The organism is Chryseobacterium indologenes (genome assembly GCF_001295265.1).
Classification (GTDB): Bacteria; Bacteroidota; Bacteroidia; order Flavobacteriales; family Weeksellaceae; genus Chryseobacterium; species Chryseobacterium indologenes_A.
Genome location: NZ_LJOD01000006.1, coordinates 1 through 57,671 on the forward strand (window position 1 = coordinate 1; position 57,671 = coordinate 57,671).

Annotated in this window: 58 protein-coding genes (1 of these 58 running past the window's edge); 33 read left to right on the top strand and 25 right to left on the bottom strand. The window is 37.3% G+C overall.

Annotated features, from left to right (window positions below):
- Positions 1-171: 171 nt before the first annotated feature.
- The 7 genes from AOB46_RS10260 to AOB46_RS10285 all read left to right on the top strand — a co-directional run bounded on the left by AOB46_RS10260 (position 172) and on the right by AOB46_RS10285 (position 4,091).
- Positions 172-558 (top strand): hypothetical protein, encoded by a 387-nt coding sequence (locus tag AOB46_RS10260; RefSeq protein WP_062698980.1) that lies wholly within the window; start codon positions 172-174, stop codon positions 556-558.
- Positions 559-655: 97 nt separating this feature from the next.
- Complete coding sequence (locus AOB46_RS10265; RefSeq protein WP_062698982.1) at positions 656-1,075, top strand: hypothetical protein; 420 nt, start codon at positions 656-658, stop codon at positions 1,073-1,075.
- A 311-nt stretch (positions 1,076-1,386) separates the two neighbouring features.
- Positions 1,387-1,554, top strand: coding sequence for a hypothetical protein (locus AOB46_RS23360; RefSeq protein ID WP_157845052.1), 168 nt, complete (start codon positions 1,387-1,389; stop codon positions 1,552-1,554).
- A 40-nt stretch (positions 1,555-1,594) separates the two neighbouring features.
- Entirely contained in the window at positions 1,595-1,723 is a 129-nt protein-coding gene (locus AOB46_RS23985; protein WP_262486717.1) for a hypothetical protein, read from the top strand.
- 86 nt (positions 1,724-1,809) lie between these two features.
- Positions 1,810-2,340, top strand: a complete 531-nt coding sequence (locus tag AOB46_RS10275) for an STM3941 family protein (RefSeq protein ID WP_062698986.1) — start codon at positions 1,810-1,812, stop codon at positions 2,338-2,340.
- Between the two features lie 518 nt (positions 2,341-2,858).
- Positions 2,859-3,305 (top strand): hypothetical protein, encoded by a 447-nt coding sequence (locus tag AOB46_RS10280; RefSeq protein ID WP_062698988.1) that lies wholly within the window; start codon positions 2,859-2,861, stop codon positions 3,303-3,305.
- Positions 3,306-3,512: 207 nt separating this feature from the next.
- Positions 3,513-4,091, top strand: a complete 579-nt coding sequence (locus tag AOB46_RS10285; protein WP_082377072.1) for a thermonuclease family protein — start codon at positions 3,513-3,515, stop codon at positions 4,089-4,091.
- Between the two features lie 211 nt (positions 4,092-4,302).
- Here AOB46_RS10285 and AOB46_RS10290 read toward each other — a convergent pair whose 3' ends face one another.
- From AOB46_RS10290 to AOB46_RS10300, 3 genes are all read right to left on the bottom strand, one after another.
- Positions 4,303-4,719 carry a hypothetical protein gene (locus tag AOB46_RS10290; protein ID WP_062698989.1) on the bottom strand — a complete coding sequence of 139 codons (417 nt, stop codon included), beginning with the start codon at positions 4,717-4,719 and terminating at the stop codon, positions 4,303-4,305.
- 200 nt (positions 4,720-4,919) lie between these two features.
- On the bottom strand, positions 4,920-6,113 hold the full coding sequence (locus AOB46_RS10295) for an MFS transporter (protein WP_062698990.1): 1,194 nt from the start codon (positions 6,111-6,113) through the stop codon (positions 4,920-4,922).
- Positions 6,114-6,303: 190 nt separating this feature from the next.
- Positions 6,304-6,915: a response regulator gene (locus tag AOB46_RS10300; RefSeq protein ID WP_062698991.1), complete on the bottom strand. Its 612-nt coding sequence runs from the start codon at positions 6,913-6,915 to the stop codon at positions 6,304-6,306.
- A gap of 920 nt (positions 6,916-7,835) precedes the next feature.
- Here AOB46_RS10300 and AOB46_RS10310 point away from each other — a divergent pair.
- The 4 genes from AOB46_RS10310 (at position 7,836) to dnaX (ending at position 11,650) form a co-directional block, all read left to right on the top strand.
- Positions 7,836-8,183, top strand: coding sequence for a helix-turn-helix domain-containing protein (locus AOB46_RS10310; protein ID WP_062698993.1), 348 nt, complete (start codon positions 7,836-7,838; stop codon positions 8,181-8,183).
- A 390-nt stretch (positions 8,184-8,573) separates the two neighbouring features.
- Positions 8,574-9,830 (top strand): aminotransferase class I/II-fold pyridoxal phosphate-dependent enzyme, encoded by a 1,257-nt coding sequence (locus AOB46_RS10315; RefSeq protein WP_062698995.1) that lies wholly within the window; start codon positions 8,574-8,576, stop codon positions 9,828-9,830.
- A 6-nt stretch (positions 9,831-9,836) separates the two neighbouring features.
- Complete coding sequence (locus AOB46_RS10320; RefSeq protein WP_062698997.1) at positions 9,837-10,463, top strand: TetR/AcrR family transcriptional regulator; 627 nt, start codon at positions 9,837-9,839, stop codon at positions 10,461-10,463.
- Between the two features lie 101 nt (positions 10,464-10,564).
- A complete protein-coding gene (gene dnaX / locus AOB46_RS10325) occupies positions 10,565-11,650 on the top strand; it encodes a DNA polymerase III subunit gamma/tau (RefSeq protein ID WP_062698999.1) in 1,086 nt (361 codons plus the stop codon).
- A gap of 34 nt (positions 11,651-11,684) precedes the next feature.
- Here the strand turns inward: dnaX and AOB46_RS23365 are convergent, their stop codons facing one another.
- On the bottom strand, positions 11,685-11,846 hold the full coding sequence (locus AOB46_RS23365) for a hypothetical protein (protein WP_157845053.1): 162 nt from the start codon (positions 11,844-11,846) through the stop codon (positions 11,685-11,687).
- Positions 11,847-11,922: 76 nt separating this feature from the next.
- Between AOB46_RS23365 and AOB46_RS10330 the strand changes: the two genes are divergently transcribed.
- From AOB46_RS10330 to AOB46_RS10345, 4 genes are all read left to right on the top strand, one after another.
- Entirely contained in the window at positions 11,923-12,258 is a 336-nt protein-coding gene (locus AOB46_RS10330) for a hypothetical protein (RefSeq protein ID WP_131724351.1), read from the top strand.
- 393 nt (positions 12,259-12,651) lie between these two features.
- On the top strand, positions 12,652-13,734 hold the full coding sequence (locus AOB46_RS10335) for a chorismate mutase (RefSeq protein ID WP_062699003.1): 1,083 nt from the start codon (positions 12,652-12,654) through the stop codon (positions 13,732-13,734).
- A 126-nt stretch (positions 13,735-13,860) separates the two neighbouring features.
- Positions 13,861-14,787, top strand: coding sequence for a ribosome small subunit-dependent GTPase A (gene rsgA, locus AOB46_RS10340; RefSeq protein WP_062699005.1), 927 nt, complete (start codon positions 13,861-13,863; stop codon positions 14,785-14,787).
- A 617-nt stretch (positions 14,788-15,404) separates the two neighbouring features.
- Positions 15,405-15,821 (top strand): nucleoside-diphosphate kinase, encoded by a 417-nt coding sequence (locus AOB46_RS10345; protein WP_034722935.1) that lies wholly within the window; start codon positions 15,405-15,407, stop codon positions 15,819-15,821.
- Positions 15,822-15,956: 135 nt separating this feature from the next.
- On the opposite strand, the gene AOB46_RS10350 is transcribed toward AOB46_RS10345, so the two are convergent.
- The gene (locus AOB46_RS10350; protein WP_062699007.1) at positions 15,957-17,801 is read right to left on the bottom strand and encodes an alpha-L-fucosidase; all 1,845 of its coding nucleotides are present in this window, start codon (positions 17,799-17,801) and stop codon (positions 15,957-15,959) included.
- Between the two features lie 187 nt (positions 17,802-17,988).
- Between AOB46_RS10350 and AOB46_RS10355 the strand changes: the two genes are divergently transcribed.
- From AOB46_RS10355 to AOB46_RS10370, 4 genes are all read left to right on the top strand, one after another.
- Entirely contained in the window at positions 17,989-18,201 is a 213-nt protein-coding gene (locus tag AOB46_RS10355; protein ID WP_062699009.1) for a hypothetical protein, read from the top strand.
- 3 nt (positions 18,202-18,204) lie between these two features.
- Positions 18,205-19,299 (top strand): DUF692 family multinuclear iron-containing protein, encoded by a 1,095-nt coding sequence (locus tag AOB46_RS10360; RefSeq protein WP_062699011.1) that lies wholly within the window; start codon positions 18,205-18,207, stop codon positions 19,297-19,299.
- 33 nt (positions 19,300-19,332) lie between these two features.
- The gene (locus tag AOB46_RS10365; protein WP_241489191.1) at positions 19,333-19,818 is read left to right on the top strand and encodes a DUF1772 domain-containing protein; all 486 of its coding nucleotides are present in this window, start codon (positions 19,333-19,335) and stop codon (positions 19,816-19,818) included.
- 316 nt (positions 19,819-20,134) lie between these two features.
- Entirely contained in the window at positions 20,135-20,764 is a 630-nt protein-coding gene (locus tag AOB46_RS10370) for a DUF4082 domain-containing protein (RefSeq protein ID WP_062699015.1), read from the top strand.
- A 70-nt stretch (positions 20,765-20,834) separates the two neighbouring features.
- On the opposite strand, the gene rpe is transcribed toward AOB46_RS10370, so the two are convergent.
- On the bottom strand, positions 20,835-21,485 hold the full coding sequence (gene rpe, locus AOB46_RS10375) for a ribulose-phosphate 3-epimerase (RefSeq protein WP_062699017.1): 651 nt from the start codon (positions 21,483-21,485) through the stop codon (positions 20,835-20,837).
- Between the two features lie 55 nt (positions 21,486-21,540).
- Entirely contained in the window at positions 21,541-22,614 is a 1,074-nt protein-coding gene (locus AOB46_RS10380) for a M28 family peptidase (RefSeq protein ID WP_062699018.1), read from the bottom strand.
- Between the two features lie 51 nt (positions 22,615-22,665).
- On the opposite strand from AOB46_RS10380, the gene AOB46_RS10385 reads away from it, so the two are divergent.
- Complete coding sequence (locus tag AOB46_RS10385; protein WP_062699019.1) at positions 22,666-23,370, top strand: DUF4294 domain-containing protein; 705 nt, start codon at positions 22,666-22,668, stop codon at positions 23,368-23,370.
- 24 nt (positions 23,371-23,394) lie between these two features.
- Here the strand turns inward: AOB46_RS10385 and AOB46_RS10390 are convergent, their stop codons facing one another.
- Positions 23,395-23,811: an NUDIX hydrolase gene (locus AOB46_RS10390; RefSeq protein WP_062699021.1), complete on the bottom strand. Its 417-nt coding sequence runs from the start codon at positions 23,809-23,811 to the stop codon at positions 23,395-23,397.
- Between the two features lie 109 nt (positions 23,812-23,920).
- The gene (gene mnmD, locus AOB46_RS10395) at positions 23,921-24,595 is read right to left on the bottom strand and encodes a tRNA (5-methylaminomethyl-2-thiouridine)(34)-methyltransferase MnmD (protein ID WP_062699023.1); all 675 of its coding nucleotides are present in this window, start codon (positions 24,593-24,595) and stop codon (positions 23,921-23,923) included.
- Between the two features lie 85 nt (positions 24,596-24,680).
- Here mnmD and AOB46_RS10400 point away from each other — a divergent pair, with 85 nt between their 5' ends.
- The 4 genes from AOB46_RS10400 (at position 24,681) to AOB46_RS10415 (ending at position 28,790) form a co-directional block, all read left to right on the top strand.
- Entirely contained in the window at positions 24,681-25,751 is a 1,071-nt protein-coding gene (locus tag AOB46_RS10400) for a branched-chain amino acid aminotransferase (protein WP_062699025.1), read from the top strand.
- Positions 25,752-25,877: 126 nt separating this feature from the next.
- A complete protein-coding gene (locus AOB46_RS10405) occupies positions 25,878-26,393 on the top strand; it encodes an FKBP-type peptidyl-prolyl cis-trans isomerase (RefSeq protein ID WP_062699027.1) in 516 nt (171 codons plus the stop codon).
- 81 nt (positions 26,394-26,474) lie between these two features.
- On the top strand, positions 26,475-27,512 hold the full coding sequence (locus AOB46_RS10410) for a peptidylprolyl isomerase (protein ID WP_241489195.1): 1,038 nt from the start codon (positions 26,475-26,477) through the stop codon (positions 27,510-27,512).
- Between the two features lie 111 nt (positions 27,513-27,623).
- On the top strand, positions 27,624-28,790 hold the full coding sequence (locus AOB46_RS10415; protein ID WP_062699032.1) for a retropepsin-like aspartic protease: 1,167 nt from the start codon (positions 27,624-27,626) through the stop codon (positions 28,788-28,790).
- A 121-nt stretch (positions 28,791-28,911) separates the two neighbouring features.
- On the opposite strand, the gene AOB46_RS10420 is transcribed toward AOB46_RS10415, so the two are convergent.
- From AOB46_RS10420 to AOB46_RS10450, 7 genes are all read right to left on the bottom strand, one after another.
- Positions 28,912-29,166, bottom strand: a complete 255-nt coding sequence (locus AOB46_RS10420) for a hypothetical protein (RefSeq protein ID WP_131724352.1) — start codon at positions 29,164-29,166, stop codon at positions 28,912-28,914.
- Positions 29,167-29,988: 822 nt separating this feature from the next.
- Positions 29,989-31,347, bottom strand: coding sequence for a M20/M25/M40 family metallo-hydrolase (locus AOB46_RS10425; protein WP_062699036.1), 1,359 nt, complete (start codon positions 31,345-31,347; stop codon positions 29,989-29,991).
- A gap of 80 nt (positions 31,348-31,427) precedes the next feature.
- Positions 31,428-32,834 carry a M28 family peptidase gene (locus AOB46_RS10430; protein ID WP_062699038.1) on the bottom strand — a complete coding sequence of 469 codons (1,407 nt, stop codon included), beginning with the start codon at positions 32,832-32,834 and terminating at the stop codon, positions 31,428-31,430.
- A gap of 54 nt (positions 32,835-32,888) precedes the next feature.
- Positions 32,889-34,133 carry a DUF1015 domain-containing protein gene (locus tag AOB46_RS10435; RefSeq protein WP_062699040.1) on the bottom strand — a complete coding sequence of 415 codons (1,245 nt, stop codon included), beginning with the start codon at positions 34,131-34,133 and terminating at the stop codon, positions 32,889-32,891.
- Positions 34,134-34,135: 2 nt separating this feature from the next.
- On the bottom strand, positions 34,136-35,101 hold the full coding sequence (locus tag AOB46_RS10440; RefSeq protein ID WP_062699042.1) for a D-2-hydroxyacid dehydrogenase: 966 nt from the start codon (positions 35,099-35,101) through the stop codon (positions 34,136-34,138).
- A gap of 108 nt (positions 35,102-35,209) precedes the next feature.
- Entirely contained in the window at positions 35,210-36,274 is a 1,065-nt protein-coding gene (serC, locus tag AOB46_RS10445) for a 3-phosphoserine/phosphohydroxythreonine transaminase (protein WP_062699044.1), read from the bottom strand.
- Between the two features lie 115 nt (positions 36,275-36,389).
- On the bottom strand, positions 36,390-36,740 hold the full coding sequence (locus AOB46_RS10450) for a 4Fe-4S binding protein (RefSeq protein WP_062699046.1): 351 nt from the start codon (positions 36,738-36,740) through the stop codon (positions 36,390-36,392).
- A gap of 59 nt (positions 36,741-36,799) precedes the next feature.
- Here AOB46_RS10450 and AOB46_RS10455 point away from each other — a divergent pair, with 59 nt between their 5' ends.
- Genes AOB46_RS10455 through AOB46_RS10465 form a run of 3 tightly spaced genes read left to right on the top strand, consistent with a single transcriptional unit; the run spans position 36,800 to position 39,049 of the window.
- The gene (locus tag AOB46_RS10455) at positions 36,800-37,834 is read left to right on the top strand and encodes an acyl-CoA reductase (protein WP_062699048.1); all 1,035 of its coding nucleotides are present in this window, start codon (positions 36,800-36,802) and stop codon (positions 37,832-37,834) included.
- A gap of 49 nt (positions 37,835-37,883) precedes the next feature.
- Entirely contained in the window at positions 37,884-38,330 is a 447-nt protein-coding gene (locus AOB46_RS10460; protein WP_062699049.1) for a hypothetical protein, read from the top strand.
- Between the two features lie 32 nt (positions 38,331-38,362).
- Positions 38,363-39,049, top strand: a complete 687-nt coding sequence (locus AOB46_RS10465; protein ID WP_062699050.1) for a Bax inhibitor-1 family protein — start codon at positions 38,363-38,365, stop codon at positions 39,047-39,049.
- Positions 39,050-39,517: 468 nt separating this feature from the next.
- On the opposite strand, the gene AOB46_RS10470 is transcribed toward AOB46_RS10465, so the two are convergent.
- The 5 genes from AOB46_RS10470 to AOB46_RS10490 all read right to left on the bottom strand — a co-directional run bounded on the left by AOB46_RS10470 (position 39,518) and on the right by AOB46_RS10490 (position 45,099).
- On the bottom strand, positions 39,518-39,766 hold the full coding sequence (locus AOB46_RS10470) for a DUF6952 family protein (protein ID WP_002980002.1): 249 nt from the start codon (positions 39,764-39,766) through the stop codon (positions 39,518-39,520).
- On the bottom strand, positions 39,766-40,074 hold the full coding sequence (locus AOB46_RS10475) for a thioredoxin family protein (protein WP_062699051.1): 309 nt from the start codon (positions 40,072-40,074) through the stop codon (positions 39,766-39,768). The genes AOB46_RS10470 and AOB46_RS10475 overlap by 1 nt, the downstream gene beginning before the upstream one ends.
- Before the next feature lie 81 nt (positions 40,075-40,155).
- On the bottom strand, positions 40,156-40,788 hold the full coding sequence (locus AOB46_RS10480) for a peroxiredoxin (RefSeq protein WP_062699052.1): 633 nt from the start codon (positions 40,786-40,788) through the stop codon (positions 40,156-40,158).
- A gap of 149 nt (positions 40,789-40,937) precedes the next feature.
- Positions 40,938-43,877, bottom strand: coding sequence for a M16 family metallopeptidase (locus tag AOB46_RS10485; RefSeq protein WP_062699396.1), 2,940 nt, complete (start codon positions 43,875-43,877; stop codon positions 40,938-40,940).
- Between the two features lie 22 nt (positions 43,878-43,899).
- Complete coding sequence (locus AOB46_RS10490) at positions 43,900-45,099, bottom strand: pyridoxal phosphate-dependent aminotransferase (RefSeq protein WP_062699053.1); 1,200 nt, start codon at positions 45,097-45,099, stop codon at positions 43,900-43,902.
- 182 nt (positions 45,100-45,281) lie between these two features.
- Here AOB46_RS10490 and AOB46_RS10495 point away from each other — a divergent pair, with 182 nt between their 5' ends.
- The 5 genes from AOB46_RS10495 (at position 45,282) to AOB46_RS10515 (ending at position 50,544) form a co-directional block, all read left to right on the top strand.
- Positions 45,282-46,115, top strand: coding sequence for a GLPGLI family protein (locus AOB46_RS10495; protein ID WP_082377073.1), 834 nt, complete (start codon positions 45,282-45,284; stop codon positions 46,113-46,115).
- Between the two features lie 103 nt (positions 46,116-46,218).
- The gene (rsmG, locus tag AOB46_RS10500) at positions 46,219-46,854 is read left to right on the top strand and encodes a 16S rRNA (guanine(527)-N(7))-methyltransferase RsmG (protein ID WP_062699055.1); all 636 of its coding nucleotides are present in this window, start codon (positions 46,219-46,221) and stop codon (positions 46,852-46,854) included.
- Positions 46,855-46,913: 59 nt separating this feature from the next.
- On the top strand, positions 46,914-47,318 hold the full coding sequence (locus tag AOB46_RS10505) for a hypothetical protein (protein WP_062699057.1): 405 nt from the start codon (positions 46,914-46,916) through the stop codon (positions 47,316-47,318).
- Positions 47,318-47,854 (top strand): hypothetical protein, encoded by a 537-nt coding sequence (locus AOB46_RS10510; protein ID WP_062699059.1) that lies wholly within the window; start codon positions 47,318-47,320, stop codon positions 47,852-47,854. The genes AOB46_RS10505 and AOB46_RS10510 overlap by 1 nt, the downstream gene beginning before the upstream one ends.
- Positions 47,851-50,544 carry a PD-(D/E)XK nuclease family protein gene (locus AOB46_RS10515; RefSeq protein WP_062699062.1) on the top strand — a complete coding sequence of 898 codons (2,694 nt, stop codon included), beginning with the start codon at positions 47,851-47,853 and terminating at the stop codon, positions 50,542-50,544. Before AOB46_RS10510 ends, AOB46_RS10515 begins: the two co-directional genes overlap by 4 nt.
- 68 nt (positions 50,545-50,612) lie before the next feature.
- Here AOB46_RS10515 and AOB46_RS10520 read toward each other — a convergent pair whose 3' ends face one another.
- The 4 genes from AOB46_RS10520 to AOB46_RS10535 all read right to left on the bottom strand — a co-directional run bounded on the left by AOB46_RS10520 (position 50,613) and on the right by AOB46_RS10535 (position 56,040).
- Complete coding sequence (locus AOB46_RS10520) at positions 50,613-52,574, bottom strand: T9SS type A sorting domain-containing protein (RefSeq protein ID WP_062699064.1); 1,962 nt, start codon at positions 52,572-52,574, stop codon at positions 50,613-50,615.
- Between the two features lie 161 nt (positions 52,575-52,735).
- Complete coding sequence (locus AOB46_RS10525) at positions 52,736-53,914, bottom strand: acyl-CoA dehydrogenase family protein (protein ID WP_062699066.1); 1,179 nt, start codon at positions 53,912-53,914, stop codon at positions 52,736-52,738.
- A gap of 129 nt (positions 53,915-54,043) precedes the next feature.
- Positions 54,044-54,832 (bottom strand): NUDIX hydrolase, encoded by a 789-nt coding sequence (locus AOB46_RS10530; protein ID WP_062699068.1) that lies wholly within the window; start codon positions 54,830-54,832, stop codon positions 54,044-54,046.
- 23 nt (positions 54,833-54,855) lie between these two features.
- Positions 54,856-56,040 (bottom strand): MFS transporter, encoded by a 1,185-nt coding sequence (locus tag AOB46_RS10535; RefSeq protein WP_062699070.1) that lies wholly within the window; start codon positions 56,038-56,040, stop codon positions 54,856-54,858.
- A gap of 176 nt (positions 56,041-56,216) precedes the next feature.
- Here AOB46_RS10535 and AOB46_RS10540 point away from each other — a divergent pair, with 176 nt between their 5' ends.
- Positions 56,217-57,671 carry the 5' portion of a SusC/RagA family TonB-linked outer membrane protein gene (locus AOB46_RS10540; RefSeq protein WP_062699072.1) on the top strand. 1,377 nt of this gene lie beyond the right edge of the window, so only the first 1,455 of its 2,832 coding nucleotides appear in the window; its start codon is at positions 56,217-56,219; its stop codon lies off the right edge, out of view.

A 57,671-nucleotide genomic window follows, 5' to 3' on the forward strand; every position in this document is an offset into this window, starting at 1 on the left:
AAGGATTTTACAGCATTTTTTCAAGGTGGAAAGTTAAATTTTGGTGGAGATTTTGGAAATTATAACTTAGTTAGGGTTTATAATAATGTGCCAGAGATCAGGCAGTCATATCATAACTTCAATCCGTATATACCAGACAATACTCCGGATTGATATGGTCCGGGAGGAAAAGTGAATTGGTTTATTGGAGCTACAGGAACTGGAGTTGATACTTTTGCACAGAGATTTTATATTGGCACTGCTAGAAGCACTGCTCCGGTAAGATTTTTAGGACAGAACTATTATGGTAACGGAAGGACTTTTATTAAAGCTGCACCCGTTGCAGAAGCAATTGGCAAGTTTTCTTTTGGGTTAGGTATGGCAATGGATGGAATTGGTGTATGGAATTATGCACAAAATCGAACTTCACCAAATGCAGTACATCCGGCAAAAGCAGGATTAAATACAACAATGGGAGCAATAGGAGTTTGGGGTGGACCTCCCGGAGCGGTTTATTTCTATATCTTATTTTGGTATAGATGCTTTTTATCCTGGAGGATGGGATGGTGCTATGAATGATACAGCGAGAAGACAAGCCGAATTTGACACTATTTTCAAGGATTCAGGATTATCACATCAATACATTTTACCTTATGGTTCTCAAAAGTTTTAAATTATGAAAAGAGCATATTATTATTTTTTTACGGAAATTTATAAATCCGTAGAATATACATCTGATTTGCTTGGTGGGAAATTTTTAACCTCTTTTAAAGCAAGTATTGTTATGGTTGCATTAGAAACATGGTGGTTAATGTCACTTGGAGCATACTATTCTATCCACACAAAGACTGCAATAGAGCTTTCCATTTCAATGCCTATTATTTATATTCCTTTAATAATTATCATTTTATTCAATTATCTTACTATAGACTATAATAGTGCTTGGAAAAAATACAATAGTGATTTTGATAATTTACCTAAGAATAAAAACAGAATAGGAAGTTGGTTAGTTTTAGGCATAGTGATATTCATAATTTTAAATTTTATATATTCAATATATTTAATGAGCCAGATTGACTGGAGTCAATATAGATAGCAGGTTTGCACTTCGCAATCGCACGATTTTATCATATGGAAAATAAAGGAAAAACCTGCTGGTGAAGTCTTCTGACTCTGAACACTAAATAAATCACTGGGCTATATTGTAAAAGAAAGCCCGGTTTCTTATAAAAGTGTCTTTAAATTCTTATTATTTGGACATAATAAGTGCATCCCCGATCATATCAGAAAATAATAGGCTGTTTCACTTTTGAAACAGCCTATTTTGTTATATATGACTACATCTGTCTGCAATTTTGAAATAATAAGTATATTTACAACTATACCAATCAGCTAGGAAATGTATGGTTGAGCTATCAGAATAATGGCTCAGGGGCAGCCGTTCTTGAAGAAAATGTAATGAATAATCCGGTGATGATGTATGACCCGGATGGAAGAGTAAGTCAGGAATGGCTTAATGGGATTTATAATATGTCACGATCAGGAAAAACTATCTATAGTCAGTTTTCCTCTTAAGGGATGTCAGCTTGGGATAAGATTTGGAAAAAATGCACAAGTGACAAAAGCTGGAGTAGTCGGTGGAATGGCAGGTGCAGTACCGGGAGCATGGGTTTTAGGTAAGGAGGGAGGCCTCATAGGTACCTTTGTAGGTCCTGATGAAGGTACTGTTGTGGGGCTACAATAGGTTGTGGTGTTGGTGTTTGGGGAGGTGATACAGTAAAAGGTGGGGCAGAGTATTTACTTTAATTTAAAATAGGGATTTAGAAATTCATGAACAAAATAGAAATAAAAGGGAGTAAAGCGAAATTAGTAATAATGTTTATAGGAGCACTAATATTTGTAATTGTAGGGGTATTTTTAATAATTAATCCGGAGACTTTTTTTTCTGTAATATTTAAAAATATAATATTTATACGGGTTATAGGGATTGTATCAATAATATTTTTTGGGTTATGTTTTATCTTTTTACTAAGAATGTTGTTAATGAAAGAAAATAATCTTATTCTTGACAAAAATGGAATTACTGATAACTCTAGTTATTCCAGCGTAGGAATGATTGATTGGAAGGATATAACCTCTATAAAATCTATTGATGTTATGTCAACAAAATTTTTAATTATTAATTTAAAAGATCCTAATAAATACTTAATATCACAAAATAGTATTAAAAGAAAACTCTTAGAAAGAACTTTTAAAACTTATGGAACTCCTATTGCAATCTCTTCAAATGCATTGAAGTGTAGTTTTAAAGAACTTGAACAAACCATTTTGCAATTTTACAATAAATATAGGTATAATTAATATTTGTACAAAAATAGTAGTAATTTGGTGTTTCGTATTCATAAGTAATTATTCGTTTAAATATTTGAATTTTATAAACTTAAATACATGAATTGCTGCTTTTGTTTGCAGATTTTACTTATCAAACCTGTTTAAACTTTTTAGCAGGACATAAGTCTGTTAAGTTCTTTTTAAGTTTAACTATAAACCGAAGGTTCAACGTAGCTGAAAGGCACAAAACCTATTTGCACGGATATTAGCTATGATAAAAGTTCTAAAAAGAATAAAAATCAAAGATTTTTAAATGCTCATATGAATTTCTATGGGGGTAAAGTATTTAAACTTAAAAAATCACTAAAGAGTTTAAAATAAAAATTTTGAGACCTTGCGGTTTAATAAAAAAGTTTAAACAGCTTTATTTTCATATCCCCATAATGAAACAAATAAGAGTTGATTATCAGATAAAGATCTGATTGAGGATTATCCTCAATTTAAATAAAGTGTAATAAGTATTCCTGATGTAAAAAAACTCAAAACAAATGGAAACCATATTTGTTATTAGTAAAGAATATATTGAAAAAAATAATATCCTGTTAAAATTTTCTACCATTATCAATTTAATGAATGCAAACTTAATTGAAGATCAAGCCGATATCATTATTACAATGGAAGATGATGGAAATTTTGAACAAATAGAAATTAATGGCTTAAATAAAGACTATTTTGAAGAAACCATTCAAAACGAGAATTTTAATAAAGGCTATGGATGCCTGTTAACTATAGATTTTTATTCTGAACAAAAACTGATTATCTGTTTTTTAAAATTATTGTTTAAAGAACTACCGGACATTCTTATTTATAGTGAAATTGGTTCTGCTTTGAACTCTCCGTTTGTCTTTAATGAAAAGCATTTAAAAAACTTTTCAGGAACAGATAGCTATGCTCTTTTGAGTAATTCGCCTCAGGATTTAAGTAATCTGATTTAAACCATTCAAAATTAGTACATTTTATAGCCAGCCTTACTTTTTAAGTATATTTTTTGAGGGATTTAGGCATAATAAGAGAAGAGAGTTATTGAAAGACAATTGTTTATAAGGATGAAGCCATATATAAGATTTCAGCATGCTTTTTATATCAAAACAAAATCCCCGGAAAAGCCCTTAAACAAAACAAAAAATCCATAGTTTTGCGGCATGAGAAAACTTTTCTATGCATGTTTATGCTTTCCTTTTTTTCTTTTCTCACAGACGGTGGCAAAGGTAGTTGGAATTTCAGATGGCGATACCATCACGGTTTTATTAGACGGAAATATTCAGAAAAAACTTCGGCTGGCAGAAGTAGACTGTCCGGAAAATAAGCAGCCATTTGGGAAAAATGCCAGACAGTTCACTTCAGATCAGGTTTTTACCAAAAAAATCACTTTCACAGAAACCAAAATGGACCGATATGGACGAAGCATAGCCAAGGTATATTACGACAATGGAAAATACCTTTCCGCGGAAATTATTAAAGCAGGTTATGGATGGTGGTATCAAGCCTATTCCAAAGACAAATCGTTAGGGGAAATGCAGGATTCGGCAAAAGTCCGGAAGCTCGGGTTATGGCAGGATAAAAAAGCAATATCACCATGGGATTATCGTAAAAAGAGGCGTGAAGAGGCTCTTAAAAAACGTCTGCAAAACCAAGCAGCAGGGCAGTCTGAAAAGAAGAGCACACAGCCATTGCCCGATCCTTCAAAACAAAATAAGAAGCCCGTTCAGGTCATTTCTTAGTTGGCTGCTAATTCTTATCAATGGAGCTAAAAACTATTGAGCTAAAAATATCAGGTAAAACTTTCTACTTGGGACAATCTGCCATAAATATACTTAGCCCGCATGAATAATTTTGTCTGATAAAACAATAATTTAAAAAGCATAGAACCTGTCTATGCTTTATCAGTAGATATAACCCAAAGTTAAGGGCTGAATTTTTAAAAATGAAAATTTAGGATTTTGCTTTCAGGAGAGTCAATCCTGAAGAAAGAGGTTCTTTACCAAAAAGGCAGGAGAATATATTCTGAAACTCATGAATATACCTGCATTTAATTGAATTTCCATAAATCTTAAGCCCTTCAAGAAACTTCTTTGAGCTGAGATCAATATCGTATTTTATAAATGGTTCAGGTCTTTCATACCGGATTCTTCGTTCCGAACTGTAAGTACATGAAAATCCGAACTTTTCAAGCCATTCCTCCGTAATTTGAATAGGTTGAATAGAAGCTGCCGGTACAGAAAGGCTTTGAAAATTGTTTTCAATTTTTACAAAATACTCATGTCTGATATTCTGGAAAATTTCAGTAATGCTATAAATCTGATTTTTGTACTCAACTAAATTTTTAATTTTAAGATCTGCTACATTCATGATATTCTGGATTTTAATGGTGGAAATTGGTAGTAAACCAGTGCAAATACTATGCCTTGCATTGGATTGAAATCCTGTATTTAGTGAATGTTTTGTTAATTTTTTTGCCTGATATTTAAGTATTTATTAAAATAAGCCCTCCTACTCGTGAACACGGCTGTTTCGGGGAAAATAAAGTGTGGTAGGGATGTGGTATCTTTTTATTTTACTTTCAGATACCTGTTGCCGTCTGCAAGCAGAAACGAAACCGCTGCAGCAAAAATAACAACACCTATGAAAAAACTCCAGGAAAGTGAATGGAGAAGATACCCTGTTCCGCTTCCCAGAATGCTGGAGCCGAAATAATAAAAAAGCCAGTAAATAGAGGTAGCAGAAGATTTTCCTCGTTTTGCCCGCAGGGCAGTCATCTGGCTGGCCATAGTATGAGCAGCGAAAAAAGCCAGGGTGAAGATTCCTAACCCGAAAATAACAATATAAATATTCTCAGACAGAAGCAGTACCGCCCCGGAGAGCATACAAACTATAGAACCCTTCAAAATAAGAGCAGCATCCAGCCGTTTCGAAAGCCTGCTCGTGATCATCGTTCCGAAAACCCCGAAAATATACATTAAAAATATAAAGGCAATAACAAAATGATTCAGGTGAAACGGATCACCCTCCAGTCTGAAGCTCAGGTAATTGTATACGCTGACAAAAGCTCCCATCAGCAAAGCAGCAATAAAGTACAGACGAAGCATATACAGATCTGTAAGAAACCGTTTCATCTGTTTTACCTTTAGAGAATAATCCATTTTTTGAGGAATGAAAAATCTGGATTCAGGAAATAACTTCCAAAATACCAATCCCAGGATTAAACTTTCTATTCCGATAATGAGTACAGCATTCCGCCATCCTAATTCTCCCGCTAAAATAGTCGCCAGTATCCTTCCGCTCATTCCTCCGATTGTATTTCCGCTGAGATACATGCTGATGGCAAGGGCTACCGCAGAGGCGTGAACTTCTTCCGTAAGATAGGCTAGTGCAACAGAAGAAACTCCGGACACTACGAAACCTTTCAGAAACCCTGCTGCAATAAGAAAGCTGAGATCAGGAATCCAGGCAGAAACAATCGTAAGCAGGGCAGAGGAGATCAAGGAAAAAACCATCAGCCTTTTTCTGGAATAACTGTCTGCTTTAAAAGCAAAAAACAGCAGGCCTGCAGCCATTCCTATCGTAGAAGAAGAAACAAGAAGGGAACTGTCGCCGGCCGTGGTTTTGAAATATTCCGCAACCATTGGAAGCATCGGCTGAAAAAGATAGAGCTGGGCAAATACAGAAAGACCCGAAAAGAAAATACAAAGTTTTATATACCGGAAACGCGAACTGCCTTTTTCTGCTTTTTCAGATGAATTCATGAGCATTTGTGTTATAAAAACACAGAATTTTTATGGTGAAATATGAATTCTGTAAAGTTCCTGATTTTTTTTTATATATAAAAATAGAGTATTCAGTAAGGCCTGTTATCAGAAAAAAAGAATACAAATGTCGCTGTATGGCCAGATAACAGAGACTGGCCATACAGTTACGATGCACAGCATCGCGGGATTAATGCATCATTTCATGAACTTTAATCAGTTCTGCAATATTGGAAATATTAAGCTTTTTGAAAATTCTTTTTTTATAGGTACTTACCGTAGACATCTGAATATCCAGCTTATTGGAAATTTCAAGATTTCCATATCCGTCTGCCAGCAGTTTGAAAATTTCGTATTCCCTGGATGAAAGCTTTTCAACAGGGTTACTTTTTTTATTCTGAATGATCAGGCCAATCAGCTCCGCTGGATAATAATATCCTTTTTCTATTACTGACCTTACTGCTTCACGGATCTCTTCTTCGCTGCTTTGTTTACTGAGATAGCCTTCAGCACCTTCTCTTATATACTGAATGGCAACATCTTTATCATATCCGGAAAATACAAGAATTTTAAGACTCTTTTGTATACTCTTAAGCTCAGTAATCATCTTTTTGTACTGCGTTCCGGGCATATCAATGTCCAGCAGAAGCAAGTCATAATGACATGAGCCAAGTTGTTCCTTCACCTGTTCATAATTTTCTGCAAAATCAATGCTAAACTCGGGATAAGCAGACTCCAGTACCAAAGCAGTTCCGGCTCTCACTACATAATGATCATCAGCGATTAAAATTCTTTCATTCATATAAAATTAGCTTTAATAAGAGTTATTTCAATATAATGCCTTTTCGGATATCCGGAGCTGAAACTAACAGGAGCAGTACCTCGGTAAGGATGAATTTCCGGCAGCTGGCTCTTCAGATATTTCCGTATAGGTGGTTATTATGGCAATTTTTTGCCTGGTTTTATAGGGTTTAAGACCTGATAGGTTATTTAAAATATGTTTTACGGTATTTTCAGGAGACATCCGGATAAATCCATACCTCTTCCAGACAAAAAAATTCGCTGTATTCAGCAAAAATTCGTTATCTGTAATATACCGTGTTGAAGTATGACGCTGTTTGTAAATATTTGAAAATAACATTACAAAAAACAATGTCCGGGCTCTTAAATACATAAATGATCTATGCTTTCCTGTATGATCAGTACAGAAATTGGTTAATAATAGTCATTATACAAGCCAAAGTTTTTTAAGTGTAGGAATTACTGAATGCATTTTTTTTCATTGAATATTTCTATTTTGTGTGTTTTTAATTAAAGCGATTTAGTTAAACACGTAAAATTAATAAAAATATACATACTAACAGCCATAGTATAGTGAATTTTGACATGAGTTTTATCTCCCTGAAAAGAGAGTAAATAATATAAATTTTTCGTAAGAAGACTTTTGTGGCTGATTTAATAAAGTAAGAACAGGTCTGAACTTTTCTTCTTTTTCAAAAATATGGAATGCTTTTAAAGCATAAATCGTGAAGGAGATAAACCCGGAAAATCATGTTTTTTAACGTATTAAATACTGCTGTGTCAAGCTTCAGACGGAAAATAGTATACTTTTTGTAATAAAACATTAGGAAAAAGACTTTTTTGAATGGTTTCCCAAAAGTTCACCACGTTCTTTTTTATTCTTATCTTTAATTTCATAGAGGAATTGTTTAACACGATAAAATGAAAAGAAGCGAAGAAATCACAAGCCGGTATTTTGCTTTTCTGGATAAACATATTCAGGAGGTTATGGATGGAATTGTTCCTGAATTTTTGGAACTAAATGAAATCGCAGGACAGCTTGCCGTTTCCCATACCCATCTTACCGATACCATAAAAAAAGAAAAAGGAAGCCATCCTTGCTACTTTTATGATGAAAAGATTATTGATGCAGCCAAAACCATGCTGTCTGGTTCTGATAAATCTATTGCTGAAATTGCGAGAATTCTTACTTATGATCCGTCTAACTTTTCCAAGTTCTTTAAAAAAATGACAGGCATCACGCCTGGAGACTTTAGAAAAAATAAATGAAAATTCAGCCGAAAACGGCATCAGCAGACATCTTTAAGCATGCCTGAATATTTAGAAAGGTAGAATTTTTCCGAGTTTTTCATCCTTCAGAGCAAAATAATATTGTATAAATGAGGTGATTGCAACAGGTGGTCATCTTTTTTGTCGTTTCTTTATTAATAGTCTTTTATGGTTGTCTTTTTTTTTGTTAATTTAGGTTTTTAAAAAACTAATCAACCATTAAAACGTATAGTTAATTATTTAATAAAAATAAATTATTTGATTGTCAGATATTAAGCAGATTTTTTTTAAATGTTTATAAATTTAATGTAAATGCAGAATTTTAACAACCTTTATAATCATATATTTGTTTATTCAAACAACTAATACATAATATAAACAACATTAAGGATGAGTATCGATTTTACTACAGCAACTTTTAAAGATTTTGAGAATATTCCTGACTTTAATATTCTTCAAAGAGCAGAAGCCTTCAGTGATTTTCTGGAGTATATGAAATCCAACGGACGCATGCACTACAGGCTTAGAAACACAACAGGAACCAATGCTATATTGAATGTAAGTATTGCAGAACAGAATAAACAGTATGTAAGTTTTGTTTCCAGTGATTATTTAGGGTTTACACAACATCCGAAAGTAAAGCAGGCTGCCATTGAAGGAATTGAAAAATACGGGACAGGTACAGGAGCAACTCCTCTTATCGGTGGTTATTTTGATTATCATTACAGATTAGAAAAAAAAATTGCCGAATTTTTTGGAAGAGAGGCGGATGAAGCAGTAGTTTTTACAACAGGCTATACAGCAAACAGTGCCATGTTGCAGTGTCTTATGAAAGGTGAAGATCTTGCTATTTTGGATATGGCTGTTCATGCCAGCGTACATGAAGGATGTGCATTTACCAATAAAAAAACATTTCAGCATAATAATCTGGAACATTTGGAACACATTTTGAAGGCATCAGAAGATCAGTACCGCACAAAACTTGTCGTAATCGATGGTGTATATTCCCAGGATGGTGATATTGCACATGTCCGAGAAATTTATGATCTTGTGAAAAAATATAATGCCTTTCTGATGGTAGATGATGTTCATGGGATCGGGGTCTTGGGAAAAACCGGAAGAGGGACACTTGAGCTGACAGATATGTTGGATAAAGTAGACATTATGACAGGAACTTTAAGTAAAACTTTCGGAAATTTGGGAGGATATGTGGTTGCAAATAAAAAAATTGTAACTTTCCTTAAATTCCAGTCACGCCAGCAGATATTTTCAGCAACCGCAACACCTTCTTCAGCAGGGGCTATCAAAGCCATTGAATTAATTGATGAAGAACCGGAATGGAGGGTAAAACTTTGGGATAATATTAATTATTTCAAAAAAGGACTGGATGATCTGGGATTAGATACAGGAGTTACCTGCTCAGCAGTGGTTCCTGTAAAGATCGGAGATCCGCACATAACAGGAGATGTAGGACGACTGCTTATGGAAAACGGGATTTATACCAATCCTATTATATATCCTGCCGTGTCAAGAAAAGATGCCAGAATCAGAATGAGCGTGACAGCAAGACACGAAAAAGAACACCTTGATAGAACTTTAAATGTATTTGAAGATATCAACAGAAAATTGCATATAGCAAAAAAATAATAAATTATGCCTAGAAAAGTAGTGCAAGGTCCCATCAGGGATAAGGAAAAAACCAAACAGAAGCTGCTTGCTGCAGTTGGTAAAATCTTAAGAGTAAAAGGATACTCAGGATTAAAAGTTAGTAAGATCGCTGCTGTTGCAGGATTTGATAAAAAGCTCATCTATGAGTACTTTGGAAGTACTGATAAGCTTATTGATGAATACATCAGATCACAGGATTACTGGAGCAAAGTAAATCCGGAAAGCGTAGATGTAGATCTTTCCGATGGAGGGAAAGAACTGACTAAAAAAGCTGTACTTACCCAGTTTGAAAGCCTTAAGAAAAACAAAGAATTACAAAAGATTATTCTTTGGGAACTTTCAGAAAGTAAGCCTATTCTCAGAAAATTGGTAGAACAGCGCGAAGAAGCCGGAGAAATTCTGTTTGAAAATATTATTGATCCTTATTTTGGTGATAAAGCCCTTAGAACAAGAGCTATCATGGCATTGCTTGTTTCCGGAGCATATTATCTGAACCTGTATACAGGATACAATGCAAGCAAATTCTGTGGCATTGATCTGAAAAGTGAAGAAGGTCGAAAAGCCATTGAAGAGGCTATTGTTGAGATGATTGATTTAGCTTACCAGAAATAATGAAGATTAAAAGTTTTCTAATTTGACCAAAAATTAAGTTTTGTGGATAATTTGAAAACTTTAAATTTTCAAATTAAAACTATATTTCTTACTTTTGGCCAATGGAAAATTTTATCGTATCTGCAAGAAAATACCGCCCGCAGCAGTTTGATACTGTGGTAGGGCAATCCCATATTACGGATACTTTAGAACATGCCATTGAAGAAAATCAGCTGGCTCAGGCTCTGCTTTTCTGCGGGCCTCGTGGTGTAGGTAAAACTACATGCGCCAGAATCCTGGCAAGAAAAATCAATGAAAAGGACGGCTCCGTTTCAGAAGACGGCTTTGCTTATAACATTTATGAACTGGACGCGGCATCCAACAACTCTGTGGATGATATCAGGGAACTGATAGACCAGGTACGTTTTGCCCCTCAGGTAGGGCAGTACAAAGTCTATATCATAGATGAGGTGCATATGCTGTCTTCTGCAGCCTTCAATGCGTTCCTTAAAACACTGGAAGAACCGCCGGCACATGCTATTTTTATTTTAGCTACTACAGAGAAGCATAAAATAATTCCTACCATTTTGTCGCGCTGCCAGATCTATGATTTTAAAAGAATCACTATAGAGGATATCCAGGGCCATTTAAGAAATATTGCCCAAAAAGAAAATATCCGGTATGAAGATGATGCCCTGTATCTGATAGCCCAGAAAGCAGATGGTGCGCTAAGGGATGCACTTTCTATTTTCGATAGGCTTTCTACTTTCTCCCAAAAGAATATTACCCTGGCCAAAGCTGCCGAGGTGCTTAATATTCTGGATTATGATCAGTACCTGAATATAGTAGACCTTGCCAAAGAAAATAAAATCCCCGAAGTACTTTTCGCGTTCAATGAAATTGTTAAAAGAGGTTTTGATCCTCATATTTTTATTGCCGGATTAGGAAATCACTTCAGAGATCTTATGATGGCTCAGAATACATCCACCATCGAGTTGATTGAAGTAGGAGAGAGGACAAAAGCTAAATTTGTTGAGCAAAGCCAGAAATGGAATGCCCAGCAGCTGATAGACGGTATTGAGATCTGCAACCATGCGGATATTAATTATAAAAACTCCAAAAACCCCAGACTTACAGTTGAAATTGCACTGATGCAGCTGGCTTCTCTGACCGCTGGCTCAGGCGATACTAAAAAAAAAAATTCCTGATACTGGCTCCGTTTCTTCATGAGAAACCTGAAGTTCAGATTCCTGAAAAAGCTCCTGAAAAACGAGAAGAAAAACCACAGCCAACCGTTCCTGATGCTGCTCCTGCAGCTACAGTAAAAACAACAAAACCTTTATCCAGACCGGCTGCTGCAGCTTCCGGCTTCAGTATCAGTTCATTTCTGAATAAAGAAGACAAACTAGAGGTTGAAGAAACAATCGCCGTAAAAACAGACCAGCTTCCCCAAAACCATTTTACAGATACTGATCTGCAGATGGCGTGGAATCTTATGCTGAAACAGCTCCAGGCCAGAGACAGCTTCGTCTTCAATGCGGTAAAAACCTTTAAACTGGTGAAATCAGGTGAACATCAGATCCGGGTTTTATATCCTTCAGATTCTGCTAAAGCTGAATTTGACAAGATCAGTGGCGAATTTTTCAACCATTTCAAAACAAAAGTCCATAACCATGCCATTGAAATTGATTACCAGAGAGATTTCGAGAATCTGAAAGTAGAAGTGGTTACCAAAAGAAAAATATTTGAAAAATTCATCGAAAAAAATCCACTTTTAAAAGATCTTGATGATTTAATGAGGTTTGATTTGACATAATTTTTATATATTTGTCAAATATTTTTGTGAAAAATAACTTTTTGACAAAAGCAAATATAACCCGAAAAGACTAAAACAAGACATTTTCAGACCAAAAGTGGAAAAAATATTCAACTTATCTCTGTCTTATTTTACACCCGCTGATCAGTTTTTCAGCGGTTATTTTAGCTTTTCTGCTTTCTATTATAGAAATTTCAGAACGTATTACCGATTTTATTGGTATTGCTAACTGAATTTCTTTCCAAAAAATACAGGAAAATTAGAGTCCTTTTGTTTTCCTGATTCCTTTAAAAATTTTGAACGGCATTTTTTGAAAAGAATTATAAAGTAAATTTTATAATGAAAGGACTATTGATGTAGGTTTAAAAAAAATAAAACAATAAATTTAAAAATATGAATTTAAAAGATGTAAAAAACGAGTGGATCAACGGGCTCTCACAACCATTGATGATTGCGGGACCATGCAGTGCGGAAAGTGAAGCCCAGATGCTCGAAACAGCTAAAAGAATAAAAGAAACCAATGCGCAGGTATCTATATTTCGTGCAGGAATCTGGAAGCCGCGTACCAAACCGAATGGCTTCGAAGGGGTAGGAGTAATTGGCCTTAACTGGCTGAAAAAAGTAAAAGAAGAATATGGTTTCAAAACAGCTACAGAAGTGGCTAATGCCCACCATGTATTTGCTGCTCTGGAAGCAGACGTAGATGTTCTTTGGATTGGAGCACGTTCAACAGTGAATCCGTTTACGGTTCAGGAAATTGCGATGGCCCTGAGAGGAACAGATAAACCTGTATTTGTTAAAAACCCGGTAAACCCGGATCTGGCTCTATGGATTGGTGCGTTAGAAAGGCTTCTGGGACAGGATATTAAAAACCTGGGAGTGATTCACAGAGGATTTTCAACATACCAGAAAACCAAATACAGAAACAACCCTAACTGGCAGATTGCCCTGGATTTCAAAAGCCAGTTCCCCAATATTCCGATGCTGATTGATCCTTCCCACATTTGCGGAAACAGAACAGGACTGGCGGATATTACACAGGAAGCTCTTAACGTAGGATACCAGGGGGCCATTATTGAGACTCACTGCAATCCGGATGAAGCCTGGAGTGATGCGTCGCAGCAGATCACCCCTGAAGTGCTGGCGGAGCTTATCGGAAACCTGAAAGTAAGAAATTCCGGACTTGCTGGTTTTGATAATGAAATGGGAAGACACAGAACTTTAATTTCTGATCTTGATTTTCAACTCATTGAGCTTCTTTCCCAAAGAATGAAGATTTCCGAGAAAATAGGGAAACTTAAAAAAGAAAATGATATCGCTATTTTCCAGCCGGAAAGATGGAAGGTGATCACCGAATACGCTACTCAGAAAGCTAAAGAAACAGGAATGTCTCAGGAATTTATTGAGAAGGTGTTTAAAGCCATTCATGAGGAATCTATTGAAGTGCAGAATAATATTATGATTGACAGAGTATAGCTGAAGGAAATATAATATAGTCTTTAGGGCTTAAGAGTCAGGATGAAGGTGAAAAAGAAATGTTTTCATATCCCTAAATCCTGTGCCCTAAGCCCTAATTTCTTATATTTGCATCCAGTATTATTTATGAAAGGAAAAATCATTAAATCAACGGGAAGCTGGTATCAGGTTCTGGATCTCGAAACAGAAAAAATTTTCGAAGCCAGAATCAGGGGGAAATTCAAGCTGATCAAAACAAGACTTACCAACCCGCTTGCTGTAGGAGATTTTGTAGAATTTCAGCTGGAAAAAGATGATATTGCATGGATTACTAAAATAGAACCCAGAAGGAATTATCTGATCAGGAAATCCGTAAACCTTTCAAAAGAAACTCATATTATTGCATCTAATATAGATCTGGCCTGTTTTATTTTTACATTAAAACATCCGGAAACCTCATTGGGATTCCTTGACCGCTTTCTGGCATGCTGTGAAGCTTATACTATCACTCCTTTAATTCTGTTCAATAAAATCGACGTTCTGAACGAAGATGAGATTGAACTGGTAAAGGATATTGAGTTTTTATATCAGCAAATCGGGTACGATACTTTAGAAATTTCTTCTTACTCCAGATTGAATCTGGACGGACTTCAGGAGCTCCTCAAAGACAAGACCTCAGTGTTTTTCGGCCATTCCGGTTGTGGAAAATCTACATTGGTGAATGCCCTTCAGCCCGGGCTGAACCTGAAAACATCTGAAATCTCAGATTCCCACCTTAAAGGGAAACACACGACAACTTTTGCCCAGATGCACTTTTGGGATTTTGGAGGAAATGTTATTGATACACCCGGTGTACGTGAATTTGCAATGATTGATATAGAAAAAGAAGAAGTTCAGCATTACTTTCCTGAAATCTTCAAAAAAAGGGAAGAATGTAAATTCCATAACTGCCTGCACGTTAATGAACCTAAATGCGCTGTTTTAGCTTCTCTGGAAACCGGAGAAATTCAGCATTCCCGCTATTCTACTTATATAAAGCTGATGGAAGAAGCAGAAGAGGCTTCCCAGAAATAACCTCCGATGGTCTGAATACGTTTTTTACTGTTGGCAAGTGCAAAAGTCACAAATGATTTTTTATGCGACATAAATAAGAGGTTTGATTTTGTGTCTTAAAAGGATTTGTATAATCAAAATCTTTGCGCTGTAATTTTTTCCGGTAGAAAATTAACCTCATTTTTATCATAAAAATTTTTGTTTTAAAATCAGAAAAATATCACGAATTTGAAATAACTCCACTTTTTTGTGTTATAAATTGTGACACATTAGATCATTTTTGAATAGGGCAGACTTTGCTCAGAATATTTCTGAAAAATTTTTTAAAAAAATATTTATTTTATTTTAATCAATAGAATAAATAAGCTAATAATATGATTTTTTATGCTTTGAAATTTTACGATATTCGTAAAAAATAGATGGATTTTTTGAAAATAAAAAACCCAGCCGAAGCTGGGTAAAAACTAATAACCATGAAAACTCAAATTAAACATGAGAATCGTAATAGTATAAACAATTACTGTGCCAAACTTTATAACTCCAATTCTTAATAAAAGTTATTTTTATGTTAAAAAAAAATTAAAATAAAAATAAAAGATATTTTTTGTAATTTTGCGCCATTAAAAAAATATACATATATGTCTAACATTACATTCACCATGATTAAGCCAGATGCAGTAGCAGACGGACATATCGGTGCTATATTAGGGAAGATCGCAGAAGGAGGTTTCAAAATCAAAGCTTTAAAATTAACTCAGCTTACAGTAGCTGATGCTAAAAAATTCTATGAAGTTCACGCTGAAAGACCATTTTATGGTGAGCTTGTAGAATTCATGAGCTCTGGTCCAATCGTGGCAGCTGTTCTTGAAAAAGATAACGCTGTTGAAGATTTCAGAACATTGATCGGATCTACTAATCCTGCAGAAGCTGCGGAAGGGACAATCAGAAAAATGTTTGCAAGAAGCATCGGAGAAAATGCAGTTCACGGTTCAGATTCTGACGAAAATGCATTAATCGAAGCTCAGTTCCACTTTTCAGGAAGAGAGATTTTCTAAGAATTCTTTTATAAAATAAAAACCGAAGAGGCTTCTTCGGTTTTTTTATGCCATAATGTCTGCGTTTGAAATTTTGATGTCAATATCAATTTTTAGCGGACGAATCCAGTCCTGAATTCTGTGCACTTTTGTGCTTTAAAGATTACTTTCAATAGCTTCTACTTTTTCCCTGTGCAGTTCAACAGGTTTATCAAGCAGAATGGCAAGAACTGTCATATTTTTATCAAGCCTTTGTTTCGGAATATCAATATACATGATTCCCGGTGTTTCACTCCAGTACAGCTTGTTGTATATTTTATGATCCAGAATACTGCCTTCACCGGCTATTCTGATTCTTGCAATAGTATTTTTTATTCCTTTTAAGGCAACAGGTCCGGTAGGAATACCTTCTACAAACAGATAAATAGTCTTCCTGTCTTTTGAAAGAGCACTCATCCCGGAATAATGTCCTCCGGGAAGACCTTTTCCGGTTTCATAAAGCGCCTCCGCATGTTTGCTGATCCATTTCAGTGTTTCATGATTGGTTTTAGCTGTCTTTGGGAGATGCATTTCGAGTCCGTCATGGGTCAGCCCCGAATGATCCATGATATTAGAGCCGTTATGAATGAGATTGGCAAGATCATAAACAGCGGCTTTTGCATTCCTGTTTTCCAGAATATCTGTGACAGAGAAAGACTCCTTTTTAAAACTCTTAAGAAGAGTAGGCTGTTCACTAAAAGTAAGCTGAATCGTTGTTACGTCCTGATCAAATTTTACTTCCGAGAGATCAATCATCATGGTTGTATCATTGCTGAAGAGGAAATTTACCTTAGAATTTTCATCACCTGCAATTTTTACAGACAACGGTTTGCTGGCAAGGCCATAGATTTTTACAAAATCTTTAGCTTCTTCAAGATAGAGGAATATAGATTTTCCATCCTCCGAGAAAGCAGATTTTCCTTTATAATGCTCAAAAGAGATTCCTTGTCTTGTGCCGTATATTGCGTCTTTATTTTTTGAGGTCCATCTCCCCAGGTTTTTTAAAATTCGGGTCTGTTCTTCAGGGATAGTTCCGTCAGCTTTCGGGCCAATATCCAGAAGAAGATTGCCTCCCATACTGATCACGTCTGCTAAAGTTCGCACAATCATGTTGGGTGTTTTGTAGTGATTGTCAAAGGGCTGGTATCCCCATGAGTCATTCATGGTATAGCAAAGTTCCCAATACGGGTTTTTAGGAGTTACAACGGGAATTCCCTGCTCCGGGGTATCATAATCACCATGATTGTTAAGCCTTGAGTTAATAATAATATCAGAATTATATTTCTTTAAAAGAGATAGAGTCTGCGGAGCTTTCCATTCTTCGGAAGAATGTTCCCAGTCGCCGTCAAACCATAATAAATCAGGTTTATATTGCCGTGACAGTTCATCCAGCTGGGTTTGGTAATAAGAGACAAATTGATCCCATTTTTTAGGATCGTTTCTGATTTCATAACGCTTTTTTGTACGGGTATTGACGTCGTAATACGGATGGCTCCAGTCCGGAAGAGAAAAATAGATTCCGGTTTTAAGCCCTGAATTTTTTAAAGCGCTAACAAAAGGAGTTAAGACATCTTTCTTAGCTGCGGACTGATGAGGAATTGTGATCGCGTTTTCGGCTTCAGAGTTCCAGAGGGAAATGCCGTCATGATGCTTAGAAGTAATAACGGCATACTTTGCTCCTGATTCCTGAATCAGACGAACCCATTCTTCAGGTTTATAATCTGAAGCTGAAAAGCCGTTAAGCTGTTTCATATAATTTTCATGATTGATGTAATTATTGAAAAAGGACCAGGATTCAGAGATGCCGTTAACTGAATAAATACCCCAATGGATGAAAATGCCAAGTTTGGCATTTCTGAACCATTCCATTTTTTTTATCTCATCCGGTTTAGCCTGAGCATTGATATGGCAGGCTGATACCATCAGTCCTAAAAAAACAGCTCCTGTTATCCTCTTTTTCATTTTTCTTTTTTGTGCTAAAATAATAAAGAAGAGCAAACTTTTTGGGATAAAAGAAGTAAATGTTATGGTGATTAATGAAAGTGCTGGATTTATACATGAAAATCTGAAATATTGAATAATAAAATATTGTATTTTTAACGAAGTGATAAATGGAATACTTCTTGTAAGTTTCTAAAAAAAATAGAATATGAAAATTCCAATGATTGTAATGGCGGGTTTATTAGCTGTGGGCGTGTCTGCGCAGACAACAAAACCAGTGAGAAAAATAAACAAACCAGTTAAGAAAATTAAAAAAGCAGAAACACCAAAACCGGTAAAGGCTGCCGAACCTAAAGTAATTGTAAAGAAAGATACCCTTCTTAAAAGAGGAGGATATTGTCCGGCCTGCGGAATGGGATAATCTATGAAAAAGCCTCTCCTGGGACTATCGATGATGCCGGAAGCAGATTTTGTTTCCGCAATACTCCCATTGTTGCAGGATCAGTCAGTGGCTGTGCTGGAATGGTCCTTTGATACAGTTGAGCATGTTCTTGAGCCGGAATGGCTCAGGGGTCTTTTGGATTTTTATGCAGAAAACAGCCGCCTGCTGGGACACGGTGTCTACTATTCTCTTTTTGATGCCCGGTGGACAGAACGGCAGGAGGTATGGCTGGAAAAATTAAAGAAAGAAACTCAAAGAAGAAAATACAATCATATTACGGAACATTTCGGTTTTATGAATACCGAAAACTATCACCAGGGCGTTCCTCTGCCAGTTCCGTTACATTCCCGGATACTGCAGATTGGAAAAGACAGACTGGCACATTTACAGGCTGCTGTAGAGATTCCTGTGGGAGTTGAAAACCTCGCTTTTTCATTTTCAGCGGATGATGTCAGGGAGCAGGGAATATTTCTGGAAAAACTGATTGAAGATGTAGAAGGTTTCCTCATTCTGGATCTTCATAACATCTACTGCCAGTCCTGTAATTTTGACATTGATATTGTAGATATTGTTGCCATGTACCCCCTTGAAAAAGTAAAGGAAATTCACCTTTCCGGAGGTAGCTGGCAGGAAAGTGTATACCGAAAGGAGCCGGTCAGAAGAGATACTCATGATGATGCAATTCCTGAAGAAGTACTGGCTGTATTGCCTCAAGTGCTTTCCCGATGCCCCAACCTGGAATACATCATTATTGAAAGGCTGGGGCATACCCTGAATACAACTATGGAAAAAGAAGCTTTTTTCAATGATTTTGTCAGAACTAAAAAAATAATTGAAGATTCCTGGTTTCCAGCCGGAAATAAGACTGTATGGAACAGAAAGGAATGTATCTCTTCAGTGCCGCTGGAAGATCACTTGCTCTATCATGAACAGACAAAACTGACCAGGCTTTTATATGGGAATAGTGATATTACGTCTTTTAAAAATGAAAATTTCAGCTATTTCGATGTGCAGAAATGGGACGCCGAAATGATAGAAACAGCCAGGAATATCATCAAAAAATGGAATCCCTACTAATCCTTTGTACATCCTTAATCAAAATAAATGAAAATGACAACGGTATTTTTAATAACTGCAACAGTACTTACAGCTTTAATTGCAGGGCTTTTCTATGCATATTCCTGTTCTGTGGTTCTGGGATTGGGAAAGCTTTCGGATTCAGAATATCTGAAAGCTATGCAGAGTATTAACCGGGAAATTCTGAACCCGGTATTTTTTGTGAGCTTTATCGGAACAGCGGTACTGCTTCCGGTGACTGCTTTTCTTTTTCGCGGGCAGCAGCCTGTATTTATCCTTCTTCTGCTGGCATCTGCTTCCTATCTGATTGGAGTATTCGGAGTCACGGTTGCCGGGAATGTTCCCCTGAATGATATACTGGATAAGTTTGATAGTGCCGGATCATCTGCCGATGCAATGAAGAAGATGCGTGAAGCTTTTGAAAACAGATGGAATTTTTTGAATAATATCAGAACTGTTTTCTCTGTCATAAGTATCGTTCTGGCGGTCTGTGCCTGTATCTGGAATAAAGAGATTTAAAATTGACTCCGTATAAATACGTAACTGATGAATTACGTATTTATACGGATGCATGGTATATGTTTTTATGTTGAAATTTACATCAACAACAGTAATAGATTTAAGTATTAAAAGTTTAAAGCGTAAATTCTGATAACCAACGAATTTCATATTCCACAGAGAAGAAAGGCAGTCCGGATGGGCTGTCTTTTTTCGGGTTTTAGTTTCATGATGTTTCAAATAGAGTGTAATAACCTGTCATAAACAGTGTTTTTCCTGTAAGGCAGTCATTGGTTTATAGTGACCTTTGTCCTAATCATAATTAAAATCAAAACCAATGAAACATTTAGAAGATTTTTTCGGTACGAGATGGTTATCTCTTAAAAAGTTTTACGCTCCATTAGCTCTTATTGCGGTTTTTTCCATAACAAGCTGCAGCAAAGATGATGATGAGCCTATTCCACAACCGGTAACTTATGCGGTAGAAAACCCCTTGGATAAATACCATGAAATGGCAGGCTTTACGAATACAACGAATTTTATAAACTCTGGTGATTATGAATTTGGGCTTGCCTTCTCTGCAAATGTAAAAGGGAAAATCAGTGCAATAACCATTAAACTTCCTGATGCTAATCCAAATCTAAGGGTGACATTCTGGGATTATACCACTAAAACAGTACTAAGAACGGAAACGGTCAATGTGACGGCTCCTAACACTTTGATCACGAAAGGTATTGCAGAACTGGCATTGGAAAAAGATAAAAAATATGTAATTACCATGAATTCCAATGATTGGTATAAAAAAGCAAAGCCGGATAACAGCAATGCTGCATATCCAATCACTGCGGGAAATATCAAATTTTGGGAATATAAATGGAGAAGTGGTACGGCTCAGACATTCCCAACGACGACTTCACTGGATTATAACGGAGGTGACTTAAGCTTTAATTTTCAACAGGTAGACTAATAACCATATTTTTCAAAGGAAAAGGCAGCTCAATGGAACTGCCTTTTCTGTTTTTTGTATTCAGGTTCTTTTAAATCTTTAAAAGTTCAATGGTTCTTTCCGGATTTTCTGTAGAAAATACAGCATTTCCGGCTACCAGAACATCGGCTCCGGCTTCGAAAAGTTTAGAAGCATTATCCAGATTCACTCCGCCATCAATCTCAATAAGAGCGGTGGAGTTGTTGCTTAAGATAAGGTCTTTTGTTTCCGCAATTTTCTTGTATGTGTTTTCAATGAATTTCTGGCCTCCGAATCCAGGATTCACACTCATTAAAAGAACAAGATCCACATCTGCAATAATGTCTTCAAGCATAAGTACCGGAGTGGAAGGATTCAGGACAACCCCTGCTTTTGCTCCTCTGCTCTGAATATGATGAATTGTTCGGTGAAGATGGGTGCATGCTTCATAATGTACAGAAACAAGATCAGCACCATGGTCGATGAATTCATCAACGTATTTTTCAGGTTCCACAATCATAAGATGAACATCAACAAACTTTTTAGCGTGCTGCTGAATGGTCTTCATAACAGGAAAGCCGAACGAAATGTTAGGAACAAACCTGCCGTCCATTACGTCAACATGTAACCAGTCGGCCTGAGATCTGTTCAGCATTTCAATGTCTCTTTGCAGATTCCCAAAGTCTGCAGATAAAAGGGAAGGAGCAATAAGCTTCGTTTTCATTTTTACTTTTTATACTTTTACTTAGATTTCTAGCTTTTAAAGATATTTTTTCATTTTAATGATACTTCAGCTTCATCTCCGGCGTGATCTTAAGAAGTGTTTCGTAGATCAGCCTGATCACATTGCCCACATCTTCTTTAGACACCATTTCTACCGTTGTATGCATATAGCGCAAAGGTAAGGAAATTAATGCACTTGGTACTCCGCCGTTGGAATGGGCAAATGCGTCAGTGTCTGTTCCTGTAGATCTGCTTGCTGCGGCTCTCTGGAAGGGTATTTTTTTATTTTTCGCAGTTTCTATAATTAATTCCCTGATGGTATGATGAATGCTCGGTGCAAAGAAAACTACAGGTCCGTCACCGCACTTCTGGTCGCCTTCTTTCTTTTTCTCAATCATAGGCGTTGTGGTATCGTGGGTAACATCAGTTACGATAGCAATATTGGGCTTGATGGTATCTGCAATCATATCGGCACCATACAGACCTACTTCTTCCTGTACAGAATTGGTAATATAGAGTCCGAAAGGGATCGTTTTCTTATTTTCCTTTAAAAGCCTTGCTACTTCAGCAATCATGAAGCCTCCGATTCTGTTATCCAGTGCCCTGCATACAAAATACCGGTCATTCATCTCGAAAAATTCATCCGGGTAAGTGATCATGCAGCCTACATATATCCCCATATCTTCCACCTCTTTTTTAGTAACAGCACCACAGTCAATGAAAATATTCTCAATTTTTGGAGTAGGTTCGTTCTGGTTGGCTCTGGTGTGGATTGCAGGCCATCCGAATACCCCTTTTACGATTCCTTTTTCACCATGGATGTGAACAACTTTTGAAGGTGCAATTGTCTGGTCAGATCCTCCGTTTCGGATGACATAGATAAGTCCGTCGTCCGTAATATAATTAACGTACCAGGAAATTTCATCCGCATGTGCTTCAATAACTACTTTAAATTCAGCTTCAGGGTTGATGATTCCGTAGCAGGTTCCATAATGATCCACTTCAATCTTATCTACATAAGGCCTGATATAATCCATCCAGATTTCCTGACCTCTGTGCTCATAACCGGTTGGGGATGATGTGTTTAAATATTTTTCTAAAAATTTCAAAGATTTCTTTTCAAATTTCATAAAAAGGAATGATTTTTGCGTTCAATTTTTGTTCTTATAAGTGTAAAAATAATGAATTTTAGTAAGATTATCTGCCTTTTTATCTTCTTTTTTGGAATCAGTATTTTTGGCCAGAAGGATTCTGTTATTGCGAAACCACTCAACCAGTACCCGCCTGAATCTTTAAAAGTAGATGAGTTTGGTAATAAATATTACTATGACGAAAAGCAGAAGGTAAAGATATTTGAAGTAAACGGTGAGCCCGTTGTAGAGCTTGATGAGTTGGTTTTGGTCAATAAGCCGAGATTTAATAACCAGTTGGATAAGAATTATTATTACTTCCTTAATAAGAAGCTGTACAGGGTATATCCTCTTTTTATAACTGCTTTACAGCAGTACAGAGATATACAGGCTGATATGAATGATATGGACAGCAAAGCTAAAAGAAAGTTTGTAAGAGAAAGGCAGAGCATGCTTGCCGACCAGTATGAAAAGCAATTGAGAGACCTTACTACAACCGAAGGACAGGTGTTTGCCAAGCTGATGAACAGGGCAACAGGCAAAAATGTATATGAGATCATTAAAGAACTTAGAGGAGGATGGAGCGCTTTCTGGTGGAACGTAAAAGGAAAGATGGCAGATATTGACCTTAAAGACCAGTATAACCCGCATAAAAACAGAACGGATGAGTTTGTGGAATCCCTGCTTCAGTCCAACTGGAACTCAGGTTATCTGCAGCCATATCCGGGGGCGAGCGATTTTAAGATCAAAAAATAAAGTCATAAAAAATTCCTGTAAATGTTACAGGAATTTTTCTTTTAATTTGTTGAATACAATTTTATCTATCGGCAGTTGAAAAGGATTATCCGGCTGATCAATATCAATCCATTCTGTCCGTTCAATGCATGGATCCAGGATCAGGAAATCTTCTTCATTGGTAATATTCACTATATAATATATGGTAAGAAGCTGTTCGTTGTCTCTGAAACGTGAAACCAGGAAATCTTCCTGCGTATAAAAATGCTCTACGACTTCAATCTTTACATTTAATTCTTCATCAAACTCACGGTGAAGACATTCAAGTACTCCCTCGCCAAATTCCAGTCCGCCACCCGGAAACTTCATTAAGGGTTCACCGGCGTACTCTTCAAACAGAGTCAGGACTTTTTTATCTTTCACAGCACATGCGTATACCCTAATGTTGATTTTGTCAATCATATATAACGTTTTGTATAGCTAATGTAAGGAAATATGTGGAAAGAACAAAGATGAGAACGGGTAAAACCAGTCTGTGTGCCTGTTTTTAGTTCTTTGCCTTTCGTTTCATCTACTGTTTCACAGCATTGATCATTTCTCTTTTTCCGGGAGGTCCCTGTTTTTTCTCTACGTTAAAGTTGAGTTCCTGAAGAATTCTTCTGACACTTCCTTTAGATGAATAGGTTGTTAATAATCCGTTAACGGCCATTTTGTCGGAAACCATTTCGAATAGAGGTTTTTCCCAGAGGTCGGGCTGTACTCTTGCTCCGAAGCAATCGAAATAAACAAGGTTGATTTTGGGCAGATCTATGCTTTTCAGGTCAAAAAAATCACATTCTATCTTTTTTAAGTTGAATCCACTAATGATTTCAACTGAATTTTCCCACTCTGCCAGATGAATTTTCTGATAAATATTTTTGAACTCCGGGTTATCAAAAAGTTCAAAATAGGCTAAATCGTTAACTTCGGATTCATTTATGGGATATTTTTCGAGCGAAAAATAATTGATGACATGATTTTTGTCAGTTTTTAAATATGCATTAATTGTCACTAAAACATTCAAACCTGTTCCAAAACCGAGTTCTAAAATATTAATTTCGCAATCATTTACTAAATTTAATCCATTTTTGATAAACACGTGTTTTGCTTCCTGAAGGGCTCCGTGGTGAGAATGATAGTTTTCATTTAACTCATTGATAAACAATGTTTTACTACCGTCGTTTGTGGTCTTAATTTCTCTTTTCAAGCTATTTTTTTGTCAAATTTACTCTAAAATTTTTATATTTAGAAAATTATATTAAATTTGTGGAACATCGTAAAAATTTTAAAAAATGATAATTCAAAAAACTGAAAACTCCAGAATTTCTACATTCAACCCTAACGATTTTTCATTTGGAAGTACTTTTATCGATCACATGATCATATGTGAGTATGAAAACGGAAAATGGGGTGATGTAAAATTAGTTCCTTACGGTCCTATACCATTTACACCTGCCATGATGGGAGTAAACTATGGACAAGCTTGTTTTGAGGGTATGAAAGCCTACAAAGACAAAGACGGGCAGGTTTTCCTTTTCAGGCCTGAAAAGAATTTTGAACGTATCAACAAGTCAGCGAAACGTCTTGCTATGCCTGAAGTAACTGAAGAAATGTTTTTAGGTGGGTTAAAAGCATTAGTGGATATGGACAGAGACTGGATTCCGCAGGGTGAAGGAATGTCTTTATATATCAGACCATTGATCTTCGCTACAGAAGAAGCTCTGAAAGCAAGAGTAGCTAATAAATATATGTTTGCTATTGTAGCAACTCCGGCGAAGAGTTATTATGCAGAGCCTGTTTCTGTAAAAATCTCCGACCACTATTCAAGAGCAGCCAACGGAGGAGTAGGTTCAGCTAAAGCAGCAGGAAACTATGCCGCTTCTTTCTATCCTACACAGCTGGCTATTGAAGAAGGTTATGAGCAGATTATCTGGACTGATGATGCTACCCACGAATATTTCGAGGAAAGTGGAACTATGAATGTATTCGTAAGAATTAATGATACCATCTATACACCGCCAACTTCTGAGAAAATTCTTGACGGGGTTACAAGAGACAGCTTTATTCAATTGGCTAAGAGAAGAGGAATTGAAGTGAAAGTTGAGCCTGTAGCAGTAAAAACAGTAATCGAAGCTCAGAAAAATGGAACTCTGAAAGAAGTTTGGGGAGTAGGTACTGCTGTAGTAACTACCGTATTCCAGGCTTTAGGATATGAAGGCAAGAAACTGGAGCTTCCAAAATTATCTGATGAAGAAAGTTATGCAGCTATTCTTAAAAAAGACCTTGTAGACCTACAAAACAACCTTTCTGAAGATCCTTTCGGATGGAGAGTGATGGTAGATCACGCTTTGGAAACCGTTTAATTTTAATTGAATAACGATATAAAAGCCGGGAAATTCCCGGCTTTTTTTATTTGATTCATTTACTTTATACATTTCTCCTTCAAGTTTTGTAATTGATTCCCGAAATGTGTATTTTCGCAAAAGTTTATGAAAAAATTACTCTTCTTCATATCAGCAGTAAGTCTGTTAAGCTGTAACAGGAATGCACAGACGGTTCACCCTCCTGTTGGGGGTGTTTTAAGCCAGAAAGACCTTGATATTTCCAAAAACAGGATGAAAAACCTGAATACCATTGAAAGGGGGCAGATCCAGGATTGGATCAGTGGTCAGTCTGTAAAATATTACCCTACACAGCTTAATTACTGGGTAACGGTAGAAGGTTTTGATCAGAGAGAAAAAAGAGCCGATGATACCTTTATTTCTTACTCTTACGATCTTTACGATTTCGATCAGACAAAGATCTATGATGAACCTTTTGTGAGAAGAGACGCCAGATTCGGACATTTTGATGAACTGAAAGCGGTAGAGAATGCTTTGCGTTTTATGCGTAATGGGGAAGAAGTAACGCTTTTGGTACCATCTTCACTGGCCTACGGAACTTTTGGAGATGAAAAGAAAATAGATAATGACATACCCTTAATCATAAAATTAAAAGCGCTATAAATAATGAAATTGTTTAACAAGAATATAATTCTGGCAGCGGCAAGTATTTCGCTGATGAGTTGTACCCCAATTTATAAAAAAATGAACGTAGACAAAGAAACTTTCGAAGGTCTTAACAACGGACTTTATGCTAATCTTCAGACTTCTAAAGGAAATCTGATCGTGAAGTTTGAAGACAAAAAGGCACCAGTAACTGTAGCCAATTTTATCGGGCTTGCAGAAGGGAAAATTGACAACAAGGCTAAGGCTAAAGGAGTTCCTTATTATGACGGAACCATCTTCCATAGAGTAATCAAAGATTTCATGATTCAGGGAGGTGATCCTCAGGGAACAGGAATGGGAGATCCGGGATATAAATTTGAAGATGAAAAGAATGACCTTAAACATACAGGAAAAGGAATTCTTTCTATGGCGAATTCAGGTCCTAATACCAATGGTTCTCAGTTCTTCATCACTGAAGTAGCTACTCCCTGGTTAGACGGAAGACACACAATCTTCGGAAAAGTAGTAAAAGGAGAAGATGTGATTGATGCTATTGCTAATGTTGAAAAAGGAGCTCAGGATAAACCTAAAACTGATATTGTATTAGAAAAAGTTTCTGTATTCAGCAAAGGTGATGAGTATAAAAACTACGATGCAGCAAAAACTTTCAACGAAGGAAAAGCTAAAATTGCGGAAAACAACAAGGCTTTTATTGCTAAAGAAGAAGCAGAAAGAAAGAAAAAAGAAGAAGAATTCAAAGCTAACCAGGAGAAAATGGTAGAAAACCTGAAAGCTGGAATGCAGAAAACAGAATCAGGTCTTTACTATAAAATCACAAAAACGGCAGATGGGAAAGTTCCGAAAGCAGGAGATAACGTATCTGTTCACTATGCTGGTAAACTGGTAGACGGTACTGAATTCGATTCTTCATTCAAAAGAAACGAGCCTATCGAAATTCCAATCGGAATGGGAAGAGTAATCAAAGGATGGGATGAAGGAATCCTGTTGCTTAAAGAAGGTGAAACTGCTACTCTATTAATTCCGCCGGCAATGGGTTACGGAGAAAGAGGAGCAGGAGGGGTTATCCCGCCAAATGCATGGTTAATTTTCGATGTTGAGCTTGTAAAAGTGAAATAACTGAACACTTTATCATATCAAAGCCGTCCGTAAGGATGGCTTTTTTGTTTTGTTAACTGCGGAGTAATTTAATTAACGAAAAAACATTATTTTCGTGTACAAATTATATACATGAAAAAAATCCTCTATACGCTCCTGGTGTTTTCTGCCCTTACATTTTCCGCTCAGGGAAAGAAATTTTTTGAAAGTGGGGAAGTGAAGCTTCAGGCTCCGATAGAGAAGATCAATATGAAATTCGCGTATGATCTTCCCTTTGTTCAGGTCATGATCAACGGAAAATCATATAACTTTTTATTTGATACCGGTGCACCCACTGTGATTTCTTCTGCCATTTATGAAGAATTGGGTCTGAAGAAAAAGCATTCCAGTAAAGTAAAGGATTCCCAGAAGAATAAACAGGAACAGATCTTTACTATTCTGCCGGAAATGATCGTAGATAAAGCTGTTTTTAAAAATGTGGGAGCCATTGTCATGGATTTCGGAGCCTCAGAATTAAACTGCTTTAAAATGGATGGCATCCTGGGAGCCAACCAAATGGCTAAGCTGGTCTGGAAGGTTAATTATGAAGGGAATTCCCTGGAAGCCGCAGAAAATCTTTCACAGTTTGACCTGACCGGATATGATATTGTGATTCCTTTCGATCCGAAAATCCAGAAAACACCGATTGTTAAAACTAAAATTTTAGACAAAAAAACAGAACTTGCCTTCGATACAGGCTTTTCAGGAAGGCTTAAAGTAGGAGAGAGCCGTTATGATCCGAAAAAAGCAGGACAAAGTGTGGAAGTTTACGGAACCAATTCTGTAGGCGCTTATGGAGCAGGAAAACCTGCACCCGGCTATATTTTCAGACTTCCGGAACTCCCATTGGGAAATAGAAGTTTTTCCAATGAAATTGCCAATACCGGAGGTTCAAACTTAATCGGAAATGACTTTTTCAAAAACTTTGTTTTCATTCTCGACTGGTCCGGAAATAAGATTTACATGAAACGCATTAAAAATGAAACGGTCAAGCTGGAATCTTTCGGGTTCGGATACCGCTTCATTGATGCTCAGCCAACCGTTGCTCTGGTTTATCAGGAGGCCAATTTTCCATTGAAAGTCGGTGATTCTATCATCAGGATCAATGATGTGAATCTTGATAATCTTAATAAAGAAAGTGCCTGCTACTATTTCCTCAACAAGGCGGAAAAAGGGAAGGATATTATTGATCTGAAAATAAAAAGGGAAGGAAAAGTAATGGAAATGAAACTGGAAAAAAAAGAATACCTGAAGGGATGAGAAAGTAAGTGCTGGAGTTCAATAGCAAGTGAATGATAATAATGTATTCTGAAAAAGCATACTCATAAAAACCCCGCTCAAGTTTATTGAGCGGGGTTTTTCAGTAAAATAAGAATTAAAGTTACAGGTTTCTGCCTTTGTTCATTCTTGATGAATAATTTATTTTTCCGGCTAAAGAACTGATGAATATCAATCCAAAGCCTAAATAAGCCGCAAATGCGGTCAGGTAAACAACTAAGCTGTTAAAACTTGGATTGGCAGCGTATACCAATACCGAAAACACAGCAAAACTCAAAAGAAGCACAAGGCTCCAGATGTGCATTTTGGCAGCATCTTCATTTCTCTTAAAAATCATTTCAAAAAAGTCTCTCATCATTAATCACTTTTTAAGGGTTATACATCTTTTTTCCGTTCTTCCATAGAACAGTCCGGAATCTATTTCCGTTATTTATCAGCAGGCTTATGATCATGGTGAACTCGGCTAAGGTCATGATCTCAAAGACAGTATGATTATTTTGTACCAAGGCAGCTTAATGCTTCCTGGTTATGTTAAAAGCAATATTGAATCAGTATGGTGATTCATGAGCTTTATGATACCGTACACTGCATTCATCGTAATGGAATTGACTGGGAACTATCTTTTCCTGCGCATACGGCATCTAAAGAAAAAGGATCATATTAAAAATATGGGAACCGCCTTAATCCGGCTCAGCGGAAACTGAAAATCCGCAGAAAACCTTTTCATCTTTGTGCTTTTAATAATTTTTTTTCGTTATTTTTAGCAACCAATTTCATGCCAAAGTGAGTTTTTGTTTGCTCTTAATGTATTTAATGCCTGAAATTGCTTTGCCGCCTTACGCTTCTGAGGATGAAAGATTTGATATTAACTGGGAATCGGGAGGAGGTTTCAGACATGCATGGAAAAGTTTTCTTTATCAGTTTAGGTATAAAAGAATAATAAAATGTTTTAAAAAAAAGCAATGAAGTGATTTTGCTCAATTGAATGTGGCCTGCAGATGTCTGGCATCAATGCATTATACATAAAGGTTATAGTTTCAGAAATCACGGATTTTATTCCTGAATAAAAATCCTGCGTTATCTGCCGGATCTGCGGACATTAAAAAATAATATAAAAATGCGTTCAGATAAATCTGTAAAAGACCTATCTGAACGCAGAATTAAGAATAACTGATATGTTTTACCAGTTTTTATCAATCATATAAATAAGCTGTGTCATCGCAGTTGCACCTAAAAGAAGTTCTCTTCTGTTTACTTTTTCAAAAGTATCTTCTTCCGTATGATGAATGTCAAAATATCTCTGGGAATCCGGAACGAGTTCTGCTGTAGGTATGCCCATCTGTTGAAGCGGAGAGATATCAGCTCCTGAATATATGCCTTCAAAGTTATAAACGCCGTAAGGGAAGAATAATTTTGCCCAGCTTTTGATCTGGTTTCTTTTGGCATCATCCATTTCCATGGCAATTCCTCTCGGGGCAAAACCTCCTGCGTCGGATTCTATGGCAAAAAGGTGCTTTTCATTTTTGTCTTTAACAGATTTTCCGTACTGAAGACCGCCTTTCAAACCATTTTCTTCATTGGCAAAACATATGACCCTGATCGTATGGTTGTTCTGGATGCCCAGCTTTTTGAAAGTTCTTAACACCTCTATACTTTGTACAATTCCGGCACCATCATCATGAGCTCCTTCACCCACATCCCAGGAATCAAGGTGTCCGCCGACAACGATTACACTGTTGTCTTTCCTGCCTGTGATCTCACCAATTACAGAGTAAGAGAGCTTTTCGCCTTTCATTCCGCAGTTGGAATTAAGCTTGGCGGTAACTTTTTGTTTTTTTAATAACGTTTCCAGCTCATCAGCGGTAGTATTTCCGATAGCTGCAGCCGGCACTTTGGGGATCTTGTCTTCGTAACGCATGGCACCTGTGTGGGGCACGTCATCAAATGCGGAGGATAAAGATCTGATAATGGCAAATTTTCCACCTTTTTTGGCGGTTAAAGAAGCAGCATTCACCCTGTATTTGGCAGCATCACCATAACCTCTGAAGGTTTCTACAAAAGACTGGCTGAAAGGGTAGTTGAAGAATACAATCTTATCTTTTACCTTTTCTGCAGGAAGCTTTTCATACTCTTCCATAGATTTTACCATGATAATTTCTCCCCAGACATCTTTTCCACCCGTACCTTCAGAATTTCCAAGGGAAAGCATTTTCAGGCTTTTCCATTTTCCGTCTGCAGTTTTAATGTGTAGAGACTCTTGCCCTCTTTCCCAGACCGGAATCATCACTTCCTGAAGCCATACTTTATCGGCCCCTGCTTCACGAAGTTTCTGTTCTGCCCATTTTACAGATTGGTCATAAGCTTTGGAACCGCTCAAACGGTGTCCGATATTTTTAGTCAGGTCTCTAAGCTCTTCATAGCCTTTCCCATGGTTTAATATTTCCGTGGATATTTTACTGAACTGTACAGAGTCTTCTTTGGTCTGCCCGAAAACGACCATTCCGAAAATTAATAAAGAGGTTCCTAATATCTTTTTCATTGTTTTCAATTTTTATCAGTCATATCAATAAGTTGTGTCATTGTGGTAGGAAATTATTTTCTGCGGTTCACTTTTTCTTATTACCAGTTTTTGTCAACCATAAAAATCATTTGTGTCATTACAACCGCTCCAAGAAGAAGCTCCCTTTTGTTTACCTTATCGAAAGTATCCTGTTCAGAATGATGGTAATCAAAATATCTTTGGGTGTCTACAACAAGTTCGGCTAAAGGAATATCCTGTTTTTTTAAAGGTGAAATGTCCTGCACTGCGTCGGTTTGGTCGAAATCATAAACTCCGTAAGGAAGAAAATATTCTTTCCAGGGGTAGACCAGCCTTCTCCTCTGAGGAGACATATCTAAAGAAAACCCCCGTGGAGAATAGCCTCCTGCATCTGTTCCTAAAGCAAATACATGTTTTTCCTCTTTCTTTTTCACATAAGCAGCATACATCTCACGGCCCTGTCCTCCGTTTTCACTGTTGGCAAAAAGAACGACCCTGATGGTGTGATTGTTGTCATATCCAAGAGCTTTCAATGTTCTTAAAACCTCGATACACTGAACAACTCCGGTTCCATCATCAATAGCACCTTCACTAATATCCCATGAATCCAGCTGAGCACCTAAAACAATGACTTTAGAATCTTTTTTACCCTGAATTTCAGCAATAATATTGGGATTGGTAGTGTCACCTTTAGATTCGGCGGCCATGTTAATTTTAGCCGTAACTTTTTGTTTCTTTAGTGTTTTTTCCAATTCATCCGCTGATCTTACGCCTATTGATAATGCCGGAATCTTAACTTTATCATCCGGCTCGTAATAAATCATTTTAGCATGAGGGGTGTCATCATTAGCAGTTGTTAGTGATCTTATAATTAATGCTTTTGCGCCTGTCTTGGAAATTACAGAAGCAGAAATTAATTTTGATTTTGCCGTCAGTAAATAAGAGTCGCTGGTGTTGATGATTTTTGGATCCATAGGCACATTCACAAAAACTATTTTGTCTTTCAACTGGCCTATTGACATTGCGTTAAGCTCTGATGTGGAATTAATTAAAACAACTTCGCCCGTCAGGTCTTTTCCGCCTGTTCCTTCGGAGTTCCCGAAAGAAAGCATTCTGATATTTTTCCAGTCTCCATTTCCTGTTTTTATCTGTAAAGATTCTTTGCCCCTGATCCAGACAGGAGCTTTGGCTTCCTGCCTCCAGATCATATCAATACCAATTTCCTTGAATTTTTTTTCTGCCCATTCTGCTGCTTTCGCATAACCGGGAGTAGCGCTGAAACGTGGCCCGATCCCTTTTGTGAGTTCTCCAAGATTATCATAAGCCCTGCCGTTGGTCATAATTTCATCTGAGATCCTTTTGAATTCGTCATGGTAATTTAATTTTACGGGAATTGCAGCTTTACCGGCAGGTTTTTTCTGAGGCTTTTTTTGAGAAAATAAAAATCCACTCAAAAAGAGTGGAAGTATAATGAAGATTTTTTTCATTTTTTATTTACCTTTCTTTTCCAATGATAAAAGTAGGGAAAAAATAGGAATTTATTAAGGTTTCATATCATACATTAATAATGCTGTAACCAATTTCGGTTCAATGAATGTACATTTTGGAGGCATACTGAGTTTCAGATCTGAAATTTTGATCATATCATTAAAACTTACGGGATAAATTCCGAAGCCTACCTTTGCTTCACCGCTTTCCACCTTTTCCTTTAAGATGTTGATTCCTTGTATGTTAGAGGTTCCTTTTACATACGTTATTTTTTCAGAGCTGTCCGGATCTTCTATTTTCAGGATACTTTTAAAGATGTACTTATCAAGCAGATGATGATCAAGGTTATCCAGGGACATTTCCTTGGAACGGAGATCATGTTTTACGTGAAGTGAGTAAAATTTACCATCCAGGTACATTGAAATATGGAATTTCTGAGAAGGGAAGTAGGAAGTTTCACCCTTTTCGTGGATCAGGAAGTACTGTTCCAGTTCTTTTAAAAATTCTTCACTTGAGAGACCGTTCAGGTCTGTCAGGATTCTGTTGTAATCATGAATCTTGATCGACTGGTTGGAAACAATAAAGCTGTAAACGAAATTATATGCCTCTGTTCCGTTGTGCCTTTTATTTTTTTCCTTATGACGTTTGGCATTCAGTGCCGTAGAACCAATCCTGTGATGGCCGTCCGCAATATAGAATGAATCAATCTGATCAATCACTTCCTTAAACTGCTGAAGCTTCAGACGGTTGTCTATTCTCCAGATCTTATGCCTGATCCCGATAGAATCAACATGGTTAAAAATAGGAACATTCTTTTCCTCATGATTCATCAGAAGCTCGATCTTGGAATTGGAGGGGTAGGTAAGCAATACAGGTTCAGCCTGCAGGCTTACTTTTTCCAGATAATGGGCCAGCTTTTCTTTTTTCTGGGGAATGGTACTTTCATGTCTTTTGATCTTTCCGTTCCAGAAGTCTTCAATACTGGCTAATCCAAGTAAGCCTCTGAAAATTTGTTTGTTGGGATAGATCTGTTCATAAAGATAGTACGCAGAATTGTCCTGGACGAGTTTTTTATCTTCCAGAAGCTCTTCAAATGTAGAACGGATCTTTCGCAGGTTCCGGTCAATATCTTTGGATTTACTTACCACATAAGGTTTAATCATGTTGATGTAAGTATTTTCTACTTGAGCTTTCTCCGCAATTTCCTCCTGGGTAAAATTATCCAGAGGGTGGGTAGGGAAAGTACTCTCAAGGTCTTTATGAGGTCTTATTCCACGGAAAGGTTTGAAAACAGGCATATTTATCTTATAGTTTCTTTTTGTAGCTTAATAATTTGTTCTGCAAGTTCAGCACCGATTTTTTCCTGTGCATCTACTGTATTTCCACCTACATGAGGGGAAAGGGATAATGCAGGATTCATCAGTAAGGGAAGTTCCGGGCTGGGTTCGTTTTCAAAAACGTCCAGTGCTGCTCCGGCTACTTTTCCTGCCTCGATGAAATCAATCAGTGTTACTTCATTGATCACTCCGCCTCTTGCAGTGTTTACAATGTAGACCCCGTCTTTCATTTTTTCAAACTGAGGCGTGTCTATGATATATTCGTTCGTCTTTGGAGTATTGATGCTGATAAAGTCTGCGTCTTTAAGAAAAGCATCCATATCATTGGTGGAAGTAATTTCAAAGTTGAGATTTTGTCCGTCAAAAAAATCAAGGGTAAGCTTTTTGGTTTTAGGGCTCCTGGTCAGTACTTTGATCTTCATCCCTAAAGCTATACCTATCTTTACAACTTCCTGTCCTATACTTCCGAATCCAATTACTCCCAATGTTTTTCCAGAAAGTTCATACGCATTGCCGAAAGATTTTTTCATTGCATTGAAATGAGTTTCTCCTTCCAGCGGCATCAGCCTGTTCGATTCATGAAGGAACCTGGCTAATGCAAAAAAATGTCCGAAAACAAGTTCTGCTACTGATTTTGAAGAGGCTGTAGGAGTATTGATGACTTTAATTCCTTTGCTTTTGGCATAGTCTACATCAATATTGTCCATTCCGATCCCTCCGCGTCCGATAATCTGCAGACCCGGACAGGCATCAATCAGATCCTGTTTTACTTTCGTTGCGCTTCTCACCAAAAGAACGTCTACGTTATTTTCATTAATGAAATTAATAACGTGATCCTGAGCCACTCTGTTAGGCAGAACTTCAATTCCTGCTTCTTTAAGCGCCTGTTCTCCCGTTTTTGAGATTCCGTCGTTTGCTAAAACTTTCATGTGTTATTGGATTTAAAGATTGAAAAATTTAAATCGGGCCGCAAATTAATAAATTTAAATGAACTGTCTTAAATCTTTCAATCTTTGAATTTTTTAATACTTAAATAATTACCTTATCGATTTCATAACATCCACCAATACCTGTACACTTTCTATAGGAAGAGCATTGTAAAGACTGGCTCTGTAACCTCCCAGGCTTCTGTGCCCGTTGAGTCCGCTGATTCCGGCAGCTTTCCAGGCATTGTCAAACTCTTCTTTTTTGCTTTCATCAGTTAATCTGAACGAGACATTCATCAGGGAGCGGTCTTCTTTTACGCAGAATGTTTCAAACAACGGATTACTGTCTATCTCATCATATAACAGTTTGGCCTTAGCTTCATTTCTCTGTTCAGCTGCTGCAATTCCTCCGTTTTTCTCAAGATGCTGTAATGTAAGAAGGGATGCATAAACCGGGAATACCGGAGGGGTATTGTACATAGATTCTTTAGAGATATGCTGAGAATAGTCAAGCATGGAAAGCATATTTTCTCTTCCAGTTTTTCCAAGGATTTCTTTTCTGATTACCACAAGAGTTACGCCTGCAGGTCCCATGTTTTTCTGGGCTCCGGCATAAATCAGATCGAATTTCGAAAAGTCTAGCTGTCTTGAGAAGATATCGGAACTCATATCACATACCATCAGGGTGTTCACTTCAGGGAAGGATTTCATCTGGGTTCCGTAGATGGTATTGTTTGAAGTACAGTGGAAATAATCATATTCTGATCCTACAGTATAATCTTTCGGGATGAATGAGTAATTTTCTTCTTTGGAAGATCCTACCACATCTACAGTCCCTAATTTTTTAGCTTCTTTAATTGCTCCCGCCGCCCAGGTTCCTGTATCCAGATAGGCAGCTTTACCGTCTGTTCTCAACAGGTTGTAAGGAACCATCGCAAACTGCATGCTGGCACCGCTTCCTAAATAAAGAACTTCATAATCATCTCCCAGGTTCATGAGTCTTTTTACGATAGCACGCGCTTCGTCCATTACCGCAACAAAATCCTTGCTTCTGTGAGAAATTTCTAAAAGAGAAAGTCCTATTCCGTTAAAATCAAGAATGGCCTGTGCGGATTTTTCGAATACCTCCTGAGGTAAAATGCATGGTCCTGCGCTGAAATTATGCTTTTTGCTCATAGTGTTGTTTTTTGGTTATGCAAGAAAAGACTTGCGGCTTCATTATTAAAATTTTACTAGATTTATTGATATTTATAGTAAAAAAAACCGTCTCATGCTCATGAGACGGCGTTTTTTATTCACCGTGTAAAAACGCTTTTTTATTAAGCAGGGCTTCTTCTGATTCTACATGATCTTCATCAGGAACACAGCAGTCTACAGGACATACCGCGGCACACTGAGGTTCTTCGTGGAATCCTTTACATTCCGTACATTTATCAGTTACAATGAAATAGACATCGTCGCTTACCGGTTCCTGCGGATCATTAGCATCTACAGTAAGTCCCGAAGGCAGTGTTACAGTTCCTTGAAGAGTAGTACCTTCAGAAGCTTTCCAATCTACGGCTCCTTCATATATTGCATTATTCGGGCATTCCGGCTCGCAGGCCCCACAGTTAATGCATTCATCAGTTATTTTAATAGCCATCGCTAATTTTTTTTAAATTTGCACAAAATTACAAAATATTCCCCAATTGTAAAGTAATTATGAATACCGAAAATCAAGTTTTAGGACTTATTAAGTTAAGTGACTATATAAAAACGTTTCTGGCAAAGGATCAGAGCAGTGAGAATGAAAATGATGCAGAATTTGAATTATTGCTGAAAAAATCAGAAATTGAGAATCCGTGGTTTACTGTTGATAATCAGAAATTTGCCCTTAAACAATGGACAGAACTGCTTACTGCTGAAAATATCAGTGCCTGGCTTAAAAATTATTCGGTTTCAAAGACTCCGAAAAGAGTAGGGCTTATTTTGGCGGGAAATATCCCTTTGGTAGGATTTCATGATGTGATTTCTGTGGTGCTGAGCGGGAATATTCCGGTGATCAAGCTGTCTTCAAAAGATAAATACATGATTCCGTTTCTGTTAAAAAAATGGAATGAGTTTTCAGAAGAGTCGGTTTCTTTTGAGCTGGTAGAAAGGTTGGAAAATTTTGATGCGGTAATTGCCACAGGAAGCAATAATACAGCAAGATATCTTGAATATTATTTTAAAGACCATCCAAGCATCATCCGTAAAAACAGAACTTCAGTTGCCGTATTGAAAGGAGATGAAACAAATGAAGAGCTTCAGCTTCTGGCTGAGGATATTTTCCGTTATTTCGGGCTGGGATGCCGAAATGTAACCCGTATTTTTATTCCGCAGGATTTTGTCATTGACAGGCTGTTTGAAAATTTCTTACACTTTCAGGATATTATCCATCATAATAAATATGCTAATAATTATGATTATAACCGGGCTGTTTACCTTCTGAATCAGGAACAGTTCTGGGATAATAATTTTGTAATGCTGAAAGAAGATGAGAAACTTTTCAGTCCTCTTTCCGTGATCAACTTCAGTCGATACACCTCTCTGGATGATGTTAGGAAATTTATTAATGAAAATGAGGAAAATATTCAGTGTATAGTGGCTAAAAATGAACTGGGATTAGACTCTGTTTTGTTTGGGGAAGCCCAACACCCGGCGCTGGGTACCTATGCTGATAATGTGGATACTATGAAATTTTTGGAAGTGGTATGATTTTTCGTATCTTAACTCACTTATTTCACCCAAAAACAAAATAAAACTTATGAAAAAATTATTTTTAGGACTTGCACTGGCTGCTGCTCCGTTTATGTTTGCCCAGAAAGTAACGGGAGTAACCGTTGAGCGTCCCAAAAAAGAAATACCGGCTGAGCTGAGTAAAGATAAGGTTAAGATGTTTAATGAGAACCTTATCAAATTTCTTGCTGCAGTAAAAGTATCAGACCGTAAAGCTATAGACGCTCTGCTTTCCGATAAAGTGAAGCAGATTGTTACTGATGATGTACTTAAAAAAGTAAAAGAAGGCATTGATTATGATAAAAAGCTGGAAGTACTGAAGGCCGGATATTATGTAACAGCAGATGGAGAAGGCTATCCTAACCTTAAGTATAAATATGCAGGAGATGCTTCTAATAAAGAGGTAATCAGCGCAGTATTTGAAGAAGACGGAAAAATTCTCGGGGTAATGCCTGCTCCTGCGAATACCAAGTAATTTTATTTTCGATACTATAAAACAGATTAACTATGATGACAGATTCTTTAGTTGCTCATTCCTCGGAAGTGGAAAAAGCAGACTTTTACAGGAAAACGTATTTACACGTTGCTTTATCAATCCTTGCCTTTATCGGGGTTGAAACTCTTTTATTAAAAATCGTTCCGGTAGAGCTGATTGCCATGATGTTCGGACAGAAATATACCTGGCTACTGATTATCGGGGTGTTCTGGCTGGCTTCTATTCTGGCCAATAAATGGTCTCTGGCTCAAAGCAGGTCTACACAATATTTAGGACTGGGTTTTTATATTGTGCTTGAAGCAGTGATCTTTTTACCCTTGATTTATATTGCTGTTAATACAGCAGGCGGAAATGTTATTTTCCAGGCGGCTATGCTTACCGTTTCAATGTTTGCAGGGCTTTCACTGGTTGCTTTCATGTCGAATAAAGATTTCTCTTTTTTAAGAAATGTAATTGTAATCGGAGGCTTTATTGCCATTGGGCTGATTGTAGCCGGAGCTATTTTCGGGTTTAACCTTGGTCTTTGGTTTTCAGTAGGAATGGTACTTTTGGCTTCTGCCAGTATTTTATATGAAACGAGCAAGCTTAAAAATACCTATACAACAGGACAGTATGTAGGAGCGTCTTTACAGTTGTTTGCCTCTATCATGCTTTTGTTCTGGTATATTCTGAGGATTCTGATGAGCAGAAGAAGCTAGATCAAGTAATGAACGGATGATACATTGCTCGTTCAATAACTGAATATTATGATCCTGATGATTTTTTCATCAGGATTTTTTTGTATTGCTTACGGATGTGTAAATATCAGCGGAGTGATTAGTATTTGGCTGTTTTATTTTTTTAAATAATTGATCACAACGATAAAACATTACTGAATTTTTGATTTTCCTGCGTCTTAAAAGGTTTGTGTTTTTCCAGAAAAAAAGAAATCAGAAGATCTGCCGTTGTCTGGCTTAATTTGTACGCCGTTTTTTCAGGATGAAATGGTTGTTGATCTGTTCTTTGTAAATGAATTGTTGATCCCGGTGAAAAGGGGTTTGTGTTTTATTTCAGGAACCCAAAAAATCCTGATGGCAATTCATCGGGATTTTATTGGAACGTTGGGTTTTTCAGAAATTGTGTTTTTATGAATGCTTTTTAATTATTAAGGCTTTAATAATCAAAACTTATTTGTCAATAGAGCCCAGTACTTTCTGTGCAAAAGAGTTTAAGGCATCTTTTTCGCTCATTCCGTTCTGTACGTTGGCGTGTACTTCTAAAGCACCGCAGATATTGGTAATTAATTCTCCTGCTACATTAAGGTCTTCTTCGCTGGTTCCTCTGAATTCGCAGAAGCTTTCCAGTACTTCTAATGTTTTCTCAAGATTCTCAGGCGTCTGGTTCTGATAAAACTGTCTGATTACGGGTAACTTCATTATGATAATTCATTAAAAAGGTTAATTAAACTTTCTGCCTGGTTAGATTGTACCTGGTTAACCAATTCTCCGTTTTTAAAAATAGCAAAAGTAGGGAGATTGTCTACTTTAGCCAGTTTTCTGCTTTCAGGAAGCTTTTCCGCATCTACATACAAGAAAGGAATGGCTTCGTTTTCTGATGCTAATTTTTTGAATTTAGGCTTCATGATTCTGCAGTTTCCACACCATGTTGCGCCATATTGAACAACTACTTTCTCGTTGTCATTTACGATATTCTGTAATGTATCTTCAGTTAATTCTGTGTACATAGGTTAAATTTTAAGAGTTAAAATTTAACAATGTAACAATTCAATTGTTACATTGTTAAATTATTGGATTGCTAATTAAGTTTAGTTTTTAGCTAAATATTCTGCAGTAGAAGTTCTGTCTGCTTTCATTGCATCTTTTCCTTCTTCCCAGTTAGCAGGGCAAACTTCACCGTGCTTCTGAACGTGCGTGTAAGCATCGATTAATCTTAAAAATTCCTTTACATTTCTTCCTAATGGCATATCGTTTACAGCCTCGTGGAAGATTTTTCCGGTTTCGTCAATAAGGTAAGTTGCTCTGTACGTTACGTTAGAACCTGTGAAAGTTTCTTCCCCTTCTTCATTATATTCGAAATCCTGGTCTACAATTCCAAGGATGTTTGCCAATTGTCTGTGAGTATCAGCTAAAAGCGGGTAAGTTACTCCTTCAATACCTCCGTTATCTTTTGGAGTATTCAACCATGCAAAGTGTACTTCGTTTGTATCGCAAGAAGCACCAATTACTTTAGTGTTTCTTTTTTCAAATTCACCTAAAGCCTCCTGGAAAGCATGAAGCTCAGTAGGACATACGAAAGTGAAATCTTTAGGATACCAGAATAAAAGAACTTTTTGCTGATTAGAGGTAGCTTCTTCAAGGATGTTGATTCTAAGATCGTCACCCATTTCAGACATTGCATCAATTGTTACATTTGGGAATTTTTTTCCTACTAAAGACATAATTTTCTGTTTTTATATTTAAATTTCTGTTGCAAAGATAAAAATATTTTATCTATCAATCAAATCAATGTTAATAAATAAAATCTATAATTGTTTTTGGCTATTTAGCATGAAAAAAGCCCTGATTTCAGGACTTTTCATTTATATTTTTAATAACCAAATACTTCATTGAGGTTAAGCTTTTTAACTTCACCAAGCTTTTTCATATCTGCTTCGCTTACTTTATCCTGAGAGGCAACTAAACAATAGGTATAGCTTTTACCTTTCATCTCTTTATCGTGGAAAGTATTAATATCAGTAAAGGAAAGCTTGGGAGCCTGTTCGTAAACATTCTTTCTGATGTCGGTATTATTTCCAAGTTTCTGAGCTTTCAGGTAGGAGAAGATAATACCGTCCTGAGTAATTCTTTCAGAGGCGATTGACTTTTTCAACCCGCTTTTTGCCGTTTCAAACAGCTGCTCAGACTTTGGAAGAGTAGTTAGAAGCTCATTCATAGCTGTTGTAGATTCATTGAATTTATCAGCCTGAGTTCCTACATAAGCCATTACTACATCTTTATCTTCTTTTTTACCAGGAAGAGCGAAGTAGGAATATGTAGAATAAGCGAGTGCCTTAGATTCTCTGATGGTCTGGAACACGATAGATCCCATTCCGCCTCCGAAATAGCTGTTGAACAGGTTAACCGTAGGAGTAATGGAAGAGTTATACTGATCTGCGTTCCTTACCCAGAACACTTCAGCCTGTACCATATCATAATGGGCAAACAATACCTTGTTTTTATCCGTTGGAATCTGAACAAAAGTTTTCGTTTTTGGTAAATCCTTCAGGGTAGCAGGAAGCTTGTGCACCGGTGTTAAAGAAGCTACCACCTCATTTCCTGATTTTGGACCATAATACAATACTCTGTGTTTGAAGTTGAAAAGATCGTGAAGAATTTTAATCAGATCTTCAGCCTTCAGCGAATCAAGTTCCGCATCGCTTAAAACATTATTGAACGGGTTCTGAGGTCCGTACTGGGCATAGCTTCTAAGTCCCGCCATGATTGTCCCTTTATTCTGCTTGGCATTGGCTCTTGCTTTTTTAAGTCTTGCTTTATAAGCATCTAAAGCACCCTGGTCTGCCTGGCTGTTTTTGATCAGGTCTTCAAAAAGAGCGGCTGTTTTTTCAAAATTTTCATTCAGCCCCTCAATAGATACATAGGTTTCTTCATTGCCGGCGATTACGTTAAAGCTTGATGCCAGTTTGTAGAATTCTTTACTGATTTCTTCTGAAGATTTATTTTTTGTGCCCAGGTACTGAAGATATTCTGCTGCCAGAGGAAGGATCTTGTTGTTCCATTTTCCGGAGTCAAAGTGATAATACATTCTGAACAGGGAATTGTCTGTATTTTTTACAGAAAGCACATCTATGCTTCCCAGCTTATTTTTAGCAATATCCTTATCATAGTTCAGCCATATCGGAGAAATTGCATTTTCCGGCATTTCATCAATCTTCTTAAGGAAAGGAGACTGGTCTTCTCTGTTTACAGAAACCGGAGTGATCGTTGGCTTGTCTACTTTTACAATGCTTTTGTCTTCCCCTTTTTTCTTATAAACTGCAACGTAATTGTTGTTCTGAAGATATTTGGCAGCGAAATCCATAATGTCTTTCTTCGTCAGCTTAGAGATTTCGTCTACATATTGTAAAGAAACCTTATGATCAATACCGGAGGTAAATTCATCCATCAGAATGCCTGCTCTGGAAGAATATTTTTCATCCTTCTGGATAATGTTTTTCTTTTCGTTATTCACGATAGACTGGATAAGGTTATCAGAGAATTCCCCTTTTCTAAGCTTATCTATTTCCTGAAGGAGAAGCATTTTTACATCATCCATAGACTGTCCTTCAGTAGGTCTTCCCTGGATTAGCAGAACGGAGTAATCTTTTAAAATATAAGGAGAAGCAAAAGCGGACAGTAATTTCTGTTTTTTTACCAGATCTAAGTCAATTAAACCGGCTTGTCCGTTAGTCAGCATATTTCCTACCAGATTAAGCAGCCTCGCATCTTTTGTAGTGGCACCCGGAAATCTGAAACCTAACATTACGCTTTCGGGATTAGGGCCAACCACTTCTTTTATAATGGGAGATGTAATCGGTTTTTCCTGACCTATCTTATATTCAGGAACCGTTTTAGCCTTCATAAATGAGAATGCCTTATCAATTTTAGCGATTACTTCATCCGGATTAAAGTCTCCAGACATAATCACTCCCATATTATTGGGAACATAGTAGCTGTTATAATAATCTCTGATGGCTTTCAGAGAAGGATTTTTAAGGTGCTCAATGGTTCCTATAGTGGTTTGCTTTCCGTAATTGTTGTTGGGGAAAAGATTAGCAAACATCATATCAATAACTTTATCACCGTCATCATCAAGTGTTCTGTTTTTCTCTTCATAAACGGCTTCAAGCTCAGTATGGAAAAGTCTCAGAACCGGCTGTCTGAACCTTTCAGACTGTACGGCTAAGAACTTATCAATCACATTGGCCGGAATATCTTCTGTGTAAACGGTCTGTTCAAAAGAAGTGAAGGCGTTGGTTCCTTCGGCTCCCATTCCGGTCATCATTTTATCATATTCATTGGCAATCGCATATTTGGCTGCTTCACCGGAAACTTTGTCAATTTCCTTATAGATTTCTTTTCTTTTGGCCTCATCCGTTGTCTTGTTGTACTTTTCATAGAGAGCGTCAATCTGGTCCAGCAAAGGCTTTTCTTTCGCCCAGTCTTTGGATCCGAATTGATCAGTTCCTTTAAAAAGCATATGCTCCAGGTAATGTGCCAGTCCGGTATGATCTGCAGGATCGGTTTTGCTTCCCGCTTTGGTGGCGATATAAGCCTGGATCCTTGGGTCTTTATTGGTTGGACTTAAAATAACGGTCAGTCCGTTTTTTAACGTATAGTATCTTGCTGCTGTAGGGTCGTTGGTTACATATTTGTATTTGTAGCCGTTAGAAGTAGCTTCCTTCCATTGGAAATCCTGTCCATAGGCATAGCCGGCAAAACTTGCAGCGGCGATACTTGTTGCGATGGTTAGTTTTTTTAACAGATTCATTTTTGTTGCGTTATTGTATGCTTTATTTTGCACTGAATGGCTCCAGCAGGTTTTTGATTCGTTTCATGGCTTCTCTAAGGTCATCTTCTGATGCTGCATACGAGAATCTGATACATTCCGGGCTTCCGAAAGAAACTCCTCCTACACAGCCTACGTGGGCATTTTCTAAAAGGAACATGGCAAAATCATCAGAATCTTTGATCTCTGTACCGTTTAAAGTTTTCCCGATATAGTAGGAAACATCCGGGAAATAGTAAAATGCAGCTTTTGGAAGAACTACTTTAAAACCAGGGATTTCTTTGATCAGGTCATATACAAGATCTCTTCTTTTTTTGAAGGCATCAATCATGTATTTATATTCCGAAGGATCTGTTTTCAATGCGGTAATAGAAGCTCTCTGGGCCATCGTATTGGCTCCGCTGGTCATTTGACCCTGAATCTTTTCACACGCTTTGGCTAGCCACTCAGGACATGCAGAATATCCGATTCTCCAGCCGGTCATTGCATAAGCTTTAGACATTCCGTTGATTACGGCAGTCTGTTCATATACTTCAGGGAACTGAGCTATAGAGGTTGTTTTGGTTTCGTAGTTGATGAATTCATAAATTTCATCTGATATAACAGTAACGTGTGGGAATTTAGCAATAACTTTTGCCAGAGATTTCAACTCATCATATGTGTAATATCCTCCAGAAGGATTACATGGTGAACTGAAAAGGACAGCTTTGGTTTTTTCATTGATTGCTTCCTCCAGCTGTTCAGCCGTGATTTTGAAATCGGTTACATAAGAAGTGGGAAGCATGACCGAATTTCCGCCCATCATTTTCACCATTTCATCATAGCTTACCCAATAAGGAGCGGGAAGAAGAACTTCATCCCCGTCATTAATGATCGCTGCCAGTACGTTCAGGATCGCCTGCTTGGCTCCGTTTGACACACAGATTTGTGAAGGTTTATAGTCAAGATTGTTATCTCTTTTCAGTTTGTAGGCAACAGCTTCACGAAGTTCCAGAAATCCCGGAACAGGAGAGTAGTGGCTGTAGTTTTGATTAATAGCGTCGAAAGCGGCTTGTTTAATGTTATCCGGCACGTCAAAATCCGGCTCGCCAAGGGTCAGGCTGATTACATCGATGCCGCTGGCTTTCATTTCTCTTGCTTTGTTTGACATTACGAAAGTCTGCGAGTAACCCAGTCGTTTTACTCTATCTGAAAGTTTGTCCATGTAGTCTTTTTGAATTTTAACAAATATATAATAAAAACATCTTGCCGGGAAATAAAAATAAGCTTGTAGAAAAGATTTTTGTCAGGTTTCAATTTAATCACTAGATTTGGAAATAATATTGATTTGGGTAGCTTTGATCTGCTTTAGAAATTGATAATGTTTAATAATTGACGAACTTAAAAATGTACAAACTCCTTTTTATATTATCTGCAGCCCTTTTTTCTGCACAAAATTACCGCTTTGTCTATGAGTACAAGATGAAATCCGATATGGATAGTGATTCTCTTATTACCGATTATATGAGTCTGGATACCGACGGAAAAAGATCTTATTTCTATAATACTGCTAAGTATGAAAAGGATTCTGCCTATGCCGCTGAAAAGGATTTTGCAAAACTATTTAAACGCAGGAACTATAACAGAAATCTGAACTATCTCATTGAAAAAGATTATTCTAAAAAGACCCTCAGTTTTTATGATCAGTTTAAAAGTGTGAAACTGGTGACTACAGACAGTGAAATTCCACGGTGGAGAATAGAAAAAGAATTTGTTAAGATCAATAACATACAATGTCAGAAAGCAGTGACAGATTATAAAGGAAGAACCTGGGAAGCGTATTTCAGCAAAGATTATCCTGTAAATGACGGACCTTATAAATTCAGTGGTCTTCCCGGGCTTGTGGTAAGTATAAAAGATTCCGAGGGGCAGCACATGTTTAACCTGATCCAGATTAAAAAAATGAAAACCCTGTTTGACCGGGTTCCTGAAAACAGCAGGAAAATGTCTGAGAATGAATATAAAAAGCTCATGAAAAATTATACCTTCATTCCTTCGGAGGATTTTGAAGCATTCAATGCAGACACGAAGGCCGGAACTATAGGTGTTCAGCTGAAAGATGGTTATACAGTTCAGTACAATGTTAAAGAGCTGGAGAAATCTGTAAGAAAAGGAGAGACTATTGATGACGAGATCCTCAGAAGACTTAAAAGAACCAATAATCCGATTGAAAGGGATTAGAAATAGAAAACAGACTGTAAAAACGCAGTCTTTTTTCATATCCGGTCTTTAAAGTTTGAATAAAGCCAATAAAAACTTATTTTTGCGGTTTATAATAATTCATATGGCAATACCGTTACTATTAAAATACTTTCCGGATCTTACAGAAACACAGATTGAACAGTTTACCAGACTAGAGAAACTCTATCATGAATGGAATGAAAAAATCAATGTGATTTCCAGAAAAGATATGGATTCACTGTATGAAAAGCATATCCTGCATTCTTTAGGAGTAGCAAAGGTAATGGAGTTTGCCCCGGGCACAAAAGTCTTGGATATTGGAACCGGCGGTGGTTTTCCGGGAATTCCTTTGGCGATCCTGTTCCCGGATTCCGAATTTACCCTGATTGATTCCATCGGGAAAAAGATCAGCGTGGTACAGGCGGTGGCAGAAGGGGCGGGATTAAAGAATGTAACCGCTATTCATGGCCGTGCTGAAAAACTCAAAGAAAAGTTCCACTTTGTAGTAAGCCGTGCCGTGACCCAGATGCCTGAATTTTTAAGATGGCTGAAAGGGAAGTTTGAAAAAGAACAGTTTAATGCCAAACATAACGGAGTTTTGTATTTAAAAGGCGGTGACCTTGCAGAAGAGCTTGCAGGCCTTAAATGTGAAATTTTCAGCCTTAAAAACTATTTTGATGAAGAATTTTTTGATACTAAAAAAGTAGTGTATTTATCAAAAGGCAATTTTAATTCCTGATTTGGACAACAGGGGAATAATTTTTGCTGCTTCTTATTAATAATCAGTAAATTGAGGTTATGAAAAAACTTTTAAATATTGGATTTTCTGCATTATTTTTAGGGCTGCTTTTCATCTCCTGTAACGACGATGATTATCAGACTATAGAGTCAATAGGCAGAATTAAAATTGACAGTGTAAAGATAGTCAATGATACAATGGATGTTTTCTCCGTACAGAGTATCAGAACATATTCTACTTATCCTTCCCAGTGTGAAGGATTTTACGGGTATGATTATATTTATGACAATGATTTTGATAGATCAGTTACGGCTTACCGTTATATAAAAGACGGGCCTTGCAGCCAGAACAGCTATACCGGTGCCAGCCAGATCAATTTCAACCCGCGTTATAAAGGAAATTATACCTTCAGATTCTGGAACGGCGGAAACCAGTGGATTACCAAAACAATTGTGGTTAAGTAATGAGAATGATATTTGTATTCTGTTTTCTGGCTGTAAATATAGTCCGGGGGCAGAAAATAATCTGGAAGGAAGATCAGAAACTGGTTTGGGATAACTTTAAAAGCCCTGTTAACCGTAAAAACAACCCCAATGTGGCAGCCTATACCCACTGTGGTTGGGAATATTCTCTGGTAAAATCTTCCAACCCCAAAACTCCTGTAAAAATTGAAATACATGCTATTTTCAATGAAGAAAGATCGTGGAAAGATGTAAAAAAGATTAATGATTACATCCTTCTTCATGAGCAGAAACATTTTGATATTGCTGAATTGTTTGCCCGAAAGTTGAGAAAAGAAGTTGCTGAGAAAGTTATTACTTCGGGGGATTATGATAAGTATTTCAAAGCGGTTTATCAGAAAGTATCCAATGATTATCAGAATTTTCAGAAATCTTACGACAGGGAGACGCAGCACGGGATCAATGAAGATAAGCAGAAAGAATACAACGCCCTCATCTCTGAAGAATTAAACAACTTAAAAAGCTACCAGGCCTCTTGAAATTTCTCAATAAAATTATCCACGAACTACTGGAACAAAACCCGGATCTCTCGGCATTTAACATTGTATTGCCCGGGAAACGTCCCATCGTTTTTATCAGGCAGATTTTAGAAGAGAAGAGCTATTCCGGACTTCTTCCGAATTTCTTCACGGTAGAGGAATTAATAGACCGCATTGCAGACAAACAGCCAATCCAGGGTATTTCTCTCTGGCTTTTTGCATTTGATGTCTACAGAAGCCTTAATCTGATTCCCCGGGATGATTTTTCTGATTTTCTGAAATGGTTTCCTACCCTGCAGAAAGACTGGGACGATATTCTTAAATTTTCAGATAATGACCAGGTAGTTCTCCAGTATATGTTTGATGAAGAGAGAATCAAAGAATGGGCACAGGATCTGGGTGAAGATGATGATGTTCCAAGGAAAAAATTTCTTAATTTCTGGCAGAATATGAATATTTTTCTTCCGGTTCTGAAAGAGAGGCTGGGAGAGAAAAACTGGGCAACTTCTGGAATGATCCACGAAGCGGCAAAGTCGAAGATTGATGATTTTGCTAAAAACACTCCAGAGCATTTTGTTTTCTGTGGATTTAATGCATTTACGCCGGTAGAAGAAAAGCTTGTAAGAAGCCTTTTAAGATGGAATAAAGCCGAATGCTTTTTTCAGGCAGACCGTTATTATTTTGATGATGAAAGGCAGGAAGCCGGAAAATTTCTCCGGAACCATAAAATGTGGAAAGAGTTCAATGATAACAGAGACTTTCATTGGATTGAAGATGATTTTAACCAGCCAAAAAATATCAAAGTCTATGAAGTTTCAGGAAATGTAACGCAGACCAAAGTTCTTCCTGAAATTTTTAAAGAAATTGAGAATAAAACCTTTTCCAACACGGCAGTTGTACTGCTGGATGAAAATCTTCTGCCTGCCAGTTTAGATGTAATGCATGGCGTGCAGAACCTGAATATCACCATGGGGTTTCCGTTGAAAAACCTATCTTTTTCCAATGCTGTAAAACAGCTGTTTTACCTTCAGAAACAACTGGAAAAAAATAAAGCTTCCTACTATTACAGGGATGTTTTCCCTATTCTGGAAGAACTTCCGAAAACTGCGGAAGATGAAGTGATAATCAGTGATTTCAAAGCAAAAATTGAGGAAAGAAATATTGTTTACATATCAAAAAAACTGCTGCATGAGCTATTAGGCGGACTTTCTTACTACGATCTGCTTCAGAAGGCGGATCAAACAGGCGTTTACCTGGATAAACTTATTGCTTTCTGCAAGCGTATCAAATGGCTGGATATTGATGACATTCAGTATGAAAATGTTTCCCACTTTGAGAACGCTTTCAGAGTCATTAAAAACCAGTTAAGTCCATATGATTTTGAAATAAGGATGGAAACCCTTGAAATTCTGATCAATCAGTATATCAATTCAGAGAGTATTGATTTCCAGGGAGAACCGCTTCGGGGGCTTCAGATTATGGGGCTTCTGGAAACGCGTCTCCTGAACTTTGAAAATGTCATCATGCTTTCTGTGAATGAAGGAAAACTTCCTCTGGGAAATACACAGAATACCTATATCCCTTTTGATATAAGAAGATACTTTGATCTTCATACTTTTCTGGAAAATGACGGGATTTATGCCTATCACTTTTACAGGCTGATTCAGGATTCACAGAATGTCCATCTGTTGTACAATGCCCTGAGCTCCGGAGTGAATACAGGTGAAAAAAGCCGTTTTATTACCCAGATTGAAATGGAAAGTTCCCATCCGATAGAGCACCTGATTATTGAAAATTCTTCTGAACCTATTGCTTCCAAACCTATCGAAATTCCAAAGACAGCCATCGTTATGGAAAGGCTTCAGAAATGGAAAGAAAAAGTATCGGCTTCGCATCTTACCAGCTACCTTTATAACCCGATTGATTTTTATCTCTCCAAAATTCTGAACACCTCGGAAACAGATGAAATTGAAGAAGAACTGTCCGTAAAAAACTATGGAAATTTAGTTCACTATTCACTTCAAGAAGTTTATGAAATACTAAAAGGTAAGGTGTTAAAAGAAAGTGATTTACATAAATCAATTAAAGAAATAGATCAGTATATTGAAAAGGCAATTGAAAAGCTGAAGCACCAACCGGAGTTCTATGAAAAAGGAATGAATTATATTCACAAAGCAATTGCTAAAAAAGTGATTGAAAATATTCTTGCCCATGATCTTGAACTAATCAGAAACGGAAATGAACTGGAGATTCTGGATATTGAAAAAAGGTTTGAAAATGTAGATTTTTATCTCGAAGAAAAAGATAAAATTTCTTTCTTTGGATTTATTGACAGGATAGACCGTCTTAACGGGACCCTAAGAATTATCGACTATAAAACCGCCAAGATTAAAAATCTTACCGTAAAGATTGATGAGGATAATGTAGCGGACTATTTCCATAACAGTGACAGGAAACAGGCACTTCAGCTATGCATCTACCATTATGTCGTACAGAATCTTCCTGAGTTCTGGGGATTCCCTATTGAGACCGGAATCTGGAGCTTTGCTGAGGCCCGTAAAGGTGTGGTTTCTCTCCAGTTTGATAAAGGAAATATTGATGATGCGATGAGGTCTGTAAAAAATCTTATCCTTGAAATTCTGAATCCCGATCTTACCTTTGTAGAGAATGTAAAATCCTATACCCCTTAAAAACAAAATGCACTCCGTTGCCGAAGTGCATTCCATTTGAAAATGAAGAAATATAATATGAGAAGATACTAAAGTTTTATCTTTTTATTGATTATTTTTCCGTCAGAAAGAGTAAGCTGTACCAGATAAACTCCTGTTTCAAGGGTTTTTGATTCAAACTGAGACCTGTTTACATCCTGCTGTACAACCAATGCTCCTGAAATACTGTATATGCTGATGCTTTTTATATCTCCGGATGATCTGGCAATGACCTGACGGTTCTGTGCGAAAATGGCTGTTTTACCTTCGGATAGACGTCCGGTTATTATTTTACTGAACTGCAGATTATAGAAAGGAGTGGAAATCTCAAAAGTGTAATTCTGATTGTCGAGATCCTGAAGTGAGATTCCGTTATTTTCTGTATACTGTGCTTGGGAGACGGTCTTTATCAGGTTTCGCTGTTCATCAAAAATATTCACAGCAGACAGCTCATCAGGATTAATTTTAAGCTTTAAAACGGCATTGTTTTCAGATTGGACGATCTCGTTTTCAGTTATTTGCTGTGGAGTGCTTTTGATATAAGGAATCAACTTGTTTTCATTATTTTCCAGGACTTTCAGCAGATAAATTCCATCATGAAGGTTAGCCAGATTATTTTCTGTTACATATTTTGCGGCTGTTTTTTCTTTATTGAAATCTGTGATTTCCAATAGCTGCATATTTCCCAGGTCAGGTTTGATTTGGGAAGAATATAAAGAACCCTTTTGCCCGGAACTTATTGTCTGATCGTTATTTCCTGCCTGCTTAGAAGTAATCATTGCCCACTGATTGAATAATCCTCCGCTTCTGAGCGTATTGAACTTAGCATTGGAAGCCAGAACAAAAGGAACAATTCCTCCCACATGTCCCAGAGGTCCCCAGTAGAATGAGTCCAGCTTGTATTTGTCCAGATCCCACCAAGGGTAATATCCACGCTGTACACTGATTGTTTTAGAAGTATTTTCCGGCGGGATAGCCAGATCTACAGTGGAGTGCCCCAATGTCATCGGGGTTTTATTATACCAGTCGTAAACATCTTTAGGCTTAAGGCATTGTCTTAGCTTATTATTCGGATTGGCGGTAACATCACTGACAAAATTTGAGGTGAAAAGGTTTCTCCAGATAACAGGTCCCCACAGAAGGCCGCCATTATCCTGAACCACGTGATAATTGTATTTGTCCAGATATTCTGATGAAATAACTTCTGAAATATTGCTGTTATAAGTTTTATATCCTGTATTGTTGCAGGTGTGAAGTACATTGGCCAAAAATGAAGTAAAAGGGTAGAAGTCTTTTTCCAGAACTCCTTTATTCAATGTAACCTCTGAAAAATCATAAGGTCCGTCACCCATATATGCATACTTGAATTTCAGATTGTCAGGGTTTGAAATACTGAGTCTTTTCAACGTTGACATAGCAGCATGTGCTCCCTGAGAATAGCCAGCCAGAAAATATTCGTTATAACGTTTGATTCCTAACTGACCAAGGACTTGATTGGCAGCTGTAATGAAATCTATCGTAGCACCAGCCTCAGTTGCATAATCCACATAAGGATGGACACCATCCCCGCTGCCCATTCCCACATAATCAGGAGCCATAAGAATGTAGCCATTCAGAACATAAGAAAGTTCCACCACAAACCCTGCACTAAGAGCGCCTTTCAGGTTAGACGGAACATTATGCCGGCTGTCCGTAGTTCCGTGATCAGAAACAACCGTTGAAAGCTTATAATCCACGTTGGGATACATCAGAAGCCCCGTTGCCTTCACCAGAATATTGTTCTCGTTTTTAGTATAATAGGTAATTTTATACCCTTTTAAACCTACATTGAAGCCATTCAGATAGTTTGTAAAATCAGGAGCATTCTGTTCACCGAGATTCCCGGCTATGAAATTAATAACACCCTGTGGAGTAAGATCAAGTTTCTGCTCAATGCTTACCACATCTCCGGCCTGTTGAGCCAGATAAAAAGGAGCCGTAAAACCCAGCAAAAAGAAAGATAGTTTTTTCATATTAATGTATTATGGTGATATTAAATTAGTTGTTTTTAATAAAACCTTTAATACATTATCAGATCAATAATTATTCATTGAATATAAATTCGCTGTAAAGTGAGTAAAACAAAGGATTCCGGCCGAAGGCCGGAATCCTTTGTTTTATATTGGGGCTTTAATTAAAAAGCATTGATACCCGTAATATCCAAACCGGTAATTAATAAGTGAACATCGTGAGTTCCTTCATACGTAATCACCGATTCCAGGTTGGCAGCATGTCTCATCATCGGGAATTCACCCATGATTCCCATTCCCCCAAGAATCTGTCTTGATTCCCTTGCAATATCAATCGCCATTTTCACATTGTTGCGTTTAGCCATGGAGATCTGTGCAGGTGTTGCTTTATGATCGTTTTTAAGATTTCCAAGCTGAAGACATAATAACTGAGCTTTTGTAATTTCAGTTAAGAATTCAGCCAGTTTTTTCTGCTGAAGCTGGTAGGAGCCAATTGGTTTTCCAAACTGCTTTCTTTCCTTAGAATACTGAACAGCTGTACAGTAGCAGTCAATAGCAGCACCAATCACACCCCATGAAATTCCGTATCTTGCAGAATTCAGACAGGATAAAGGTCCCTTTAATCCGCTTACGCCCGGAAGAAGGTTTTCTTTAGGAACTTTTACATCATTAAATACCAGTTCTCCGGTTTTTGAGGCTCTTAAACTCCATTTGTTATGCGTTTCCGGGGTTGTAAAACCTTCCATACCTCTTTCAACGATCAGTCCCTGTATTTTTCCTTCCTCATTTTTAGCCCACACTACAGCAATATCGCAAAGCGGAGAATTGGTGATCCACATTTTGGCACCATTAAGCAGGTAATGATCCCCCATATCTTTGAAATAAGTTTCCATAGAACCGGGATCAGAGCCATGATTAGGCTCAGTAAGACCAAAAGAACCGATCATTTCTCCTGAAGCAAGTTTAGGAAGGTATTTTTTCTTCTGCTCTTCAGATCCGAACTCATTGATCGGGAACATAACAAGAGAGCTTTGCACAGAAGCCGCAGAACGTACTGCAGAATCTCCTCTTTCCAATTCCTGCATGATAAGACCGTAAGAAATCTGATCAAGGCCGGAACCTCCGTACTCCACTGGAATATAAGGACCCAATGCTCCGATTTTTCCCAATTCTCTCATTAAGCCGGGAAGGTCAGTATGGTTTTGTGCAGCCTGGTCAATCTGTGGCATTACAAAACTTTCTACCCAGTCTCTTACAGATTGGCGGATCAGTTTGTGTTCTTCAGTAAGTAAAGCATCAATTCCATAATAATCAGGGATGCTTGTAAGAGGATAATATGACATGATTTTTTGATTTGTTTAAAAATAGTACTTTTCAGGCGGTTTGGAAAATTTTTTTAAAAGCCTTGTTAATTATTGATTTTCAGTAACATGTGTTATTTTTGCTCAATTCGTATTACAAAATGTCCAGCTTTAAGAATCCTCATCATTAGAGATAGGATACTGATGGGGAGAATTGTGAATTTTATTCTTGAATTTATACAGGTAAGGAGCTTTGTTGGCAGAACCGTCATAAAACTTTTCCAGTCTGTCCAGAATATTTAAGCTTAATATTTTACGCTGGAAATTATTTCTTCTGAATTTCTGTCCTAAAATAGTTTCATACAGCATCTGAAGATCCTTCATTGTAAACTTTTCAGGTAGAAGATTGCTGGCTGCTGCCTCAGTATTGATATTCATCCGAAGGTACTCCAGTCCGGTTTCTATGATCCGGTCATGATCAAATGCCATTTTAGGCAGATTATTCACTTCAAACCATTCACAGCTTTCATTAAAAGCATCAGGAAAAGTATCTGCAATGGAAAAATCAATAAGACTGCAATATCCTACGGTAATAAACCTCTGAAAGATCCAGTGGTCTTTAGGTACCTCAATCCCTTTATTCCGAAGCAGGATCTGGTGCACATTATTCTCGGTACGGTCTATTCTTCCGAAAGTATGAAATTGTTTTAAAAACAGATCTTTCAGATGAGTTCTTTCATACAAAACCCTAGCTGCAGCTTCACGAAGATCTTCATCATTAAAAACAAAGCCGCCGGGAAGCGACCATAGATCAAGATCATGATATTTTAAAAGCAGAACTTTCAGAATATTATTGTGAAACCCGAAAATAGTGCAGTCAACAGATATATGTGCTACAAAATCTTTTGTATCAATAAGTTCCTGAAGGGTTTCTTTGCTTTTTGTGTCTTTGAGCTTCATGGCAGTAAAAATAAAATTATTTTCTAAATTTTCCTTCCTGACAGCTTAAAATATATCAAACTTACCGTAAGAAGCACTGAAACAGCAAGTAATATATAAACAGGATAATAATTTAAGAGCTCTTTTCCGAAAAGAAGTGACATGATGATAGAGCTGACGGAGCTTCCTAAGGAAGAGAAAATAACAATAAGAGACGTAAACAGGTTGATTTTGTCTTTATCAATCTGCGCAATCATTTTTGAATTCACAACGGGGTAGAGGGGAGATAAAAATAACCCGATCACCGGAAATAAAAATACCAATATTCCGGAGTTTTCGGATATGGAATACTGAATTCCAACAATAAGGGTGAGCACAGCCATGATCAGGCCAATGCAAAGCAGATAGTATTTAGATAATGAAAACCTCTGGATGATGTTGGCGGTTGCTGTTCTTCCGGCATAGGAAAAAAGAGCAAGAAAAGAGGTCGCCTGCAGGGAGAAGAACGAATCAACCTTCAGGTGATTTTTGTAAAAAGAAGGCAGCCAGGAATTAAATCCCTGTTCCACAAATACAATAAAAAAGATAACCCCTAAAAATGCGATGGTCACGGGATTGACAAAACCGGACAGTTCAGAAATAATCCCCTTCGTTTCAGTTTTTTTAGCTTCTGAAATCGTTAGCCGTGAGAATAAAAATAGGGTTACAGCCGAAAGCAGGGCAATGGATAAAAAACCAAATTTCCAGAATTCGGAATATTGGCTTGAAATAAGCCATCCAAAACCCATATTCACTACAAAAATGCCGATCATAAAAGAAGCTTCCACACTGTTCATGGTCTGGGCAAGTGATTTTTCATCCGAAATATTATTCCTGATAATTCCAAAAACGCAGATTTTTCCAATAGCAAAACAGGTTCCGATAATGGCAAACCATACTTTGTAGAACCAGAAATCTTCAATAAATGGAAGAAGGCACGAGCAGGTTCCTACAATTACTAATGCTGTGATCAGAGCCTTTTTTGTTCCGGTTTTACCGATGAAATTTACCGCAAAAAGAGAAATAAAAGCAATCGGAAGGTCTTTGAATGACTCCAAAAAACCCAGTTTTTCATAAGAAATGTCCTCAGAAAGCTGAAGGATAACCAATCCCATACAGTTCAGTACCATTGAAAAAATAAGGAAAGTCAATTTTAACGGAAGTGAAATATGGGAGAGCTTGGCGGTCATTTTGGAGATTATTTTTTAAGTTTTTATAACTTTTTTTATGAATTATGATGCAAATTTAAGCCTTTAAAGCCCCAAAAATAAAAGAAAAATTAAAATATTTATGAAGACAATGTTAATTAATTAAAAAAAAATATATTTTTATTGTCTCAATTTGAGAATTAAAAACTAACTCTAGTATGAATATAAGAATATCAGGAAGTTTTGGATTGGCCGCAGTGCTGTATTTTACAGCCAATTTCAATGCCCAGACCAAAGTAAAAGATTCTGTTCCCAAGGAAAATAAAATAGATGAGATCGTCATGATCGGATATGGAGGAGTGAAAAAGCAAAATCTTACCAGCGCTGTCTCTTCAGTAAAAGCGGATGCTTTTGATAACAGACCCATTTACAGTGTAGGACAGGCTTTACAGGGACAGGCGGCAGGAGTGAATGTAATCCAGGCTTCCGGAAAACCAGGGGCAGCCCTTGATGTGAAAATAAGGGGAAACAATTCAATTTCATCCTCGGTAAGTCCTCTGTATGTAGTTGATGGAATCCAGACCAATGACATCAGCGGACTTAACCCTGACGATATTGTTGATATGACAATTCTTAAAGATGCATCTTCTACTGCTATTTACGGTGTAAACGGATCTTCAGGAGTTGTTATCATTACAACCAAAAGAGGAAAGCAGGGAAAGCCCCAGCTTAATTTTAATGCCTATTGGGGAATTTCAAAAACCGTGAAAAATATTGATGTGCTGAATCTGGACCAATATAAAGCCCTAATGGCGGATATTCAGGCAAACGGCGGATCAGACTATCTTTCCACTGTTACCAATCCCAGATATGCAGGCATTGATACCGATTGGAGAAAAGAGGTTTTCCAGACCGGATTTGACCAGAACTACAACGTAAACTATGCTTTTGGAAACGAAAAAGTAAAAGCGTATACCGCATTAGGGTATCAGGATATTGAAGGGATTATCAAACCGGCTCATTTTCAGCGGACTTCGGTGAAAGTAAATTTAGATGCAGTCATTACACCATGGCTCAAACTAAACTCCTCAGTAAACTATTTCTTGACTTCACTCACCAATACCAACGATAATTTAAGTACCGCGAGGGGTGGAGTTGTTCTAAGTGCTTTCAATACGCCAAGCTTCCTGCCGGTATACGGAACAGATGTTAATTTTATTCCGTCAGATGGAGTAGTGTATAATCAGACGACAGGCCAGATCAATGACGGATATAAACCAGGACAGTTTGCTCCGAACCCTTATCAGTCATCCTGGGAAAACCCTGTGGCTTATCAGTCTAGAAAAGATAAAACCCAAACCCAGCGTTTCCTCAGCAATTTAGGCCTTGATGTGAAAGTTCTGAAAAACCTGGTATGGAAGCCGAGTATTTCGTTTGATATGACAGATTCCCGGAATACAAAATTTACAGACGGATTTCAGACCAGCTACGGAAGATCAAAATCCGGAATAGGTTCTCAGGAATTCTACCAGTATCAGGAGTATAATTTTGAAAATACTTTAACTTATAGCCTGAAAAACGAAACTCATGATTTTTCATTACTCGGAGGGGTTCAGATCAATCAAAAAAGCATTCAGAACCAGTATTATTCAGGAGAAAAATTTCCGGAAGGT

Bases quoted from the DNA above. Each gene is read 5' to 3' on its own strand.
- AOB46_RS10530 (WP_062699068.1), bottom strand. From the start codon at position 54,832: ATGAAGCTCAAAGACACAAAAAGCAAAGAAACCCTTCAGGAACTTATT.
- AOB46_RS10465 (WP_062699050.1), top strand. From the start codon at position 38,363: ATGATGACAGATTCTTTAGTTGCTCATTCCTCGGAAGTGGAAAAAGCA.
- AOB46_RS10470 (WP_002980002.1), bottom strand. From the start codon at position 39,766: ATGAAGTTACCCGTAATCAGACAGTTTTATCAGAACCAGACGCCTGAG.
- AOB46_RS10505 (WP_062699057.1), top strand. From the start codon at position 46,914: ATGAAAAAACTTTTAAATATTGGATTTTCTGCATTATTTTTAGGGCTG.
- AOB46_RS10345 (WP_034722935.1), top strand. From the start codon at position 15,405: ATGTCTAACATTACATTCACCATGATTAAGCCAGATGCAGTAGCAGAC.
- AOB46_RS10430 (WP_062699038.1), bottom strand. From the start codon at position 32,834: ATGAAAAAAATCTTCATTATACTTCCACTCTTTTTGAGTGGATTTTTA.
- AOB46_RS10485 (WP_062699396.1), bottom strand. From the start codon at position 43,877: ATGAATCTGTTAAAAAAACTAACCATCGCAACAAGTATCGCCGCTGCA.
- AOB46_RS10350 (WP_062699007.1), bottom strand. From the start codon at position 17,801: ATGAAAAAGAGGATAACAGGAGCTGTTTTTTTAGGACTGATGGTATCA.
- AOB46_RS10335 (WP_062699003.1), top strand. From the start codon at position 12,652: ATGAATTTAAAAGATGTAAAAAACGAGTGGATCAACGGGCTCTCACAA.
- AOB46_RS10285 (WP_082377072.1), top strand. From the start codon at position 3,513: ATGAGAAAACTTTTCTATGCATGTTTATGCTTTCCTTTTTTTCTTTTC.
- AOB46_RS10410 (WP_241489195.1), top strand. From the start codon at position 26,475: ATGAACGTAGACAAAGAAACTTTCGAAGGTCTTAACAACGGACTTTAT.
- AOB46_RS10265 (WP_062698982.1), top strand. From the start codon at position 656: ATGAAAAGAGCATATTATTATTTTTTTACGGAAATTTATAAATCCGTA.
- AOB46_RS10440 (WP_062699042.1), bottom strand. From the start codon at position 35,101: ATGAAAGTTTTAGCAAACGACGGAATCTCAAAAACGGGAGAACAGGCG.
- AOB46_RS10390 (WP_062699021.1), bottom strand. From the start codon at position 23,811: ATGATTGACAAAATCAACATTAGGGTATACGCATGTGCTGTGAAAGAT.
- rpe (WP_062699017.1), bottom strand. From the start codon at position 21,485: ATGAAAACGAAGCTTATTGCTCCTTCCCTTTTATCTGCAGACTTTGGG.
- AOB46_RS10280 (WP_062698988.1), top strand. From the start codon at position 2,859: ATGGAAACCATATTTGTTATTAGTAAAGAATATATTGAAAAAAATAAT.
- AOB46_RS10535 (WP_062699070.1), bottom strand. From the start codon at position 56,040: ATGACCGCCAAGCTCTCCCATATTTCACTTCCGTTAAAATTGACTTTC.
- AOB46_RS10495 (WP_082377073.1), top strand. From the start codon at position 45,282: ATGTACAAACTCCTTTTTATATTATCTGCAGCCCTTTTTTCTGCACAA.
- AOB46_RS10525 (WP_062699066.1), bottom strand. From the start codon at position 53,914: ATGTCATATTATCCTCTTACAAGCATCCCTGATTATTATGGAATTGAT.
- serC (WP_062699044.1), bottom strand. From the start codon at position 36,274: ATGAGCAAAAAGCATAATTTCAGCGCAGGACCATGCATTTTACCTCAG.
- AOB46_RS10370 (WP_062699015.1), top strand. From the start codon at position 20,135: ATGAAACATTTAGAAGATTTTTTCGGTACGAGATGGTTATCTCTTAAA.
- AOB46_RS10365 (WP_241489191.1), top strand. From the start codon at position 19,333: ATGACAACGGTATTTTTAATAACTGCAACAGTACTTACAGCTTTAATT.
- AOB46_RS10455 (WP_062699048.1), top strand. From the start codon at position 36,800: ATGAATACCGAAAATCAAGTTTTAGGACTTATTAAGTTAAGTGACTAT.
- AOB46_RS10450 (WP_062699046.1), bottom strand. From the start codon at position 36,740: ATGGCTATTAAAATAACTGATGAATGCATTAACTGTGGGGCCTGCGAG.
- AOB46_RS10480 (WP_062699052.1), bottom strand. From the start codon at position 40,788: ATGTCTTTAGTAGGAAAAAAATTCCCAAATGTAACAATTGATGCAATG.
- AOB46_RS10475 (WP_062699051.1), bottom strand. From the start codon at position 40,074: ATGTACACAGAATTAACTGAAGATACATTACAGAATATCGTAAATGAC.
- rsmG (WP_062699055.1), top strand. From the start codon at position 46,219: ATGGCAATACCGTTACTATTAAAATACTTTCCGGATCTTACAGAAACA.
- AOB46_RS10295 (WP_062698990.1), bottom strand. From the start codon at position 6,113: ATGAATTCATCTGAAAAAGCAGAAAAAGGCAGTTCGCGTTTCCGGTAT.
- AOB46_RS10415 (WP_062699032.1), top strand. From the start codon at position 27,624: ATGAAAAAAATCCTCTATACGCTCCTGGTGTTTTCTGCCCTTACATTT.
- AOB46_RS10420 (WP_131724352.1), bottom strand. From the start codon at position 29,166: ATGATGAGAGACTTTTTTGAAATGATTTTTAAGAGAAATGAAGATGCT.
- AOB46_RS10385 (WP_062699019.1), top strand. From the start codon at position 22,666: ATGAATTTTAGTAAGATTATCTGCCTTTTTATCTTCTTTTTTGGAATC.
- AOB46_RS10360 (WP_062699011.1), top strand. From the start codon at position 18,205: ATGAAAAAGCCTCTCCTGGGACTATCGATGATGCCGGAAGCAGATTTT.
- AOB46_RS10425 (WP_062699036.1), bottom strand. From the start codon at position 31,347: ATGAAAAAGATATTAGGAACCTCTTTATTAATTTTCGGAATGGTCGTT.
- AOB46_RS10330 (WP_131724351.1), top strand. From the start codon at position 11,923: ATGGCGTGGAATCTTATGCTGAAACAGCTCCAGGCCAGAGACAGCTTC.
- AOB46_RS10460 (WP_062699049.1), top strand. From the start codon at position 37,884: ATGAAAAAATTATTTTTAGGACTTGCACTGGCTGCTGCTCCGTTTATG.
- AOB46_RS10400 (WP_062699025.1), top strand. From the start codon at position 24,681: ATGATAATTCAAAAAACTGAAAACTCCAGAATTTCTACATTCAACCCT.
- AOB46_RS10320 (WP_062698997.1), top strand. From the start codon at position 9,837: ATGCCTAGAAAAGTAGTGCAAGGTCCCATCAGGGATAAGGAAAAAACC.
- dnaX (WP_062698999.1), top strand. From the start codon at position 10,565: ATGGAAAATTTTATCGTATCTGCAAGAAAATACCGCCCGCAGCAGTTT.
- AOB46_RS10310 (WP_062698993.1), top strand. From the start codon at position 7,836: ATGAAAAGAAGCGAAGAAATCACAAGCCGGTATTTTGCTTTTCTGGAT.
- AOB46_RS10355 (WP_062699009.1), top strand. From the start codon at position 17,989: ATGAAAATTCCAATGATTGTAATGGCGGGTTTATTAGCTGTGGGCGTG.
- AOB46_RS10380 (WP_062699018.1), bottom strand. From the start codon at position 22,614: ATGAAATTTGAAAAGAAATCTTTGAAATTTTTAGAAAAATATTTAAAC.
- AOB46_RS10405 (WP_062699027.1), top strand. From the start codon at position 25,878: ATGAAAAAATTACTCTTCTTCATATCAGCAGTAAGTCTGTTAAGCTGT.
- rsgA (WP_062699005.1), top strand. From the start codon at position 13,861: ATGAAAGGAAAAATCATTAAATCAACGGGAAGCTGGTATCAGGTTCTG.
- AOB46_RS10490 (WP_062699053.1), bottom strand. From the start codon at position 45,099: ATGGACAAACTTTCAGATAGAGTAAAACGACTGGGTTACTCGCAGACT.
- AOB46_RS10435 (WP_062699040.1), bottom strand. From the start codon at position 34,133: ATGCCTGTTTTCAAACCTTTCCGTGGAATAAGACCTCATAAAGACCTT.
- AOB46_RS10520 (WP_062699064.1), bottom strand. From the start codon at position 52,574: ATGAAAAAACTATCTTTCTTTTTGCTGGGTTTTACGGCTCCTTTTTAT.
- AOB46_RS10300 (WP_062698991.1), bottom strand. From the start codon at position 6,915: ATGAATGAAAGAATTTTAATCGCTGATGATCATTATGTAGTGAGAGCC.
- AOB46_RS10315 (WP_062698995.1), top strand. From the start codon at position 8,574: ATGAGTATCGATTTTACTACAGCAACTTTTAAAGATTTTGAGAATATT.
- AOB46_RS10275 (WP_062698986.1), top strand. From the start codon at position 1,810: ATGAACAAAATAGAAATAAAAGGGAGTAAAGCGAAATTAGTAATAATG.
- AOB46_RS10290 (WP_062698989.1), bottom strand. From the start codon at position 4,719: ATGAATGTAGCAGATCTTAAAATTAAAAATTTAGTTGAGTACAAAAAT.
- AOB46_RS10510 (WP_062699059.1), top strand. From the start codon at position 47,318: ATGAGAATGATATTTGTATTCTGTTTTCTGGCTGTAAATATAGTCCGG.